42 protein-coding genes and 3 pseudogenes (1 of these 45 running past the window's edge) are annotated in these 57,671 nt (G+C 45.8%); 17 read left to right on the top strand and 28 right to left on the bottom strand.

Annotated features, from left to right (window positions below):
• Nucleotides 1–327 precede the first annotated feature (327 nt).
• The gene (locus QZ938_RS00005; RefSeq protein ID WP_293363186.1) at nt 328–525 is read right to left on the bottom strand and encodes a hypothetical protein; all 198 of its coding nucleotides are present in this window, start codon (nt 523–525) and stop codon (nt 328–330) included.
• 302 nt (nt 526–827) lie between these two features.
• Between QZ938_RS00005 and QZ938_RS00010 the strand changes: the two genes are divergently transcribed.
• Both QZ938_RS00010 and QZ938_RS00015 read left to right on the top strand, forming a co-directional pair.
• Nucleotides 828–1,685, top strand: a complete 858-nt coding sequence (locus QZ938_RS00010; RefSeq protein ID WP_293143506.1) for a TlyA family RNA methyltransferase — start codon at nt 828–830, stop codon at nt 1,683–1,685.
• A gap of 142 nt (nt 1,686–1,827) precedes the next feature.
• Nucleotides 1,828–2,517, top strand: a complete 690-nt coding sequence (locus tag QZ938_RS00015) for a hypothetical protein (RefSeq protein WP_293143509.1) — start codon at nt 1,828–1,830, stop codon at nt 2,515–2,517.
• 209 nt (nt 2,518–2,726) lie between these two features.
• On the opposite strand, the gene QZ938_RS00020 is transcribed toward QZ938_RS00015, so the two are convergent.
• The 4 genes from QZ938_RS00020 to QZ938_RS00035 all read right to left on the bottom strand — a co-directional run bounded on the left by QZ938_RS00020 (nt 2,727) and on the right by QZ938_RS00035 (nt 8,097).
• Nucleotides 2,727–4,250 carry a DUF697 domain-containing protein gene (locus QZ938_RS00020; protein ID WP_293143512.1) on the bottom strand — a complete coding sequence of 508 codons (1,524 nt, stop codon included), beginning with the start codon at nt 4,248–4,250 and terminating at the stop codon, nt 2,727–2,729.
• A gap of 438 nt (nt 4,251–4,688) precedes the next feature.
• Nucleotides 4,689–6,116 carry a YcjF family protein gene (locus QZ938_RS00025; RefSeq protein ID WP_293143515.1) on the bottom strand — a complete coding sequence of 476 codons (1,428 nt, stop codon included), beginning with the start codon at nt 6,114–6,116 and terminating at the stop codon, nt 4,689–4,691.
• 341 nt (nt 6,117–6,457) lie between these two features.
• Nucleotides 6,458–7,540 carry an ATP-dependent 6-phosphofructokinase gene (locus tag QZ938_RS00030; protein ID WP_293346879.1) on the bottom strand — a complete coding sequence of 361 codons (1,083 nt, stop codon included), beginning with the start codon at nt 7,538–7,540 and terminating at the stop codon, nt 6,458–6,460.
• Between the two features lie 314 nt (nt 7,541–7,854).
• Nucleotides 7,855–8,097, bottom strand: a complete 243-nt coding sequence (locus QZ938_RS00035; protein WP_293143525.1) for a hypothetical protein — start codon at nt 8,095–8,097, stop codon at nt 7,855–7,857.
• 282 nt (nt 8,098–8,379) lie between these two features.
• Between QZ938_RS00035 and QZ938_RS00040 the strand changes: the two genes are divergently transcribed.
• Nucleotides 8,380–8,883: a hypothetical protein gene (locus QZ938_RS00040; protein WP_293143532.1), complete on the top strand. Its 504-nt coding sequence runs from the start codon at nt 8,380–8,382 to the stop codon at nt 8,881–8,883.
• Between the two features lie 380 nt (nt 8,884–9,263).
• Entirely contained in the window at nt 9,264–9,419 is a 156-nt protein-coding gene (locus QZ938_RS00045) for a transposase family protein (protein ID WP_293143535.1), read from the top strand.
• Between the two features lie 369 nt (nt 9,420–9,788).
• Here the strand turns inward: QZ938_RS00045 and QZ938_RS00050 are convergent, their stop codons facing one another.
• Nucleotides 9,789–11,105, bottom strand: a complete 1,317-nt coding sequence (locus tag QZ938_RS00050; RefSeq protein WP_293143538.1) for a type IV pilus twitching motility protein PilT — start codon at nt 11,103–11,105, stop codon at nt 9,789–9,791.
• Between the two features lie 282 nt (nt 11,106–11,387).
• On the opposite strand from QZ938_RS00050, the gene QZ938_RS00055 reads away from it, so the two are divergent.
• Entirely contained in the window at nt 11,388–12,560 is a 1,173-nt protein-coding gene (locus QZ938_RS00055) for a DUF58 domain-containing protein (RefSeq protein WP_293143541.1), read from the top strand.
• A 303-nt stretch (nt 12,561–12,863) separates the two neighbouring features.
• On the opposite strand, the pseudogene QZ938_RS00060 reads toward QZ938_RS00055, so the two are convergent.
• The 4 genes and pseudogenes from QZ938_RS00060 to minC all read right to left on the bottom strand — a co-directional run bounded on the left by QZ938_RS00060 (nt 12,864) and on the right by minC (nt 16,908).
• Nucleotides 12,864–14,107 (bottom strand): annotated as a pseudogene (locus tag QZ938_RS00060) (RNA-guided endonuclease InsQ/TnpB family protein).
• A gap of 346 nt (nt 14,108–14,453) precedes the next feature.
• A pseudogene (gene minE / locus QZ938_RS00065) lies at nt 14,454–14,711 on the bottom strand (cell division topological specificity factor MinE); the annotation flags it as partial.
• A gap of 215 nt (nt 14,712–14,926) precedes the next feature.
• Entirely contained in the window at nt 14,927–15,733 is an 807-nt protein-coding gene (gene minD, locus QZ938_RS00070) for a septum site-determining protein MinD (protein ID WP_293143547.1), read from the bottom strand.
• A gap of 377 nt (nt 15,734–16,110) precedes the next feature.
• Nucleotides 16,111–16,908 carry a septum site-determining protein MinC gene (minC, locus tag QZ938_RS00075; RefSeq protein ID WP_293143550.1) on the bottom strand — a complete coding sequence of 266 codons (798 nt, stop codon included), beginning with the start codon at nt 16,906–16,908 and terminating at the stop codon, nt 16,111–16,113.
• A gap of 353 nt (nt 16,909–17,261) precedes the next feature.
• Between minC and QZ938_RS00080 the strand changes: the two genes are divergently transcribed.
• The 3 genes from QZ938_RS00080 to QZ938_RS00090 all read left to right on the top strand — a co-directional run bounded on the left by QZ938_RS00080 (nt 17,262) and on the right by QZ938_RS00090 (nt 21,183).
• Nucleotides 17,262–18,251, top strand: coding sequence for an ADP-ribosylglycohydrolase family protein (locus QZ938_RS00080; protein WP_363318755.1), 990 nt, complete (start codon nt 17,262–17,264; stop codon nt 18,249–18,251).
• A gap of 190 nt (nt 18,252–18,441) precedes the next feature.
• Nucleotides 18,442–19,143, top strand: a complete 702-nt coding sequence (locus tag QZ938_RS00085) for a DUF4079 domain-containing protein (protein ID WP_363318754.1) — start codon at nt 18,442–18,444, stop codon at nt 19,141–19,143.
• A gap of 309 nt (nt 19,144–19,452) precedes the next feature.
• Nucleotides 19,453–21,183: an NAD(P)H-quinone oxidoreductase subunit 4 gene (locus tag QZ938_RS00090; protein WP_293336396.1), complete on the top strand. Its 1,731-nt coding sequence runs from the start codon at nt 19,453–19,455 to the stop codon at nt 21,181–21,183.
• Between the two features lie 647 nt (nt 21,184–21,830).
• On the opposite strand, the gene QZ938_RS00095 is transcribed toward QZ938_RS00090, so the two are convergent.
• The 4 genes from QZ938_RS00095 to QZ938_RS00110 all read right to left on the bottom strand — a co-directional run bounded on the left by QZ938_RS00095 (nt 21,831) and on the right by QZ938_RS00110 (nt 32,161).
• Complete coding sequence (locus tag QZ938_RS00095; RefSeq protein ID WP_293346873.1) at nt 21,831–23,495, bottom strand: NB-ARC domain-containing protein; 1,665 nt, start codon at nt 23,493–23,495, stop codon at nt 21,831–21,833.
• Between the two features lie 319 nt (nt 23,496–23,814).
• On the bottom strand, nt 23,815–25,788 hold the full coding sequence (locus QZ938_RS00100) for an ABC transporter ATP-binding protein/permease (RefSeq protein ID WP_293346870.1): 1,974 nt from the start codon (nt 25,786–25,788) through the stop codon (nt 23,815–23,817).
• 552 nt (nt 25,789–26,340) lie between these two features.
• The gene (locus QZ938_RS00105; protein WP_293346867.1) at nt 26,341–27,198 is read right to left on the bottom strand and encodes a DUF1361 domain-containing protein; all 858 of its coding nucleotides are present in this window, start codon (nt 27,196–27,198) and stop codon (nt 26,341–26,343) included.
• A gap of 307 nt (nt 27,199–27,505) precedes the next feature.
• Entirely contained in the window at nt 27,506–32,161 is a 4,656-nt protein-coding gene (locus QZ938_RS00110) for a PAS domain S-box protein (protein WP_293346864.1), read from the bottom strand.
• A gap of 529 nt (nt 32,162–32,690) precedes the next feature.
• Between QZ938_RS00110 and QZ938_RS00115 the strand changes: the two genes are divergently transcribed.
• Nucleotides 32,691–34,058 carry a TldD/PmbA family protein gene (locus tag QZ938_RS00115; protein ID WP_293346861.1) on the top strand — a complete coding sequence of 456 codons (1,368 nt, stop codon included), beginning with the start codon at nt 32,691–32,693 and terminating at the stop codon, nt 34,056–34,058.
• Between the two features lie 377 nt (nt 34,059–34,435).
• Here the strand turns inward: QZ938_RS00115 and QZ938_RS00120 are convergent, their stop codons facing one another.
• The gene (locus QZ938_RS00120) at nt 34,436–34,585 is read right to left on the bottom strand and encodes a hypothetical protein (RefSeq protein ID WP_293336410.1); all 150 of its coding nucleotides are present in this window, start codon (nt 34,583–34,585) and stop codon (nt 34,436–34,438) included.
• A 408-nt stretch (nt 34,586–34,993) separates the two neighbouring features.
• The gene (bioF, locus tag QZ938_RS00125; RefSeq protein WP_293346858.1) at nt 34,994–36,166 is read right to left on the bottom strand and encodes an 8-amino-7-oxononanoate synthase; all 1,173 of its coding nucleotides are present in this window, start codon (nt 36,164–36,166) and stop codon (nt 34,994–34,996) included.
• 66 nt (nt 36,167–36,232) lie between these two features.
• Here bioF and QZ938_RS00130 point away from each other — a divergent pair, with 66 nt between their 5' ends.
• Nucleotides 36,233–37,168: an exopolyphosphatase gene (locus tag QZ938_RS00130; protein WP_293346855.1), complete on the top strand. Its 936-nt coding sequence runs from the start codon at nt 36,233–36,235 to the stop codon at nt 37,166–37,168.
• Between the two features lie 124 nt (nt 37,169–37,292).
• Here QZ938_RS00130 and QZ938_RS00135 read toward each other — a convergent pair whose 3' ends face one another.
• The 3 genes from QZ938_RS00135 to QZ938_RS00145 all read right to left on the bottom strand — a co-directional run bounded on the left by QZ938_RS00135 (nt 37,293) and on the right by QZ938_RS00145 (nt 42,126).
• Complete coding sequence (locus QZ938_RS00135) at nt 37,293–37,526, bottom strand: hypothetical protein (RefSeq protein WP_293143588.1); 234 nt, start codon at nt 37,524–37,526, stop codon at nt 37,293–37,295.
• 11 nt (nt 37,527–37,537) lie between these two features.
• A complete protein-coding gene (locus tag QZ938_RS00140) occupies nt 37,538–38,659 on the bottom strand; it encodes a glycosyltransferase family 4 protein (protein ID WP_293346852.1) in 1,122 nt (373 codons plus the stop codon).
• A gap of 656 nt (nt 38,660–39,315) precedes the next feature.
• Nucleotides 39,316–42,126: a chloride channel protein gene (locus tag QZ938_RS00145; RefSeq protein ID WP_293346849.1), complete on the bottom strand. Its 2,811-nt coding sequence runs from the start codon at nt 42,124–42,126 to the stop codon at nt 39,316–39,318.
• 296 nt (nt 42,127–42,422) lie between these two features.
• Here QZ938_RS00145 and QZ938_RS00150 point away from each other — a divergent pair.
• Nucleotides 42,423–42,543: pseudogene (locus QZ938_RS00150) on the top strand (IS630 family transposase); the annotation flags it as partial.
• A gap of 71 nt (nt 42,544–42,614) precedes the next feature.
• On the opposite strand, the gene QZ938_RS00155 reads toward QZ938_RS00150, so the two are convergent.
• The 7 genes from QZ938_RS00155 to QZ938_RS00185 form a co-directional block, all read right to left on the bottom strand.
• Nucleotides 42,615–42,875, bottom strand: coding sequence for a tetratricopeptide repeat protein (locus tag QZ938_RS00155; RefSeq protein WP_293143597.1), 261 nt, complete (start codon nt 42,873–42,875; stop codon nt 42,615–42,617).
• Between the two features lie 102 nt (nt 42,876–42,977).
• Entirely contained in the window at nt 42,978–43,754 is a 777-nt protein-coding gene (locus QZ938_RS00160; protein ID WP_293346846.1) for a tetratricopeptide repeat protein, read from the bottom strand.
• Nucleotides 43,755–43,808: 54 nt separating this feature from the next.
• Nucleotides 43,809–44,519, bottom strand: coding sequence for a haloacid dehalogenase type II (locus QZ938_RS00165; protein WP_293346843.1), 711 nt, complete (start codon nt 44,517–44,519; stop codon nt 43,809–43,811).
• A gap of 143 nt (nt 44,520–44,662) precedes the next feature.
• Nucleotides 44,663–45,619 (bottom strand): GDSL-type esterase/lipase family protein, encoded by a 957-nt coding sequence (locus tag QZ938_RS00170; RefSeq protein WP_293346840.1) that lies wholly within the window; start codon nt 45,617–45,619, stop codon nt 44,663–44,665.
• Nucleotides 45,620–45,967: 348 nt separating this feature from the next.
• A complete protein-coding gene (locus QZ938_RS00175; RefSeq protein ID WP_293144013.1) occupies nt 45,968–47,263 on the bottom strand; it encodes a TldD/PmbA family protein in 1,296 nt (431 codons plus the stop codon).
• Nucleotides 47,264–47,494: 231 nt separating this feature from the next.
• Complete coding sequence (locus QZ938_RS00180) at nt 47,495–48,355, bottom strand: Tab2/Atab2 family RNA-binding protein (RefSeq protein WP_293143612.1); 861 nt, start codon at nt 48,353–48,355, stop codon at nt 47,495–47,497.
• Nucleotides 48,356–48,461: 106 nt separating this feature from the next.
• The gene (locus QZ938_RS00185) at nt 48,462–48,590 is read right to left on the bottom strand and encodes a hypothetical protein (protein WP_293346836.1); all 129 of its coding nucleotides are present in this window, start codon (nt 48,588–48,590) and stop codon (nt 48,462–48,464) included.
• Between the two features lie 81 nt (nt 48,591–48,671).
• Here QZ938_RS00185 and QZ938_RS00190 point away from each other — a divergent pair, with 81 nt between their 5' ends.
• The 3 genes from QZ938_RS00190 to QZ938_RS00200 all read left to right on the top strand — a co-directional run bounded on the left by QZ938_RS00190 (nt 48,672) and on the right by QZ938_RS00200 (nt 52,191).
• Nucleotides 48,672–49,451 carry a nucleotidyltransferase domain-containing protein gene (locus tag QZ938_RS00190; protein WP_293346833.1) on the top strand — a complete coding sequence of 260 codons (780 nt, stop codon included), beginning with the start codon at nt 48,672–48,674 and terminating at the stop codon, nt 49,449–49,451.
• 495 nt (nt 49,452–49,946) lie between these two features.
• A complete protein-coding gene (locus tag QZ938_RS00195; protein ID WP_293346830.1) occupies nt 49,947–50,669 on the top strand; it encodes a pyridoxine 5'-phosphate synthase in 723 nt (240 codons plus the stop codon).
• Between the two features lie 727 nt (nt 50,670–51,396).
• Nucleotides 51,397–52,191: a hypothetical protein gene (locus QZ938_RS00200; RefSeq protein ID WP_293346827.1), complete on the top strand. Its 795-nt coding sequence runs from the start codon at nt 51,397–51,399 to the stop codon at nt 52,189–52,191.
• 646 nt (nt 52,192–52,837) lie between these two features.
• Here QZ938_RS00200 and QZ938_RS00205 read toward each other — a convergent pair.
• The gene (locus tag QZ938_RS00205; protein WP_293346824.1) at nt 52,838–53,860 is read right to left on the bottom strand and encodes a tetratricopeptide repeat protein; all 1,023 of its coding nucleotides are present in this window, start codon (nt 53,858–53,860) and stop codon (nt 52,838–52,840) included.
• 466 nt (nt 53,861–54,326) lie between these two features.
• On the bottom strand, nt 54,327–54,689 hold the full coding sequence (locus tag QZ938_RS00210; protein ID WP_293185172.1) for a hypothetical protein: 363 nt from the start codon (nt 54,687–54,689) through the stop codon (nt 54,327–54,329).
• A gap of 299 nt (nt 54,690–54,988) precedes the next feature.
• Here QZ938_RS00210 and deoC point away from each other — a divergent pair, with 299 nt between their 5' ends.
• From deoC to QZ938_RS00225, 3 genes are all read left to right on the top strand, one after another.
• Nucleotides 54,989–55,669, top strand: coding sequence for a deoxyribose-phosphate aldolase (deoC, locus tag QZ938_RS00215; protein ID WP_293143636.1), 681 nt, complete (start codon nt 54,989–54,991; stop codon nt 55,667–55,669).
• 125 nt (nt 55,670–55,794) lie between these two features.
• Nucleotides 55,795–56,670, top strand: coding sequence for a DNA repair protein RecO (gene recO, locus QZ938_RS00220; protein WP_293346821.1), 876 nt, complete (start codon nt 55,795–55,797; stop codon nt 56,668–56,670).
• A 318-nt stretch (nt 56,671–56,988) separates the two neighbouring features.
• Nucleotides 56,989–57,671, top strand: partial view of an MFS transporter gene (locus tag QZ938_RS00225; protein WP_293346818.1) — the 5' portion only. 883 nt of this gene lie beyond the right edge of the window; 683 of the gene's 1,566 nt are visible here — the first part of the coding sequence; the start codon lies at nt 56,989–56,991; its stop codon lies off the right edge, out of view.

Below are 57,671 nucleotides of genomic sequence, written 5' to 3' on the forward strand. Positions count from 1 at the left end.
CAAGACTCTTTGTTATTCTAAATGTGAGGAAATGCTCAAGCATTCTATTAAATTATTAATACATTACTTGAAGTTTGACGATATTCCCATTCCTGGAGCATTCATACCTTGATTCAGCAACGCCATATCATTTTCGATCGAGAGTCGGTAAAGAATTGGGAATGACTTGCTGTATAAGGGTTTGGAGTTGGCTTACCTGTCAACTGTTGAAAGTTGAAAGTTGCATTCTGTTGGGAAATGGGTATTAGTAGAGTTCGCTCTCCAACTGTCAACTGTCAACTGTCAACTGTCAACTGTTGAAAGTTGTATTCTTGTTGGAAATTGGTATTAAAAATCGCCGACATATCCCCAGACGAGGCATTTGTCGAGGGGATTTTTCGTGTGGTGGCGGTTGATTTGGTCGGTGCTGATTGCTTCTACTTCGCCGTTGGGGTAAAGAATGTGGATTATGTTGCCACTGACGAAGGCCAGAGGATTTTCTTGACAAATGTCAGAATTTCTGATCGGAAAGTTCGTTTTTTTCATGTCCATCGCCCTGATTGTGTTTGTAGCGCATTCCCCTGTATTTACATAATCTTTGATTTGCGACATTTTTTATGTGATTCTACGAATGTCGATGTGTGATAAAACTACAGGCTCATAGCGATCTAAGTCACATCATGTGGGGTGGGAGCGATCGCCCATCGAGCTTCAAAATACTATAAAAATGCTGATGTGAGGGCATCGCCCTCGGAAAACCCAAATAATTATAAAAAATCCGCAGTCGGGTTTTTGCGTAAGTGCTAATCTGATACTGTCCTTAACCCTATCCGTACAGATTAAACACCTTGGCTAAACAACGAATAGACACTTTATTGGTAGACCTGGATTTATGTACCTCCCGACAACAAGCTCAAGCCTTGATTCGGACTGGCCAAGTCTCGATCGACCAACAGGTAATTGACAAACCGGGCACTGAGGTTGACATTGCAGCCAATATTTTGATTAAACAGCGATCGCGCTACGTTTCCAGAGGCGGCGACAAATTAGCCAAAGCTTTAGAAATCTTTGCAATTCCCGTCACGGACAGAATTTGTCTGGATGGGGGTATTTCCACAGGCGGTTTTACCGACTGTTTGCTGCAAGCCGGCGCGGCCCTGGTATACGGGATCGATGTTGGCTACGGTCAAGCTGATTGGCGCTTACGCAACGATCCGAGGGTAATTTTGAAAGAACGCACCAATTTGCGCTACATGACTGCTACGGAGCTTTACGGAGACTCACCGCGAGCAGATTTGGCGGTAGTAGATGTGTCGTTTATTTCGCTGGATAAGGTTTTACCGGCGCTGTGGGAATTGTTGGCACCACCGCGAGAAGCGGTATTGTTGGTAAAGCCGCAATTTGAGGTGGGGCGCGATCGCGTCGGGAAAAAAGGCGTAGTCAGAGACTCGGCAACTCAAGCCGATGCGATTTTTCAAGTGTGGAAGGCAGCTACAGCTTTAGGATGGCAGGAAAGAGGCTTAACGTGGTCGCCTTTACTTGGCCCGGCCGGTAATATCGAGTATCTTTTATGGTTGGGGATCGATCGCGAACAGGAACCAGACCAAAGTGCGATCCTCTTCGAGGGCTGCGCTAACGAAGAGGGTGTTGTGAAGGAACGGATCGCACAAGTCGCAAAAGCGGCCGCCCAGGAACTTGTCAAGTGATTTTAGATTTTAGATTTTAGATTGACTGCAAAATGTCAAACTAATCAATTTTAAGACTCAAATGTGGAGAGCCAGATTTATCTAAAATTTTAAATTGTTTTGTCAATCAGACTCCTAAACTTTCACAAGAGTGAATAATTCCATGCAGCCATTAAAACAAGTCGGTTCAATTTTCTTGTACGTCCTAGGTGGCATAGGTTATCTGGCGATTGCAGCTATTATTGTAGGCGTGTCAATTCTCATCAAGTTCGCAGCTCTGCTGCTGGCAGATAAATTATTATATACAATTCTGATTATCGGTGATTTGTTGAGGGGCATCGAAATTATTGAACTGTTAAATATATTGGTATTTGCTTTTATCGGCATGGGATTTGGCATCGCGACAAAACTGCTACATCCTAAATACAGTCGCCAAATTAGTGCGGCTTTGTTGATACCTATAGTTCCCATAGTTTTCATGAGTACGCCAGCCATCAGATATAATTCTTGGCTGGACAAAGTAGCGGAATCGGATAACTTATCGCCGACGGAAACTGCAACATTAACTAACTCATTTTTGAAGCGAAAGGTAGGAGTGGAGCGTTTTCTCGGTTATTATGTATATACCGGTCAGTTTCCGGTGATTCCCACAAAACAATCTGAGATGAAAGACCTCGACAGCTTTGAAAAAAAGGTTAATTCGAGATTTGTGCAGTTAACTGGTGTTGCTCCGACGATTGTTTCTTGGTCAATGCGGGTTTGTTTTTGGCTGATTAGAATATTTTACTTTTGTATTGCGGTAATTGCGACGATTGTTCATTTTAGGGAAGGTGTGAGAATCGCCGGACGATAAGAATATAATCCGCATTAGGTTTGTAGTGAGGACTTCAGTCCTTAAAAGTTTGTAGTGAGGACTTCAGTCCGCATTAGGTTTGTAGTGAGGACTTCAGTCCGCATCTCTCATGACTAGGACTCACATTCCGAACGATCGAACCAAGTTGATGATAGCTCAATCGGATGTAGTATTATTGACAATAGCTGCTAGATATCGATCGCCTTTTTTTAATTACCAATTTTGAATTCTTGCTGCAAGCGATCGATAATTGTATTGCGCTCGATGGTAGCTAGAATCTCTTGAATGACAGTATCCTGTCCCAGAGGGCCCCAGGTGCAGCCTCTTTCTAAATAAACTTGGGCGGCGCGACCGACAGCGTAGGTTCCGTAGGCTGCTAAACTAGCTTGAGTGACAGCGACTCCGGCGAAAGTCGAAAAGCCGATTTGTGGGGCGACAGCGGCCGCACTTTTCCCAAATCCCAAGAGGAAACTGCTACCTAATTCTCCCAAAAGTACGCCGCCAGCGCTGGAGAAAATAGTTTGCCAAAGTTTGCCGGCTTCGTAACCAGTCATCGGTAAACAGTAAAGTCTGGATAAAGAGCGAATTAAGGCTAAATCTGCGACTGTTGCGCCCATTATGTCTAGGAAAGCAACGGGATTTAAGCCTACCGCCAAAGCTTTATATTTGGCAAATTGCCAGATTAAATCCTCGGCTTCTGTTTGTCGCAATTTGAGCACTTGATGGGCAAGATTTGTTTCGGCATCTCTAGCTTCTACTAAAGCATTAAGTGCGAGGAGCGATCGCCCTTCTCTGTTAAGAATTGTCAAAATTGTGTGCTTGAGTTCGTCTATTTGGGGAGGCGGGGACTCCCATTCGTGAGTGACACTTCCATCTGACCATTCTACCCGCACTTGTACCGGTGCGGGTTCGGCGGCTACCATGACTATTTCTAAGGATTTGGCAATTTTAGCGGGTGGTTTTGCTGTAGATTTAGGAGCAGGGATCTTATTTTGGCGATCGTCCAAATCGTCCAAATCTTCCTTATCTGTTACCGCATCGGCTGCTAGCTGTTCGGAATTTCCCAGCGCTTGCAAACTTTCGTAAATAGCTTTTCGGTCTAATTCTGGATACAGGTCAATTTTATTAAAAACTAAAATTAGCGGCTTTTGAGCAGTTTGTAATTCGCACAAAGCTTGATATTCAGTACGAGTGATATCGCCAGCCACAACAAATAGAATTAAGTCAGCTTGGCGAGTTACTTGTTTCGCCATGTCGCCGCGCACTTCCCCGCCAACTTCATCAAGTCCGGGAGTATCAATTAATTCTACTTGAACCCCCCGCTGCCCCCCCTTAGCAAGGGGGGGTTCCAGAAGCCCCCCCTTAGCAAGGGGGGGTTGGGGGGGTTCTACGCTGTCAAGGAGGGGTAAAGGCACACTCCAACGTACCGAACGCGGCCACTGAGTCACGCCGTTGAGGGGGCCTGTTTGCAGGATTTTTTGACCTAACAGCGCGTTTAATACCGCTGATTTGCCGCGACTTACTAGCCCGAAAGTAGCAATGCGAATGACATTATGGTCGAGTTTTTCGGAAGTGGAAGTTAAAATATCTAACTGAGTTTGCAGCGCGGCTTCTAATTCTGTGTTGTTCGAGTTTTTTTTGCCTTGGCGCAGGTAGGAGTAGCGCGCGAGGGCTTGGCGCAAACTGGCGCGGGCTAGGGATAGGCGATTTTCTTGAAGGGAATTGTCAGCCATTGGCGATCGGCTTTTTTAAGCTATGTAATTGAGCGTGGAAATATAACATTCTATTTCTTATTTTAATACAATTTTTGATAAATTTTATGACTTACCCAACTGTCCCACGAAATCAAGGTACGTAGTTGCGCTTGAGCGCTCTTTCATCATAATAAGAGAAGAGCGCTAAATCTGAGGTACGTAGTTGCGCTTTAGCGCTCTTTGACATACATAATAAGAGCGCAAAGCTCGCACAAACAAGGTACGTAGTTGCGCTTGGGCGCTCTTTCACATATATAATAAGAGCGCAAAGCTCGCACAAACAAGGTATGTAGTTGCGCTTGAGCGCTCTTTCACATATACAAGAGCGCAAAGCTCGCACAAACAAGGTACGTTGTTGCGCTTGGGCGCTCTTTCATCATAATAAGAGAAGAGCGCTAAAGCGCAACTACGTACCTACTAAACCCCAGATGTCTGAGGCGACAGACGACTTGCAATTTGGTTGACGAAAGATTGCAAGAAGGAAACTTGTTGATTTTGCTGAAATACTGCTTGCAAAGTCTTAGTCAACTGATTGAGACTGAAAATGCCTTTGGCCGCATTTTCCAGTTCTTGATTTTGGAAATATTCAATCAAACTTAGTCCAGCTATTCTGGTAAAATAGGCTGCACTAATTCCCTGCACTGCGCCTCCGGCTGCATAGGTAACGGCATTGCTTTTGAGCAGTCCAGTAATAGTTTGGGTAGACACTTCTACCAATCCCAGTTTGAACATTTGGGTTGCCAAAGTTGCCGCGACTGTCTTAGCTTGGTCTAAGGAAAACTGTTGCTTGTAGATAGCGCCGAGGTCGATTACCAGTTGGGTGCTGATGGCGGTTGTGGCTAGCAAGTCTAAGGCTGGAACCGGGTTAGCAAAAACGGCGGCGGCGGCGATATACTGATATTGTTCGATGATGGGCATTGCCCGATCGCGCCTGACGCCATTTAATAAGGTTTTTGCTTCTAATTTAACCGTTGCAGCCTCGCGCACTGCACTCGCCCAGACCAACTGTTGCCGTTCTTCAGTTACGATTTGAGTCAATCTTGCTGTCAGCGGTTCGAGTTGAGAGACTTGAGTTTCAATCCGTTCTTGAACAGTGCCGTCCGCTTGGTGCTGCCGCACTTTAATCGAATTGGGGGAAGCTGCGATCGCAATTATATCTTCTGTCCCCAATATTCCTTGCATTCTTTGGTGCAACTGCTGCAAAATTTGTGACTGCTGCGCTGGCAAATATTGGTCTAGTTTGTTCAAAACTAGCAGCACGCGCTGACCTGCGGACGCTAGTTGAGATAATGTTTGAAACTCGGAATCCGTGATATCGCCCGCCGTGACAAACAGCACTAAATCACCGCCGATTTTGGCATCGGAATTTGTGGTATTGGCAAACAGCGGTACTGTTTCTGACAAAATCTGCTGTTGTGGCTGTTGGGATGCCCACTGAGAGTTTAAAACTTGAATTAAGGCAGTTTTACCGACTGATTTGCCACCAGTTACGGTAATCCGCAAATCTTGTCTGTCTAATTCGGCTTTGAGTCGATCGAGCTTTGCGGTTAGATGAGCCGGATTTACCGAGTTTTGAGCTTCTGAGGCGAGCAATTTAATTGCTGCTTCGGCAGTCGCGATCGCTTTTTCGGCTGCTTCCCGCTTGGCCAGGGGCTGCGGGAGTTCGAGTTCGAGTGTGGGAGATTGTTGTTTCCACCACCAATACCCCGCACCGGCAGCCGTCAAGCCGATGAGTGCCGTTTCTCCCATTTCTGAACCCGAATGCTGTAGAGTTTCCAACAGCCACAGCGCTGCTGAAAGTCCTATTCCGCCTATCAAAATTGGTCGCCGCAAGTTAAGTGTCATTTTTCCCTTCCTGTGGGTATTATCGCCAAGCTTAACCTTACCGGGCTTGGTCTCCCTCCCTATATTCCATCGTACCTCTGCGACATCCAAACTGCCGATCGGGCGATCGGGCGGATTGCACCCTAAACTTTTTTCACCAGTGCAAAATCAACTTAATAGAGTAACCGCAGATGCCAAGGAGATAAACACAGACAAACGCAGATGATTTCCTGATGGGAAAATGAAAAATATGGTGTCAGAAACCGGGTTTTTTAACTAAATACTAGCCAAAAACCTTCTATCGCGAAAAACCCCGGTTTCTTGAACTTCGTTAATCTTTGAGAAATCGGACAGATAATTGACTAATCTCCCAGACAAATTCCCAAACCGCGGGCCGTTTTAACCAAAGTACCATCGAAGTCTACAGGTCTGTATTTGGCGATCGCATCTTCCAGCGGAACACTCACAACTTCCCGCTGTTGCCAAGATACCATGCGGTCAAATTTCTTTTCGGCAACTAAATCAACTGCTGCGACACCAAAAGCCGAAGCAATTAATCTTTCTAGCGGAGAAGGCGTTCCTCCGCGTTGAATGTGTCCCAAAACTGTGACGCGAGTTTCTGCACCGCTACAATCAGAAATTGTATCAGCTAAATACTGACCTATGCCACCTAATCGACTTTGGCCTAAGCGATTTGTGTGCATTACTAAATCGCCTGCTTCTGTCCGCACAGCCTCCGCTACTATAATTAAACAGTAGTTTTTTCCGCGTTGTTGGCGTTCTTGAACTTTGGCGCAGATTTCGGAAATTTTGTAAGGAATTTCGGGAATCAGAATTATATCAGCACCGCCAGCAATTCCGGCACTAATCGCAATATGTCCGGCATCGCGTCCCATGACTTCAACAATCATCACGCGGCTGTGACTGGCCGCTGTAAAATGTAAGCGATCGAGTGCTTCTGTGGCAATATTGACAGCAGTATCAAAACCGATCGAACGCTCGGTAATTCCGACATCATTATCAATAGTTTTAGGAATAGCAACTAAATTCAAATTGCCTTCTTTAGCAATCTTTCTGAGAATGGCGAGACTGCCATCGCCACCAATCCCAATTAAGGCATCCAAACCTAGTTGATGATAGCCTTCAATAATATCATCAGAGCGATCGCGCAAAGTTCCATCCGGCATCGGGAAAGCAAAAGGATTGCCCTCATTGGTAGTGCCTAGCATCGTACCGCCAATAGTCAGCCAAGAATCTACTTTCTCAATATTCAAGGGTGTAGCTTCAGGAGGGCGACTCATCAACCCTTTGGTGGCTTGACGAATGCCCATCACTTGCCAATTGTATGTTCCCGTCGCGCGGTAAACAACGGCTCTAATCACGGCGTTTAAGCCTGCACAGTCACCCCCGCTGGTGAGAATGCCGATACGTTTTTGTTCTCCCATAATTTAGCCAGACTTTTGTTCCTCAGAACACGGTTGATATTTTTAGATTCCGATTCGTTCAATCCTGATTTTCGACGTAAGTAGTTACAAATAAACCTTACTCTGTAACAGAATGTAAAGCTATAATAACCTTTGTAATTGCTTTCCTTCGGATCGCTCCGCTAACGTTTCACTTTGTTTCACTGGCAATAACATACTTATGTATCTTCAAGCTTCAGCGACCTAATTGAGCAGCTCATCTCTGATGCACCCTACAAGCTTGATAGCCAACTTTCGTAGCGTCCCAAATCACCGTCTCAAATACAACATAAATTTTACTTGGGATTGAGGCGTTTAGAAACTTGGTTAACGATACCGCTGAGAATTGCACCGCCCATGAGAATACCGAGGGCAGGATTAAATACGGGCTGCCAAAGACTGTACCATAAATCGAAACCGAGATTTACGCCAGTCGATCGCCCTGCAACGGCGATCGCAAACCACGCAAAAATCGCCAAGACGAAAAACACATCAGCGACTAAAATCAAGTTGAGGAAGTTAAGAATTTTATCTTTCATGGTCGAGGATTCCTTTTTGAGTGTATGTGTGTCAACTTTTGACAAGCGATTGTTCAACAGTTGACAGTTGACAGTTGACAGTTGACAGTTTGAGAGCGACCTCTACTTAGAAGAAAGAGGATTGAAGTAATCAATAGTCCGATTTTAATTTCTCCCACTCCGGCGGGCGGGCTTTCAACCAATTCTTTCTGGTAAGGGAGCCGATGGATAGCTGCAACAGACGATCGAATCAAGATAAAATAAAATATCATTCAATTGTTTTCGCATACTTGTGGTCAAAATATGGTTCGTTATACACTTCCTCAAAGCCCCGAAATTATTTTAACCGTCAAAGGGAAAGATTCAGCGAAAGCCCGCGAAGAAGCAATGGATAAGCTGATGCTGCTGATGGATGAAGGTAAGCTACCTACAGAGCTCGCAGAAGGATTTGGGCCCAAGCAGTTTGTTGAAGTTATCGAAGATGCTGCTGTGTCTGACGGTGAGGACGCAATTACTGAAGCAGTGCAGATTTTGAGCAATTTGGCAAGTCTCAAATTGAAGGTGATGGAATCGCGGGAAGAAGCCCTAAAAATCCGGGAGGCGATCGATATTTTGTTTACAGATGAGCCTGTGAGTGCCGAGGAAATAGGTCGTCTGAAAGACGGTTTTAAGGTTCTCAAAAACTTCGCGCAAGCTAATGTCCGCTATCGAGAAGCTAGGGGCAAAGCTGAGGAAGCTCGGGCAATTCTGGACGAAGCTTTGCAATCTGTAGAATCGGAAAAAAAGGCACAGAAATCAGCGAAATAGTAGCTAACTGTAGGCAGGGTAAGCGCACGTTAAATAGTAGCTCAGGATACAGATTAATAAGCCAGATACTGAGGTTAAAGGTGCAATGCTAAAGGTTTGTTAGATTTCCTCGCTTCGAGGCTGACACAAGGTAACACTGGAGGGTATTCCCACCTCTTGGTTACCGTTATGTCTCAAGGATTTGCGCCCGCTGCCCGCTGTTGAGCTGCCCACACCTCGTGCGGTTCCCTTAGAAATATCAGCCTTAAGCCAAGGATTAGTAGACTGTTTTAAATCCGTCGAAGATCGAGCGAGTCGAACGGGGACAATGGCATCCTTTATCCGATATTCTGATCGTGGCGATTCTCTCCACCATTGCAGGCGGACAAAGCTCTTAAGCCATGGTGGAACTCTATGGCAGTAGCAAACAAGCTTGGCTCTCCACCTTCTTAGCACTCCCCAATGGCATCCCCAGCCCAGATAGCTTTCGGCGGGTGATTGAACGTCTCCACCCCAAACAGATGGAAGCCGCCTTCGATAACTGGGGGCGTTGCTGATTTACGGTATGAAAGGCTAAATAGGTCTGTCATAGAAACCAGTATCCACAAAGGTTTTGGATTTTAAACTTATTTTTTTCATACCATGATTAAGCAACGCCCAATATTTTAATAGAAATAGCAAAGAAAGAACACTCTTGACTGAAGTCCCCCGAGCCGCTTCCCTAGGAAGGACTAAAGTCACGCTTGTTTCCCGCATCCGGTATTGATTTTTATGAGCGATGACTATATGGTGAAGGTATTAGTCGCAGCGCTCCCTGAACTCTCTCAAAGTAGCAGTCCTACAACCTAGATGGCAAGTGCGTTAAATGGTATTAATTTGTGGGGTAGGCTTGCTGTGCCTACCCCTGTATGTATGTTGCTATTAGGCTAGGCGCGAACGCTCCTTTCTTTTTTGCTACCTTCAAAGTCTCGAGCCGACCCAACTTCGTAGCCTCCTGTCCGCAAGCGGCGGTCTAAATCGCTGGCTTCGGGAGAAGTTTTTGTGGCTTCTTCGATTGTCACTCTACCTTCAAGTACGAGTTTGTAAAGATCCTGGTTGATAATCTTCATGCCTTCGTAGGTGTCATTTTGCATCAACCGGAAAGCTTCATCATCATCACCTTTCATCAAGTAATCGTGCATGGCTGGCGTGTTCACCAAAATATCGTGAACTGCGACGCGGCGGTTGTCAACTGTTGGCAGCAAAAGTTGGGCAATTACTGCTACTAAAGAATCGCAAATTTGAATCCGCATTGCCTGCTGTTCCTCGGGCGGGTAGAGGTTTAACAAGCGGTTAAGAGCGTTGATGGCGCTGCGAGTGTGGAGGGTTCCCAATACTAAGTGACCAGTTTGAGCTGCTTGCAAGGCTGTATTGATGGTAACGCGATCGCGCATTTCCCCGATCAGGATGACATCGGGGTCTTCCCGCAAAACTGCCCGCAAAGCCTGCTGGAACTCGTGGGTGTGCAAGCCGACTTCCCGCTGGCTGACCAAGCATTTTTTAGAAGGGTGAATGAATTCGATCGGGTCTTCAATTGTAACTACGTGCTTCTGTTCCGTCTGATTGAGGTGGTCGATCATCGCAGCTACTGTTGTCGATTTCCCTGAACCCGTAGGCCCTGTAATCAAAATTAATCCTTGCGATCGCAAAATGATCTTTTTGAGAACGTCGGGCAACCTCAAGGAGTCGATAGTGGGTATTTCTAAACTGATTAACCGCAATACTAGGGCGCCGCCGCTGAGGGAATCAAAACAGTTTAGCCGACACCGCACGAAGCCTGGGTAAAAAATTGCTGAATCTAATTCCTTGGTAGTTGCAAACTGTTTTCGCTGTTCGGGGGTGAGAATTTCGGCTAAGTATTGTTCAAAAATTTCTGGCGTGACTTTGGGGTGGGTGGTTGCTACTTGCATCACGCCCCGAATCCGAAATCGAGGTACTTGGCCGACTCGAATGTGAATATCGGAAGCCGAGGCGCTATGGGCATCTCTGACCATTTGTTCGATCGTACTTATGGGAGTCTCAACAGCCCGCTGATGATGATGCTGCTGCTGTTGCTGCTGCTGTTGCTGCGCCGGCGGGTGTGCAGCAGGCGCCGGGGGTGGTGGTGGTGGCGCAGGAGTTGCAGCCAAGGGTGGCGGTGGCGGGGGGGTGCGGCGGGCTTGAGGGTCGGGTTTAACTGGTGTAGGATTGTTTAATGGGTTCATTTTTTAGTCTCCAGTCAGTCGATTTTAGATTTTAGATTTTAGATTTTAGATTAACTCGCAGGTTTGAATCTGGGAGTTTCAACTATGGTCTAAAATTTGGGGATTGACCGTGCGCGATTCAGTGTCGGGATCTTGTATCCGTTATTGGGCGGGGTCAAGGTATGAGTGAAAAAATTCCCGATTTATAATCTAATCGCTCGCTTGCTAATTCGGTGCCAAATGCTGAGAATATTTTACAATTAGGCTTGATGGGCGATCGAGTAATTAACAGTTTTAACTTCTATGAACATCCGTCACAAAATTGCCGATTGGCTCGAAAATCGGGCTGTTACTCCTGCCTACGCGGGTTGGCTGCTCTCAGGGATGACGGTGTTCTTTTTTGGATCTGCTACTAATACAATGGCTGGGTGGCTGTACGCGCTCAGCGGTGGCAGTTTGGCGCTGCTGGTAGTAGCTGCGGTTTTGCCTGCAAAATCGCTGCGTTCCTTGGAAGTGCGCCGCCACCCGATCGAACCGGTGAGTGCTGGCGATAAAATCACCGTGGAACTAGAAATCGAAAATAGCGCCCGCCAACCTAAAACCTTGTTGCAAGTGGTAGACATCTTACCGTTTGTATTGGGAAAAGAGCTTGTCCGCCCGATCGAGATCGTAGAGCCTAAAAGTATATACAGGGATACATACTACTTGGAAGTCCGGCAGCGGGGCGTCTATCGCTGGCAAGAGGTGCACTTGAGGACTGCCGCGCCTTTAGGGTTGTTTTGGTGCCGTCGCAGCCGCCCGGTAAAAGCGGTGGCGGTGGTTTACCCGCAGGTTTTGCCGTTGAGCACTTGCCCTTTGATCGATCGCATCGGTCAAGAAGACAGTCCGCAATTGTACGATCGTAGTCGATCGCAAACCGCTACCGAAGGCCTCACCCGCAACCTGAGACCTTACCGTCACGGAGACCCCACCCGCCTGATTCACTGGCGTACCAGCGCCCGCTACGGAGAACTGCGGGTGAGAGAGTTAGAAGTTGCAGCAGGCGGTCAAGAAATTATTATTGCTCTCGACAGCGCTGCATTGTGGCAACCAGAGGAATTTGAACGAGCGGTGACAGTAGCAGCGTCTCTTTACTTCTATGCTAGCAAGCGCCTGTTAAACGTCAAACTTTGGACGGCAGGAACCGGACTTGTATCGGGGAACCGGGTAGTTTTGGAAACTTTGGCGGCGGTTAATGCTGGGGAAGATGCGATCGATAGTCGATCGCAACTATCGATAATTTGGCTGACTCAAAACTCTGCAAGTTTAAACACTCTTACGCCCGGTAGTCGTTGGGTACTCTGGCCGAGTTCCACTGCGACGGAAACAGGCGAAAAACTGTTAGTAAAACACGATTTACCTGGTTTAGAAATTCGCTCTGATAGACCTTTAGAACTTCAGTTACAAGATGCTTTAGAAAGACCGATTAGTTATTAAGATTGAGTGGATGACTTTTTATGTATCCTATTAAATCCGGTGACAGCAGAATTGTCGAAAGTGCGATCGTCCCCGCTCGCCAGAGGAGATAACTTGCGAGCTCTTAAGCTCGCACTGGTAAAATCATGATTCTGATGCAAACGCAAACGAGAGGGCAAGCTTTTTCCTATTTAAATAACATATTTGGGGCGGACAATCTTAGCCCACCCCACAAGATTTTAATTGTAGAGAGTTGACGTACTCCTCGGCATGAATGCGCGAGGATTCTCAAAGGTTGCATGAAAGCGGGCTTTAGCCACGCCTTCATGCCTTCTTTTTCCTGCTTCTCGGATTCTTAACTAGACTGTTACCAGTCCCCGCCAGACCATCTCCACAGGCAATTTCTTTTATATCTACCGAGCGTCCCTCGGCGGATAATCCGCGATTACGAATAACTTGAGATGCTGCTACATCTCGATGCGTTGTATACCCGCATTCTGGACAGGTGTGAACTCGATTATTAAGCTCTTTCTTGCCAGTATGCGTATCACAATTAGGGCATACCTGAGAGGTAAAATCCTTATTTACTTTTTCAAAGTAAACCCCACGCTTCCAGCACACCCAAGCAAGAATCGCAACAAATTGACCAAAGCCAGCATCTAAAGTGTGTTTGCAAAACATACCTTTAGCCCAAACTCGAAAATCGATATCTTCAACAAATATCATTCCCGCATCTTTTACTACTTCGTGAGCCAATTTAAAATGCCAGTCTTTTCTAGTGTCGGTTACACGCTGATGTAGTCTAGCAATTTTTCGATTTAACTTATGGCGGTTGTTAGATCCCTTCTTCTTGTTCTTGAGCCGACGTTGCAGCAATTTCAGCTTGCGGTGTTCGACTGCTAGAAACTTAGGACGTTTAATTAATTTACCCTCAGAGGTTGCTAAAAATTGGTCTAAGCCTAAATCTATGCCAATCGGATATCCAGTTGCAACAGGCTCAGGCACATTAACATCACATTCTAGTGAAATTATGACGAAATATCCGCTAGCCTTACGAACGATTCGAGCTTGTTTGACTGCAAACCCATTAGGAATCTCCCTAGATTTTATGAACTCAACAACACCTAATTGTGGCAGCTTAATGCTATTTCCTTGGATGCAGTTTTTGAGCATTTGAGGAAATACAAATGACCGCATTCGGTATTTGCTTTTAAATCTCGGAAACCCCATACCCTTACGCTTCATGTCTAGGAAGGCTGTCTCCAGCTTTCTTAACACCTGTTGAAGCATCTTTTTGCGTTAACCGTTTTTAGTTCGGGAAACAACTCTTTAGCCTTAGTGAGCAAGGCAGCCTGAACATAATAATTTGGGTAGGGAGCATCAGCACGAATAATGTACTCGTTCACAATCGAGCAAGCATTAATCGAGCATTTACGAGAGTTAATCCAGTCCTTCCGTTCTCTCAATGCGTAGTTCCAGACCTTACGACAAATCACTAGAATTCGTTCGATTTGAGAAATCTGTTCTTTTGTCGGCTTTAGTTTGTACTCGTAACTGAGATTTAGCATGGTTATTGACCAACTCTACAAAATATTGTACCATTTTGTAGATATCGTGACAACAACAAAATCTTGCTGGGTGACTGGCAGCTTAAAAGCTGTGGCTAGCCTTCATCCGGGCCTTGAAAGGACGGGGTTCTCGATATGTTTTCTATAGTTTAATTTAAATGGCGAGCCGATCGCACTAATTTAGTGAACAGAAAATCCCAAATCCTATCACTCACTCAGTTTCCGGGAGAGTTTCGACGACATACTCCGGTACATACTCAGCCACCTTTTCAGGTAGATTCTCTGGCAATTTCTCCGAGGATTTCTCAGGTAATTTATAGGGCAAATTTTCCGGTGGATTTTCCAGTCTAACTCGCCGGATCGGCAGATTTGCGATCAGAGATGTGGCCCGCTGGTCGCTTTCTAGACCGAACTCTGACTCAGTGGTATCAATTTCCACATAGCGAGACACCACCTCTAGAATTTCTCGGCGCATAGACTCAACCATTTCGGGGCTGAGTTCTGACCGGTCGTGGGCTAGAACCAGTTTGAGGCGGCGTTTTACATCGTCGCGGCTGTTGTCAGGGATGCGCGGGAAAAGTCGTTCGAGAAGTGTGTATATCATGGTTACGGCGGGTTTGTCAATGGTTGGGCATAGGAAAAGTCAGTCGATTTTAGATTTTAGATTTTAGATTGGGGAATGACTTATTCCCGTCTGGTTTGGAGTCTGGGGAAGCAGTTTGATGCTTTTTGCGAAATGGTGTTACTCCGGGAATTTTTCGGCTAGTTTTTGCGATGCAGTGGCTGCTATTAAAGGTCGATCGCCAATAGGGCAGCACATCACATAATTTTAGTATTGAAAAACTTGCGGAGGCGAGTGAAAAACGTTTCCCGACGAGGAGTGAGATCTAAAAAATCAACTTTTTCGCCTTCTAAACGGCGGGCAATATTGTCGAAGGCAGTTCCAGCTAAAGAGGTCGTTTCCGACAATACTAATGGTTCGCCTCGATTGGTAGAAACGATGACCCGCTCGTCGTCGGGAACGACGCCTAACAGCGGAATGGCAAGGATTTCTCGCACGTCTTGCACCGACATCATATCATTTGCCAGCACCATTGCAGGCCTGATCCGGTTGACGATTAGCCTGATTTTCTTGACATTGTTGGCTTCCAGCAGGCCGATGACTCGATCGGCATCGCGGACAGCAGCGATTTCTGGAGTCGTGACAATGATGCCTTCTTGCGCCGGGGCGATCGCATTTTGGAAACCCTGCTCAATTCCAGCCGGAGAATCGATCAAAATATAGTCATATTTTGCTCCCAACATCCCCACAAGCTGCTTCATTTGGTCGGCGCTGATGGCATCCTTCATGCGAGTTTGAGCCGCCGGCAACAGCACCAAGCGCGGCTGCCGCTTATCTTTCACCAAAGCTTGCTCTAAGCGACACTCTCCGGCGAGAACTTCTAATGCCGTGTAAACAATGCGGTTTTCTAAGCCCAGCAGCAAGTCTAAATTTCTGAGGCCGAAATCGGCATCAATTACCGCAACTGTACGCCCCCGCTTGGCTAAAGCCATGCCGAGATTGGCTGTGGAGGTGGTTTTTCCCACTCCGCCTTTCCCTGATGTAACAACAATAATGCGAGCCATAAGCGATTTTAGATTTATTTGGAATTAGTCATTGGGCATTGGGCATTGGGCATTGGGCATTGGTCATGGGGCATTGGGCATGGGGCATTGGGCATGGGGCATTGGTTATTCGTTATTAGTCATAAGCAATTAATCTTCTGGCTTTTTGTCATTCGTTGGCAATTGTTTTGTGATAATTGATCGGCAATCTGTTATTCGTTGAATCAACTTAACACTCAAAACTTACAACTCTCATTTTTTCCAGGAATTCTCTCTAAATATGCACTCAATTTTTCATTTTTTCTGGATTCACTGATTTAGCTAAAACCAAATTATTAAGTGCCGACTTAAATAGAAATAGTATGACTAATGACTAATGACTGATGACTAATAACCAATTACCCATTACCGCCCATTAACTGCGATTTGTCAAAATCAGAGGCTCTACCGATCCGAATCCCCTGAGGCGTCACATAGGCGACTTCCGGGAAAAACTGAGCGGGTGAGGCTTCTGGGCCTCTGGCAACGTATTTAGCAATCCTAATCACCATCGGTTCCATCTGCAAGGTCATAATCACGCTGTTGGTGTTGCCGCCAGCACCCGCGTGCACGACGCCCCGCAAACGGCCCCAAACCAGGATATCGCCTCCGGCGACGACTGAGCCACCAGGATTTACGTCTCCCAAAAGTACGATCGTCCCTGGGTGACGAATTTCTACGCCCGATCGCACAGTCATCTGCAAATATAAAGGTTCCGCCAGCGATTGCGGTTTGTCGGCGGATTTACTCAGGGTAGAAACCGGAGGCTGCTGTTCTACAGAATAGCCTGCCGTAGCTGCGGCAACGGCCGTTTGGCGGCGGCTGGTGTGGACTCGTTTGAGTTGCAGTTCCGCTTCCAAGAGGGCATCGGCGATTTCTTGCAATTGGCGGATATCTAAAAGTCGATCGCTGCCCATCAATTGTACTTCGGCATTCGGCTGCCAAAAGCGTTCTCCAGCATTCAGCCTGACTTTTAGCTGCTGGCAAAGTTCAGTCCAAGTCGATGCCGTACCAGTTGCGGGTTCGTTGTTCGTTTCTGGGGGAAGTAGCAACAATAGCTGTCCGTCTTCAGTCTTGAGTCGGACTTGCAAATCTAAGCTAACTTCGGGTGTTGATTGAGGGGTAGCAGCAGCGGCTGTGGAGGCATCGGGTGTCATGGGACGGTTCGATCTCGGGTAGCGAAAGGTTAACATCAATATTAGCTTGAGTCGTCTTTGGCCTCAGCCTTTGGGGCGAAAAGTCGGGTTTTTTTATTTTTAACCGCAGGTAGGGCAATTTTCTTTCATTTTTGAACAAGATTTTTTTGATTCACCGCAGAGGGCGCAGAGTACGCAGAGAAAGAGAATTAAGAGAATAAAGTAGGTCTACACGGGAGCATCTCAATGAATGCAAAAAACATTTATTTTGACAGTCACATTGGTAGTAGTCACATTGGTAGTAGGGCGCGTCAGCCACTTCTGGCTCCCCACCTGAAAATTAGGCCCCTCGCTGACGCACCCTACAATATCTTTTGTCAAGTGCCATCAACTGTCAACTGTCAACTGTCAACTATCAACTGAAAATTACTATGCAGCAAATAGAACGTTATCGCGGCAGTCTAATCGGTTTGGCAGTTGGCGATGCTTTGGGAACAACTTTAGAGTTTTGTCGCCCCGGAACCTTTGAACCCATTAAAGATATGGTTGGTGGCGGCCCGTTTCGCCTGCAACCGGGACAGTGGACGGATGATACTTCGATGGCACTTTGTTTAGCTGAAAGTTTGATTGAAAAAAAAGATTTCGATCCAGTCCATCAATTAGAAACTTATCTGAAGTGGCGGCTACATGGACATTTGAGCAGTACAGGCAAGTGTTTTGATATTGGCAATACGGTGCAAGAAGCACTTTGGCATTTTAAAGATACAAAAAAGCCTTACTGCGGTTCAACTGATGCTTGGGCTGCTGGAAATGGTTCGATTATGCGTTTGGCTCCCGTACCTTTGTTTTATGCTAAGAATCCTTTAGAAGTCATAGAAAAATCTGGAGCAAGTTCTCGAACTACTCACGGTGCGGCTACTTGCGTCGATGCTTGCCGCTATTTCGGTGCTTTAATTGCGGGGGCTGTGAATAAAGTTAGTAAAGAAGTTTTGCTTTCGGAAAGATATTGTCCGATCGCCGAATATTGGGCCGCGCACCCGCTGGTGGCAGAAATTGATGAAATTGCGGCGGGTTCTTTTAAACGGAGACAACCTCCTGAAATTAAGGGTACTGGTTACGTGGTTAAGTCTTTGGAGGCGGCTCTTTGGGCGTTTTATAACAGTTCTTCTTTTGCCGAAGGGTGTTTGTTGGCTGTGAATTTGGGCGACGATGCGGATACAACTGGTGCAGTTTACGGACAGTTGGCGGGAGCTTTTTACGGCGAATCTGCCATACCACAAAAATGGATCTCGCAATTGACCGATTTCAGTCTAATTGCATCTTTCGCCGAACAACTGTTGACTGTAGGACTTACGCACGGGTGACTAGAAACCAAGTTTTTGTATGTCCGAATTAATGGAAATGCTCTTGCGCTCCTGGTAAGTTAAAATCTCTCTGGTTGTGATGTGCGATTTTGTTGAAGCCTCGGGTTTTGTTCGATCGCGATCGGGCGATCGATTTCGTCAAAATCTCAAAAGTTTAGTTTGATCCAGTTTAAAAACAAAAAGGTGCTTTATGGAAATTAAAGATTTTCTGAGTTTGCTGCATCCTGTTTTGGCTGTAGCGATCGTTTTTCCGATGCTTGGTATTGTGCTGAATATGGCTTGGCAAACTAGGCAGCGCCGCCAGCAAGTTGCCTCTGGGGATAAGAGCAAAATTCCCCCTGTAGTCGGCGGCGAACACGTCAAAGCAGGTAAAATTCTGTCGGGATCTGTGGTAGGAGTAACTCTGTTGGGTCTGGGCTACCCAATTTTTGAGCATATTTTGAGCAAGGATGTTTGGAGCAAAAACTCGTTTCAGGTAATTTTCATTATTCTGATGTTTGTTGCTACCATTGCCTCTTTGGTCATGTTATATCGATCGACACCTGCTATCTGGCGCGGCACATTTGCGACATTGACGGGTGCTGGCTTGGTGATTCTTGGCGCTCAAGATGGCGTTTTTCGGCGCAGCGATGAATGGTATTGGTCTCACTACTACATTGGCATCGCCGCTGCGTTGCTGATGGTTTTCTCCCTGGCGATAGTTCCAGACATTTATAAAGATCGATCGAATCGCTGGCGCACAGTCCATGTCATCTTGAACTCGATCGCTGTATTGCTCTTTTTGGGACAAGGAATGACGGGAACCAGGGATTTATTAGAAATTCCTCTGAGTTGGCAGAAACCCTATATTTATAGCTGTGACTTCCCAAATAAGACTTGCCCCAAACCGTGAGTCACAGTGCCAGCCATAAAAACTCGTGCTACAGAATAATTAATTATTACCGCTAGTACGCGGAACAGGTGCGTCGCCCTCAAATCGCCATGCAAGGGCTTAAAGAATGGCGGCGCGCCCTACAGAGATTGTTCGATGATTTTCAACAAGCTACATAAATACCTCCTAAGTATCTTGACATTTTGGGAAATCTATGCAGTAGATTTTTTTATCATTAATATAAAACAAATATTTGCAAATCTTAAGTTTTTATTAAACTTAAGTATTACAATAGTGGTAACTTTCAACTAAGTATTTATTCTCAATATCATGATAGCGGATCAATTTCCTTGGCTGACCGCAATAGTCATGCTACCCCTCGTAGCTGCCCTCGCCATCCCTTTTCTGCCCGATACAGACGGCAAAACTGTGCGTTGGTATGCCCTGGGCGTAGGCATTGCAGATTTTGTGTTGATGTGTTGGGTGTTTTGGACGCACTACGATCCGAGCATTTCTAGTTTCCAAATCGTTGAACAGTATCCCTGGATACCTTCTTTAGGTCTCAACTGGTCTATTTCGGTTGACGGATTGTCAGTGCCGCTAGTGTTATTGGCGGGATTGGTGACGACGCTATCGATTTTTGCTGCATGGGAAGTCGATCGCAAACCACGATTGTTCTACTTCCTAATGCTGGTGATGTACTCGGCACAAATCGGAGTATTTGTCGCCCAAGACATCATGTTGCTGTTCATTGTTTGGGAATTAGAACTAATTCCGGTGTACTTGCTAATCTCGATTTGGGGCGGACAAAACCGTCGCTACGCAGCTACCAAATTCTTGATTTACACCGCCGGCGCTTCTATCTTTATTCTCGTCGCTGCCCTAGCAATGGGATTCTACGGCGGAGGAAACGTTACCTTCGACATGGTAGAACTGGGCTTGAAGGACTATCCGCTAGGTTTAGAAATCCTACTTTATGCGGGATTGTTGATTGCCTTCGGCGTCAAACTCGCGATTTTCCCTTTTCACACATGGCTGCCTGATGCCCACGGTGAAGCATCTTCTCCTGTGTCGATGATTCTGGCCGGCGTGCTGCTGAAAATGGGCGGCTACGGACTGATTCGTTTGAATTTGGAACTGCTTCCGAAAGCACACGTTTACTTTGCGCCAATTATGGCGGTGCTCGGCGTAGTTAACATTATCTACGGCGCGCTTAACTCCTTCGGCCAAACCAACATGAAGCGCCGCTTGGCGAATTCGTCGATTTCTCACATGGGATTCGTGTTGTTGGGTATTGCTTCTTTCACCGATTTGGGAATCAACGGGGCGCTGCTGCAAATGATTTCCCACGGTTTGATCGCCTCAGTATTGTTTTTCCTGGCTGGCGTGACTTACGATCGCACCCATACCATGATCATGGACGAGATGGGCGAGATTGGCAAAGTAATGCCGAAAGTGTTTGCCTTGTTTACAGCAGGCGCGATGGCTTCTTTGGCACTCCCCGGGATGAGCGGTTTTGCTAGCGAATTGTCAGTTTTTGTGGGAGTCGCAACTAGCGATATTTACGGTACTTCTTTCCGCGCAGTAATCATATTCCTGGCGGCAGTGGGACTGATTTTGACACCGATTTATTTGCTCTCGATGCTGCGACAGTTATTTTACAACTGTGGAACATTGGCAGCTTGCGATTTAGAAGATCTAGATTTGCGGAATCAGCGAGAGAATATGGATGAAGCGGTTTGTTTCGGTAATAGTTGCGTTTTGCCTGGTGATGCAAAGTTTATCGATGCTCAACCTCGCGAAGTGGCGATCGCATTTTGCTTCTTGATCCCGATTGTCGGCATTGGTTTTTATCCGAACATGGCGATGCAGGTTTACGACGCGAAGACTGTGGCTGTTAACGCCGAAGTCCGCCAATCTTACACCCTCATCGTTCAACAAAATCCTCAGATTTATGCGAAGGGATTTTTGGCACCCAAAATTGCACAGGCTCCAACAGTACCTGCTTTGGGCAAAATTACCGGATCTGAATCTGCATCGGTTTTGGGTATTGTCAAATAATTTTATCCAATTCTGTTGTTGCTAAAAATAGAGCGATCGCTTTTGTTAAAGGGCGATCGTTTTTTTGTCGCATAAAGGAGTTAATAGTTGTAGGGGCGGTGCCCCCGTGCCCGCCCTCTTACTTGACAGTTGACAGAATCGTAGGGTGCGTCGCCCTCGAAAATTTATCGAGAAAAATCGACAATCTCATAGATCCGCACCGCGCATCGGGAGCATCAAGCGCGATCGCACTATAATAAAAAATGCTTTTTTCAAAAATGAGACGCACCTTAGACTTCTTGCGCTCATTCAAAAACTATTTTTATTTGAAATGAATCTGCGTCGAGCTGTATTTATTTGATTGACATTTGCGGTGGATCGATCGTATTATTTCGGGTCTATAGCCATAACAAAAACGGCTCGTAGTGCGGACTTAAGTCCGCTCTCCGGCTGCGGACTTAAGTCCGCACTACAAACGAACGAAGTTTATTATACCATTGACAAAAAGTATTCCGACCAAACAATTTTTGGGCTAGTTGTATCAACTATCGTATCAGGTGTGTCATCGCTCGAAAAGTCGATTGAATTTACAGATTTTTGATTGAGCCATACCCTACAAATACTATTGCAGTATTTTTCATAATTGGTGTAATTTGCCGAATCTCATACTAGCGCCGAATTCCTAAAATAATCTGAGCTAAATTTTCCCTAGCATATCCCACCTCAAGCATCGATTTATCTTCCAGCCCCGAGGCAACTTTCGTCAGGATATTTAGCGGTTCTTCCGAACCTACAGTTTTCAGAAACAATACTTGCAACCGATTTGTAACTAATTCTACAATTGAGCGACTGCGATCCTCTTTGCTTTCTTTTTGTTGAGCAACACTCCTACTAAGATTGTGAGTTTTTAACAGCCACATTCTTTCTATTCCTTGCATTTTGACGGTCTCCAAAACCTCCGCTTGAATCTGCTCGACTAATCTTTCGCTTACATATTGCACGATTAAAGGCTTCAGCCTAAAAACAGTTTGCCCGCTCTCACTTATTTTTTCGATGAGAAAGCGACGGCCGAGAGAATCGAGATTTTTTAGCAAATCGGAAAGGGAAGAATTGACTAACATCTGATCTCGCAAACTCGCTAGGGAAATCGGACTTTGAGCAATAGCCAACCAGTAAGCAATCTCTTGTTCTGAATTTGACATTCGATCGAACTGCTGCGCGAGCAAATTGCTGATGTGTTCTTCAATAAATAATGCCGTCGCTTCCAAAAACTTGACAACATTTCCCTCGAAAAACTCATGAATGGTTGTCGCCACAATCTTGATTGCTAACAGATTGCCTCCGTACCGGGCTAACAAGATTTCCCATTCTCTATCTTGGGCGGACAAACCTTTTTCTTTGAAAATATCTCGGGCTATTTCCTCGGAAATAGCAGGCTTTAAAAAGCGCACTTTTTCTCCAGCTAGCAAAGCCATTTCCGTAGGCTCTTCGGCACTAACTAGGACAACACAGCTCTGGTGATTGACTTCACAGAGCCGCACAATTAAATCTCGATATCCTTCACAGCCTTCGCGGTAATGTCCCGCTAGTTCTTCTGGTTTGAGCACTGCTTCAAAATCGTCTAAAATTATCAGACATCGCTGCTGGCGCAGATACTCGACTAGGCGCGAAATTTTGCTGTTAAAGTCGATAGGCAGATCGGACTTTTGTGGGTTAGCAAAAAGTTGAATTAAGCTAGTGAGGAAGTCGGATGCTGTTGGTGTCGATCGCAGCGATCGCCAAATCACAAAATCAAACTCATGCTGTACCTGTTTTGCCAACTGCACCGACAGAGTTGTTTTTCCACTACCGGCCAAACCCAGCAGCGCTACTGCGCGACAATTATCGGATACAATCCACTGCTTTAAAGCAGTTAATTCTTCAGTCCGCCCGTAAAAAACTGCCACATCCGGTGCTTGGCCCCAATCTTCCTGTCGGCGCCCGTTAGCGAAGCCCGCCCCTACGGGGGCTGCGCCAACGGAGAGGATTGGCATATTGAATAGAGAGCCTTTACCTTGACTAAAATCAATCGAACCCTGCTCGGTGTGGTAGGAAAACAGCAACTGATGCCTCAATTCCGAGAGCTTTCCAGGGCCATTCCCCGCGATCTGAAACTTTTTGTAAACTTCGCCTAGTCTTTTGCGAACGGCGATATCGCTAATGCCAAGCTTGGTTGCGATGGTAGCCGTAGATTGACCGTCGAGAGCCATAAACACAGTCTCTAACTCGGCATCTGTGACACCGCGCTCTTTAGCGATCGTTTGCACAAAGTTTTGAGGAATCGGAGTAGTCAAGGTAGGAATCTCGCCTGTACTAAAAATCTATCTTCTATTATATTCTCTGAGTTCTCTCGGGCAAACAATTGAATAAGTCAATCTTCAGCTTGCTTGTCGGTCTTGGAGGGCCGTTTGAGATATTTATACCCAAATTATCCATTTTGATACCACTTCAAAAAAAGAATGCAACCCTAGTAGAACTCTTGTAGGGTGGAGGCAAGGCGATGAGCGATTAATCTGTAGCACCTGCGCGATAAATCTCCAACCGTACCGCCACCCACCGCGAACCAAAAACTAAAAACAGAGTAAATTCACAATTTTTGAAACCAGCGCTGTATCAGCCAAAAACCTTCGTACTATCGCAGTATTTTTCGGTTGAAAGCAGTCGCCAACTCCCATCACCCAAAAGTTCCAAAACCTGCTGGTGATATTTCAACAAACTCAATCGGTGGCCCACACTCACAAATGTAGTTTGAGTTGCTTGCAACTGTTCATATAAAAGTTGCTCGTTCTTCAAATCCAAAGCACTTGTCGCCTCATCCAAAATAGCATATCGCGGTTTTGTCAATAACAATCTGGCAAAAGCTAAACGCTGCTGTTCTCCCAGGGACAAAATCTCTACCCAATCTAAAGCCTCATCAAAACCGCCCAATCTGTCCGGCAAATCTGCTAAGTTGACTAATGCCAAAACGCGGCGCAATTGTTCCTCATCAACCTCGCTGCTGGTGTTGGGATAGAGAAGTTGCGATCGCAAATTGCCCAAAATCAGATAAGGACGCTGCGGCAAAAACAGCATTTCTCCCAATTCCGGCCGCGCCAGACGACCCGTTCCCGAGTCCCACAAACCCGCAATAGCCCGCAGCAAAGAACTCTTCCCAGAACCGCTTTCACCGACAATTAACAGTCCTTCTCCCGGCGACACCGCCACCGACAAATCCTTAATCAAAGTCTTTTGATGCTTCGGAGTATCTAAAGTAACCCGTTTCAGCGTCAACTGAGAATCTACTACGATATCTATAGTAGTTCCTCCGGCACGAGATACCGCCTTTTTTGCTTCCAAAGTATCTGTAAATACAGTTAAACGATTGATGCTAGCTGCAAAAGCACTAAGGGGTTCAATGCGACTGACAATCAGTGAAAAAGCGGCTAAAACCTGACGGAAAGCAAAACCCGCCTGAGTGATGTCTCCAAACTGGATCGTATCGGTTTTGTCGGCAAAATAAGCAGGAGCGAGAAACAAAGCCGGAATAATCACCACAGCATACCCATATCCAGTTGTAAAATAATCCAAATTTCGCTGCCAGCCAATTAGCAAATTAAAATTGCGGAACACTTCCACGAACCGCTGCTTTATTTGCATCGATTCTCGCTCTTCCCCCCCATAAAAGGCAATGGATTCAGCATTGTCGCGAATGTGAACCAGTCCGTAGCGGAAATTAGCTTCTTCTTTAAGTTGCTCGAAATTTAGAGGCACTAATTTTTGACCAAAAATCAGACTGGCGGTCGTCCCCAACATAGCATAGACAACCAGGAAAATTGAAAGTTGTTTCGAGATTGACCACAGGATACCCGTGAAAGATATAATATTAACTATTGAACTCAGGAGCGCCAGCATAAATGTCAAACTTGTACGAGTAAACGATTTGACATCTTCAGAAATTCTTTGGTCGGGATTGTCGATTTCCTTGTGTGAATTTATTTCGTAATAAGCCCGATTATTAAAATACTTGTCTAGGAACTTATTTGTCATCCACTGTCGCCAGTAGAGACTCAATTTATCTTGGATGTAGCCGTAAATTACCACAATGGGAGTGCCGACTGCAAAAACCCCTGCATATACAAAAAGATACTTCCAATAATTGAGTTCGTCTTTTTTGGCCAGTGCTGTATTGAAAAAATTACTGACGTAACTAATGATTACATTCAAACCGCTGACAGACAAGGATAAGAACAGCAATAAAGCTAAAAAAAACCACGACTGCCAATTCGGTATCAACCTGCCTTTAAAAAATAAAAAAGCGCTCAAAGGAATAATTAGCATCAAGGCAACAATGATAATTTCCGGAGAATAAATAATCTGTTGCAACAAACTAACTAACCCAGCAGCAATATTATTGACAAAATCCGGAAAAAGAGCGGCAGCACCCAAACATACAACACTAACGAGTACAAACATAGCAGCGAAGAGAAATATCAACAACAGCGCTACTAATCCCAGAAAAACCCTGCCTCCTCCAGGCTCTAAAGGATAAAAGTAAGGCTGAGCGATTGCAATAAATTTTTCCCACAACTGACGGTCAAATCGATTCATCTTTACTGTTTGCAAAACTACTTCAACTGTTCTAACATATCAAGTTTGATTCCCCATTGTCGCAGTAATTTATTTGGGAGTTTAGGGAAGAGATTGGTCTCCTATAGCAATCCTTGCAGGAGTCGTAAATCTTTTTACCCCACCCCAACCCTCCCCTTACTAAGGGGAGGGAGTAAGAAACTCACAAATGATTTAGGACTGCTATATGAGGTGCGCTGTCACGACTACAATTAAATTGGTTCGAGCGCTCGGACTTCAGTCCTCAAATTTTCATGAAGACTGAAGTCCAAACGCTCGAACCTACCTGATAACGGTTATTTTAGGGGACACGATCTTACCAGAAAGAATTGGTTGAAAGCCCGCCCGATCGGGAGAAATTAAAATCAGACTATTGATTATTCCAATCCTCGTACTTAAGGGTAGAGATCGCTATTAAACTGTCAACTGTCAACTGTCAACTGTCAACTGTTGAACTTACTTAAAGAGGAAGACTGGTTTTCCGATTTAAGTTGTGGAGACGCAAACAGTTTGTAGGTTAGTTGTGGGGTGAATCTAAAATCTCAAATCTATGGGATCGGCAGAAGCGGCGGTTTCGCCGATCGACTCCGAGGAGGATAGATTGTAGTAAAATCGCTGGCTAATCCCCAAACTAACTTGCTTGAGCACCCAATACAAAACAGCGATGACGACAAATGTTGCAACCATTACTACAACCGGACGCTTACCAATCAAATCATTCATGACGGTGTTAACTAAGGCATCGGGATTCGCCAGAATGTCCCAAGTGTTGAACCGGATAAATCGTCCTAAATAAATGCCGATCGCCGAAAGTGCGTGTATGGTTATCTCCGTTGCCAGAATAAATCTACCCCAACCCTGTTGCTTCAGATAGTAACCCAAACTCATCACCGAAAGTACATATGCCTCAAATCCCGCCAGCATAAACACCAGATACTGCGGAATCAAAGCCAGAGTCACAGTCCACACCGAAGTCCCTTCTTTAATCTGGTCGATCAGGTGAATGATATCAGTTAAAACGTAGGGTGCATTGGGCAAAAACGCGATAAACCAGAAAAAACCGCCCCACCAGCGGAGAGAGCGAACTCCGCGCTGTCGCAGCACCCAGATATCTAAAGCCATTAGTGCCAGCGTAATCGCGATCGCCCCCAAAACGTAAGTTGTGCCCACATCTTGCACAATGTGCTTGAGATACGACACAACATGGCGCGTGCTAGGCAAAAAAGTAGCGCCTAGGAGAATCCACGTACCCCACAGCAGCCAGCGCGATCGAGGTTTGCGGAAGAGCCAAAAACTCAACGCCAGCGGTACTAAACCTAAAAACAAATTCCAAGACATCCAGCGGACATTCTGTCCCATTGCTGCGATCGCTTCCAGGATTAATCCCATCATGTCAGTTTTTATACAATTAAAGGTTTCAAGCAGCACCGCTTTCTCAGCAGCTTGAATCTATCTTAGTCGGTATAACAGAAGGAAGAGTTGACAGTTGTAGGGGCGGTGCCCCCGTGCCCGCCCTCTTTAGTCTGATTGGTAGGGTGCGTCAGCTCGGCACTTCTGGCTCCCCACCTCAAAATTAGGCTAATCGCTGACGCACCCTACAATATCTACAACTCTCATCAAGGTACGTTGTTGCGCTTAAGCGCTCTTTCATAGATCCTCGAAGAGCGCCCAAGCGCAACAACGTACCTAAGCAACTTAACTATTGATAACTTTTGCCGATCGGAATTTCGATCGCAAAAGTCGTTCCCCCTCCGACTTCCGAGAAACAGTCAATCTTGCCCTTGTGCTTTTCTACCACAATCGAGTGCGCGATCGACATTCCCAAGCCAGTACCTTTCCCCACAGCTTTTGTCGTAAAAAACGGGTTAAAAATGCGATCGATCACCGCCTGCGGAATCCCCGTACCATTGTCCGAAATTTCCACCCTCACAGTGCTCTGGGCCGTGACACCAGTGCAAATCACAATCCGGCCGCTCTTAGTCACTGCTTCTTGAACTGACAACTTGTGATATTGTTCTTCAATAGCATCAATTCCATTAGCAATAATATTCATAAACACTTGATTCAGTTGGCTCGCATAGCACTCCACCGGCGGCAGATTCCCGAACTCCTTAATTACCTCAATTTCCGGGCGCCTGTCGTGACTCTTTAAGCGATGCTGCAAAATCAACAAAGTGCTATTAATTCCCGCGTGAATATCGACAGGCTTCATTGCCGATTCGTCCAGCCGCGAGAAATTTCTCAGCGACAGCACAATTTGCCGGATGCGATCGGTTCCCACCTGCATCGAACCTACAAGTTTTCTTAGATCCTCAGTCATGAAATCCAAATCAATCTCTGCAATGCGATCGACAATTTTTGCATTAGGTTCGGGATACTCATGTTCGTAAAGATTCAGCAGATCCAGCAACTGTGTAGTATACTGGTGTAGATAAGCAATGTTAGCGTGAATAAAGTTAACCGGATTATTAACTTCGTGGGCTATGCCTGCAACTAATTGCCCCAAAGAAGACATTTTTTCAGTTTGAATGAGTTGAGATTGAGCAGAGCGCAATGACCGCAGCGCTGACTCTAGCTCTGTAGCTCTTTCTCTTTCTCGCGCCTCGCTTTGTCGCAGAGCTTCCTCAGCTTGTTTGCGAGTCGTAATATCCTGGGCAAATCCAATTATTACCTTTGACTGACCCTGAGAATTTCTGGTAAAAATAGTATCCCGACTTTGCAGCCAAAACCATTCACCGTTTGCGGCCAGCATCCGGTACTCAATTTCCCTAATTTCGCCATCTTTAATTTCTGCAAAGCTCGCGTGATATTCCAAAACTTTTGGCAAATCTTCGGGGTTAATTAACTGAGTCATTAGTGATGAACCCATCGCTTTAATTTCATCAAATGTATAGCCAAGAAGCGTGCCAACAGAAGAATTAGCATAGACATTTCGCTGTTCTTCCAAGTCGTAGAGATACAAAATACCGGGAGTAGCATCGGCAATTTTTTGAATAAACTGCTGGCTCTCTTGCAAAGCTAACTCAGCTTGTTTGCGATTCGTAACATCAGTAGTGATGCCGTCCCAAAGAATATCACCGTTTGCTTGAGCTTCAGGACGCGAAATTACCTGAAACCAGCGCATCTTGCCGGAAGGAAGCACCAGCCGTCCTTCCCACTGCCAAGGTTGCAATTGTTGGGCGGAAACAGCCACAGATTCGTGATAGTGTTGGCGGTCGTCTGGATGAACCAAATCTATTAGCAAAGCGGAATTTTGCTGCACAGCTTCTGGTTCTAACTCAAACATTTCTCGGGAAGCAGGACTGATGTAAGGGAAACTGACAAAGCCATCTGCACGCAACAAACATTGATAAATCATTCCCGGCAAATTAGCCGACAGCTTTTGGAATCTTGCTTCACTTTTCCGCAGTGCTTCCTCTGCTTGTTTGCGCTCCGTGATGTCAGTAATTGAACCAACAATGCGGACTGCTTTTTCAGATTCGTCCCACAAAGCTTGTCCGCGACTGAGTATCCATTTGTAGGTGCTGTTGTAGCACCACAAGCGGTATTCGGTCATGTAATGCGGCGTTTTTTTGTCTAAATGGTCTTGGAAAGCTTGCATTACTAAAGCTAAATCATCGGGATGCGTGTTTCTGTTCCATTCGTCAAAGTAATCGAGCATTCCGATTTGTTCGTATCCGGTGATTTCCTTAAATCGATCGGACAGAAATATTTCTCTTGTTTGCAAGTTCCAATCCCAAATGCCGTCATTGTTACCTTTGAGCGCTAACTGCCAGCGTTCTTCAGTTTGCATCAATTGAGCAGTTCTTTGTTCGACTCTATTTTCTAGTTCTTCATTGAGCTGTTTGAGACTTTCTTCTGCCTGTTTCCGCTCGATCGCAATTCCTGCTAAATGCCTGACAGATTCTATCAATTGCAGCTCAAAATTTTGGGGAGTGCGCGGTTGGGCGTAATACATGGCAAAAGTTCCCAAAACTTGACCCCCAGATGAGACAATAGGAGTAGACCAGCAAGCTCTCAGTCCAAAACTCAAGGCTAAATCTCGAAAGTCTTGCCACAAAGGATCGCTGGCAATATCTGTAACGATCACCTGTTCGCAGCGATAGGCAGCAGTGCCGCAAGAACCGACATTCGGGCCGATGGCTACTCCATTAATAGCAGCATTATAACTTTCTGGCAAACTGGGCGCGGCTCCGTGCAGCAAATGTTTGCCGTCTGGAGCTAGAATCAAAATCGAACCCATGACATTTTTAGATGGCTGTTCGATAATTTTAATTAAAGTAATTAAAGTATCGCAAAGACTTGCGTCCTGAGCAATCATTTCTAAAATTTGTTTTTGACCGTTCAACCAATTTTCAGCTTGCTTGCGCTGGGTAATGTCCCGGGCAATCCACAAAGCCGTGTTGTCTTTCATTGGCGAAATGGTAGCAGCAAACCACTTTTTTTCGCTGCCAATTTCCAGGTGATATTCACAACTCAAAGTTTGATTAGTAGAGACAGCGGTCGTAATTTTGTCCAAAAATAATTCTGCTGTTTCTGGATCGAATAGATCGTGAATTTTTTTACCTATAACTTCCGCCGGCGGCTTGTACAAAGGTTCGGGATTGGTGGGGGCAATTTTCAGGTAGCGTCCCTCAATATCGAACACAAAAATTACGTCGTTCATGGCAGCCAACAATGCCCGCAATTCTGCTTCTGAAGCTTGCAGGGCGAGTTCAGCTTGTTTGCGATCGCTAATGTCGCGCCCCACTCCTTGGTATTCGATCGCCGCACCTCGATCGTCAAAAGTTGCCCTGTCAGTCCACTGTATCCAGCGAATTTCGCCCGTGTCGAGAATTACGCGGTGTTCCCAGGTAATAGCGGGATTTTGTAGGCTTAAAGAATTGAAAATATCGCTGCACAAGTTTCTATCTTCTTCCCAAATCAAAGGCATAAAACAATTGCCGATCAGCTCCGATCGCGATTTATTGAAATAGCGGCAGTAGGCATCGTTGACAAAAGTCACAACTCCGCTGGGCAAGAAACGGCAAATAAGTTCGGTTTGGTCTTCAATAATTGCCCGATAGCGAGATTCGCTCGCTTGCAGCGCGGCTTCTGCTAGGATGCGATCGCTAATGTCTGTACCGACGAACAGCAGCCCGATCGATCGCCCTTTGGAATCGACCACAGGTTTGTTTCTCCAGGCTATCCAGACTTTTTCCCCATTGCGGCGGATGTTTTCATTTTCGTGTTTGAAGTATTTGTCCGGCTGTGCCAAACAGTCTCGAATCATTATGGCTAACTGATTTTCCGACAATGTGGCCGGATCTACAATTGTGCCGATCGCACTTTTGCCAAGAATTTCTGCTTGTGAATAGCCGAAAAAATTTTCCGCAAACTCATTAAAAAAAGTAATCTTGCCTTCATTGTCTAACTGCACAATCATGCTGTTAGCGTTCTCAACCAGTTGCCGGTACTTAGCTTCGCTCGATCGCAGCATCGATAGGCCGTACATCCCCGTAAAAACCGCCACCCCGCTCAAAACTGCCAGCAAGCCGCCTCCTGAGAGCAACCACCCCCGCAGCGGCGAATTCTCGGGCCATCCTCCCGCGGGAATTGCTGCCAACTGCCAGGAACCGTTGGGCAAAATCACTTCCAACACCACTGGATTGTTCTGAAAAATCGACTCGTCGCCGAAAAACACCTCGCCTGACACTCCCTTCGCGTCTTTCCCCCGCACAGCGTATTGCACCTTGGCTGAGGGATCGTTGAGTCCCGCCTCCTCAAGCAGGACATTTTTTTCGAGGATCACACCGATCAACCCCCAGTAAACTCCTGTTTCGGGCTCGGCGTCGGGGGGAGTCAGAAAAATTGGCGATCGGCTGACGAAGCCCACGCCTCCCTCCAATAATTGCACGGGCCCAGCAAGCAAAGTTTTTCTGGTGCGGATCGCATCTTCGACCATTTGCCGCTGTTTGGGTAGCGCCATCAAGTCAACCCCGATCGCCTTTTCATTTCCATCCTTCGGATAAATATCTGCGATCGTCGTCCCTTTAACTAAAGTGATGTTGCGAATGCCGGTTTGTTGTGCCAGCAAAATTCTCGCAGTAGCTGCAAACTCGGCTGCGGTGATGTCTGGGTTGTGGGAAATGTCAGCTACCAATCCCCGGATCAAAAATAGCCGGGAATTCAAAGAACCTTCCAACTTTGAGCGGACTGTGCTGAGCCGATCGATCGTGCTAGCGCGGTTGTGTTGCAAAAATCGCTCTTGTTCCGATCGGTCTAAAATGCCAACTCCGACCAAAATTGCTACTAATGCCGAAAATGCTGCTAAATACGGTGAAATTTGGAATTTTTTCAGCTTAAAGTATTCCATCTGTCGGCAGTTCAACTATATTTTTAAGTCTTTAGATATATTTATTTTAGTTTCATTTTTCTAGGCAGATGCAAGATTTCCGGCAGACGGGGCTTTTCACAAGCCTGCACGAGTTTTGTGTGTTCTAAGCTGTTGTACCTCTAAAATTGTTTATTTCAATTCCCTCGCACATTCTCCCCATTGGTGTCAACTTAAGGTCAAAAACTTTTGTATTTTTCGTTCGCAGCCGAAGCCAGATCCCCCTAAATCCCCCTTAAGAAGGGGGACTTTGAGTGCTTCTTGTCCCCCCCGACCTAAGGGGGGTTAGGGGGGATCTGGCATTAATCACCAGACAGAAGACTGGAATTACGTTTGACGTGTTTGTTGACACCAATTCCTTCTCCCCCTCTCCCACTCTCCCACTCTCCCACTCTCCCCATCTCCCCAACTCCAGACTCGCGCACCCGAAACACGGGATTTGTTGGCTAAAATAAGGTTAGCAATAATTTTTGTCAGTGCTGGGCGCTAATCATTACATAGGGGCAATTTGATGCAGGAACAGTTGATGGAAGCGATCGCACCTTACCGCGATCGAGTAGATTATCTAGAAGTTCGCCTCGAACAAAGCGAGTCAACAGCCATTAGTTTTCGCGGCCCTCAGTTAGATGCAGTCAACCGCAGTTTCAGTCTAGCCGGCGGCATCCGCGCCTGCCACAAAGGCGGCTGGAGTTTTGTAACATTTAACGGTTTAGCTGAATTAAAAGCCCGGATTGAAGAAGCTGTCGTGCAGTCTCGTTTGGTAGGTAGCGAAAAAACTGTACTAGCAGATGTAACTCCGATTCAAGATTATGTCGCGGTGGAATTTGGTCGCGATCCGCGATCGATTACTTTAGCCGAAAAGCGCAAGTTGCTCGAATCTTACAACCAATTGCTGTTAGATATCGACCCGCGAATTCAGACGACAATGGCCGGTTACAGCGATCGATTCGGGATTACTTATTTTGTAAATTCTCAAGGAACTTGCATTGCTCAAGAGCGTTTGGACGTGACGGGGCGGTTTGGGGCGATCGCCCGTGGAGAAGGCGGTGTCGTTCGCCAAGGGTTTGAATCGATTCATTCGCGATCGGATTACGATGTCTTGACAAATATAGAAGATCGTGTTAAGAGTGCGGCCGTGCGAGCGGTGAGCCAATTGGAAGCAAAACCGGTCAAAGGCGGCCAGTATCCAGTGATTTTAGACCCTTATTTGTCAGGGGTATTTATTCACGAAGCTTTCGGCCATTTGTCGGAAGCAGACGGCATTTACGAAAACCCGAAAATGCAGGAATTGTTGACTTTGGGCAAGCCTGTGGCGATCGAACAATTGAACGTAATTGACGATGCAACATTGCCGGGATTGCCGGGAACCCTCAAATACGACGACGAAGGAGTGCCTGCTCAGTGCAAGCATTTAATTAAAAATGGAGTTTTAGCAGCGAGAATGCACAATCGCGAGACTGCGGGCAAAATGGGCGAAGCTCCGACGGGAAATGCCCGGGCCTTGAGCGCTACTTTTATGCCGTTGGTGCGGATGACTAATACTGCGATCGAATCTGGCGCACATTCTTTCGATGAAATGGTGGGCGACATTGAAGAAGGAGTCTATGCAGTACGGATGTTGGGAGGACAAACCAACGGCGAAATGTTTACCTTTGCAGCAGCCGAAGGCTTCATGATTCGCGACGGCAAATTAGCCGAACCGGTGAGTGATGTCACGTTAAGCGGCAACGTATTTCAGACTTTAAAGGATATTGAGTCGATCGGCAACGACTCAGTTTATGCCTACGGCGGCTGTGGAAAAGGTGGCCAAAGCGGTTTAGCTGTCAGCGTCGGCGGCCCCCATTTACGGATCAAAAATGTTGTAGTCGGAGGCAGATAATCATTTTTTTTTGCACCACAATCGAGTTTGTAGTAAGGACTTTAGTCCTACCTGATTAGTTGGTTTAAGAAAGGACTGAAATCCTCACGACAAACCATATAATCCTTTGTACATCAGGTTTGCAGTAAGGATTTTACTCCTGCCTGATTAGCTGGTTTAAGAAAGGACTAAAGTCCTCACTACAAACCTATCGTTAGATTGCCGCACATGATTTGAGGACTAATAACTCATAAAAAACCCCGATTTCTTGAAGAAACCGGGGTTTTTTCTACCAACTAAGAGAGGACTGAAAAATTATCGGGTAGAGGTTGCGGGAATTCTGCATTTCTCACGCAACCCTCTCAACCAAACTACAGACTAATTTTAGTAGCAGCGACTTACAACTGTCTCATCTCATCTTCGAGTACCCGAACCAAATCTTGATTACCGCTGGCTCTGGCCACGTCGATGCGGTGCATCAGTTGCTTTTGAATGTTAGCGCGGTGGGTTTCAGCGATTTTTTTTACGTTTTGGCGATTTGTGTTCATGGTGAACGTTCCTTATATTAAATTTGGTGTAACTCCGACTTCTTTAATATAGCGCAAAATTTCAAAAAGTATCTAAATTTACAAAAAGTTTACAGTTATTGACCAATCGACCACAATAGAGTATACTCCCTGGCATAAGTCAATAGCGATATCTTGACATTTCCAAAAATTTAAAAAGTAAGTAGTTGCGCTTAAGCGCTCTTAGGTACGTAGTTGCGCTTGAGCGCTCTTGGGTAAGTAGTTGCACTTGGGCGCTCTTAGGTAAGTAGTTGCGCTTGGGCGCTCTTAGGTAAGTAGTTGCGCTTGGGCGCTCTTGGATATAGACGCATAGCGCGAAATCAAAGGTACGTAGTTGCGATGAAAGCGCTCTTTGACATAGATAAAAGCGCTTAAGCGCAACAACATACCTCAGTCAAAACTGAAAACTTGCCCCAGCGCATCTAGCAGATGATTGAGGTGTGCGAGCTCGTGAGTTGCCATCAGCGAAATCCGAATGCGGCTGACACTGACAGTCGGAGGGCGAATCGCCACAGCCAAAATACCCATTTCCTTGAGTTGGCTGCTAACTGCTAAAGCTGTGGCTGCATCTTTTAACAGCAGACTGAAAATTGGGGAGAGGGAATTGCTAATTGGTAATTGGCGATTGGTAATCGCCCCATATTTGAAAGTTTCAATATTTTGTTGCAACCGAACTCGGCGCTCTGGTTCTTGCTGTACAATTCTCACAGCTTCCAAGGCAGCAGCCGTATCAGCCGGCGTCAATGCTGTAGTATAAATCCAACTCGCGGCTCGATTGCGGAGAAAATCAATTAAAGCAGCAGAGCCCGCAACGTAGCCGCCCAAACTTCCCAAAGCTTTGCTAAGCGTGCCAACTTGAATTAGTGGCAATCCCTTACAGCCGAAATGTTCTGCACAACCGGCACCGCTAGCACCGAAAACTCCTGTAGCGTGAGCTTCATCTACTAATACCATACAGTTAAATTGCTCGCCCAAAGCTAACAACTCCGGCAGCGGACACAAGTCCCCATCCATGCTAAAGACGCTATCGGTAATAATTAAACACTTGCGGAATTTAACGCGATTTTCCTCTAGCTTGGCTTTTAAATCTTCAAGATTGCAGTGATTGTACTCTAGCGCTGTTGCACGGCTGAGTATGGCTCCATTTTTGAGACTCGAATGATTGTACTTGTCAGATAATATCAAATCGCGCTGGCCGACAACTGATGCGATCGCCCCTAAATTCGCTAAATACCCAGAACTGAATACTAAAGCGTCTTCAGTTTGTTTTAAATTAGCAATAGCCAGTTCTAGCTGTCGGTGCAAATCGCGGTGTCCGCCCACTAACCTCGAACCCGTTGCACCCGTACCAAATTCCTTAGTTGCAGCCATCGCCGCTTGAATCAACCTGTCATCGCCGGCAAGTCCCAGATAATCGTTGCTGGCAAAGTTAATCAGCCAACGGCTTGCTAATTTTACCACAGGCCCCGGACAGCTTTCGATCAATTGTGGCGATCGATACCAATCGGCCCGGCGAACAGTGTCCAGGGACTTCTCTAGCCAAGCGTAAGGGTCTGCATTCATATTGTCCAGCGATCGAGTAATAAGTTATATTGTCTTATAATCAGTCCCTGCCTATCAGAGAAGCATATGCCACTCACTAAAAAATACAGATTAGTCACCCGCAGTGATTTTGACGGTCTTGTCTGTGCCGTTTTACTCAAAGAACTCGATATGATAGACGAGATTAAATTCGTGCATCCTAAAGATATGCAGGATGGAAAAATCGAAATAACAAATAACGATATTACCACCAATTTACCATATGTTGAGGGAGTTCATCTAGCTTTCGACCACCATTTTAGCGAAACTCTCAGACATGAAAAAATCAAAATCAACCACATCATTGACCCCTATGCAGCTTCCGCAGCCAGAGTGCTGTACAAATATTATGGAGGCAAAGCAAAGTTTCCTGATATTTCCGAAGCGATGATGCTAGCAGTTGACAAAGCAGACTCCGCTCAATTTGCCAAAGAAGAGGTTTTGCAACCGGAAGAATGGGTGCTGTTAAACTTCTTGATGGACGCCCGCACCGGCTTGGGCAGGTTTAAAGAATTTACGGTTTCCAATTATCAGTTAATGATGGAGTTAATCGATTACTGCAAAAATCATACCATCGATGAAATCTTGCAGCTTCCTGATGTGAAAGAAAGAGTAGACCTTTACTTCGATCAATCTGAAAAATTTGAAGACCAAATACAGCGTTGCGCCAAAGTTTACGATCATTTAGTCGTTTTAGATTTGCGTAACGAAGATGTGATTTATGCGGGAAATCGTTTTGCAATTTACGCTTTGTTCCCCGAGTGCAATATCTCGATTCATGCACTTTGGGGACTGAAGCAACAAAATACTGTTTTCGCTGTTGGTAAGTCAATTTTCAACAAAACTTCTCAAACTAATATTGGGGAGTTAATGTTAAAATATGGTGGGGGCGGCCACCGGAATGCGGGAACTTGTCAGATTGAAAATGATAAAGCTAGTAAAGTTTTGAAAGAGTTAATTGCCCAGATTGAGCAAAAGGGTTGAATTAAATTAACTTGATATTTTTTGCAGTCAGGACTTGAGTCTTTGATGATTTAAATTTTCAGGACTGAAGTCCTTACTACAAAAGGGAATGTTTAGGACTCAAGTCCTTGCTGCTAGCGGGAGTTTAGTCCTCAAGGTTTTGAGGTTGGGGGTTCGGGGCGTTGAAATTTTCTGCACTCTTGCCTTTGACTGGCGGCAAATAATCTACTAAACCCATATCAAAAGCCACATCCGGCAAATCGGCAGCGTTATAATTTCCTGCTTCAAACAATCGCCCAGGAGTAAAACAAGGCTGCTTCAATCTTACCACTTCGCTAGGCGAAAACATTCCCCTAAACATTTTGCGTTCGAGTCCCATAATTTCTGCTCCTAAAACAACTCTCGCATTAATTTTAGCAATTTTTTGCCTGTCGCTTCCCAATTAAATAAATCCGCCGTCTCCCGAGCTTTTTGGGCTACCTGAAAACGCATGGGATCCTCCACAATTTTTCGCAACTGTTCGCGAACAGACTGAACATTTGGTTCTGCCCAATGAGGAGAATTTCTAATTTTAAGATACTGAGTATCGTAACATTCTCCGACGGGAATTAGATCGTGAGCAATGGGATAACAGTTAGCACTATTTGCGTACTCTGTCGGGCCACCGTACACAGTCATAGCGACTGGTAAACCCGCAGCAAAGGCATCCAAAATTTTAATCGCAAAACCCTCGCCACGAAACGGAGCCAAAAAAGCATCTGCTGATAAGTATAAATCCGCTAGTTCTGTTTTAGTAAAAAATTTAGGCTTTATCTCTATTTTCGGCTTTAATTTGCCGAATTGTCTTTCCATATTTATGATATGTTCGGTTATGGCATCAGGATTTTTGCCACCATCTTTGACGATCAACTCTACGTTGGCATCATCTTGAAACTCTTGATAAAATGCTTGGATGGCGAGATCCGTGCCAAATCTATACAAGTCAAAAGAATTGGTCATGTGCAGAATAGATTTTACATCTTTCTGGTTTTTTTTAGGTCTGTCAGAATAGAGTTGCGAAATTAAAGGATTGAAACCTAGAGGTATGACGGAGACTTTTTTTGCCGGACATCCAGCTTGGATTAAAACGTTTTTAGAATATTCGCTGACGGCTATGATGTGGGATGAATTGTTGACAGCATCGTAAATCCAGTAATCATATTCATCATCATTTCTGGCGAATTCGTAATTGATGGCAAAAAATTCTAATTTGAGGTGTCCGCTGAGTTCTTTTAAAAAGAAAGGTTTCCAGTAATGAGACCATTTTAGCTGAAATAAATCTGATGGTGCGGTGTTCATCCACTTGGCTAGGAGGTGGTTTTCTTCGGCTGTGGAATAGCGTGTGAGGTGAGATGCGATTTCTGAGGGTTCGACTGAAATAGGAATCCCCATTTTGTCTAAGGTTTTCGCCAGCGATAGGGTAATGTCGGCGAAGGAATTAAAATTTTGAAAGCCGACGTTAAAGTGAACCATAATTAGTTATTGGTTATTGGTTATTTGTTATTTGTTATTGATTGTAGGGTGCGTCAGGCGAGTAGGTTTTCAATACAAACTCAGGATTTTTGCCCTGACGCACCTTGGGTTTATTGAGGTGAGAAGGTTTTAAATACAAATTCAGGATTTTTGCCCTGGCGCACCTTGGGGTTTATTGAGGGTTGATTAATTAATACCATTTCTCTAAAATTGTGCAACACTCTTCGACCCCCCCTAGCCCCCCCTTGCTAAGGGGGGGAACAAGAATACTGTTATTTCGTTGAAAATTGGTATAAATTATTCATAAAAACATTTGTACAAGCCTCCACGTGAAAGATGCGGATTCATGAGATTGTTGATATAATTTAGGGCTGTTCGAGTGCGACGCACCCTACGACTCACATCTCAAAATATACGATTTAAATGCGGTACAGCTTAGGATTTTGCTAAAGTGTAAGGTGCGTCGCTTGATGATTTTGCATATATAGCCTTTCTCAAAAAGATGAGGTATGGCTGACGGCTTATATAATAAACACTAAGAGGGGGCTGAAGCCCAACAACGTACCTCATCTTTTTGAACACCGTTATGATTTAGGGATTGTTGATGGATCCGCACCCTACGACTCAAATCTCAAATCGCCCATGGTATGATTTTGCTAGGATGCCGATCGCACTAATATGACTGTACAGTCGCATCCGCGCGCCACAGCTTCCGGGATGTTCCCCTGAATTACCTGTTTCAGCAGCCCTTCGCGACTCGCTCCCAGGACGATCGCATCACATTGATCGTTTTGAGCCAAATCAATTAAAGCATCCGACACCGACTTAGCGCAAACCGCAGTCACTATTACTTCACAACTAACCCGCCCCTGAATAAACTTCGCAGCTTGCTTTAATTCGGCGCGCGAGGGCTCCGCAACAGAAGGCTGGTGCACCTGACACAATTTAATCTCCGATAAGGCACTCGCAGCCACGAAAGCAGGTAGCAGCCGCAATGCCGCAGCTTGCTTGTAACTGCCGCGAATTGGTACTAACCAGCGGTGCAAACCCATCAGTGTGTGCAATCCCAATTCTGGCGCCCGAATGTCGGAATTGGGCGAGGAAAATTTAGTCTCTGGTGTCGCTGATGAACTTGATGTCACAAATTGAGAATTTTCTGCGTCATCAATTCCTGCGGCATTTAACTGCCATTCTGTAGACGCATATTCCCGCGCGCTACTAGCTGTTAAAAACTCATTTTTCTGGCGTGTTGCTAATAGTTTTTCGCTCCATTTAACTAAAACTACTTCGCAGCCTGCTTGCCGAATTACGGTATCGACGACATCGCCAAAAATGCGTCCTGTTGTGGATAATTCGCCTTGCCATCCCATCAAAATTAAGTCAATGTGACGCTCCCTAATTGTCTCTAAAATCGCGTGAGGCACGTCGTGAGCTACCCGGATTTGAGTGTGTACTGGCAAGTTCCAATTGCGGATAATGCGCTCGGCTTGTTGCAGCAGGCGGCGGCTTTTTGTGGTTCGCACTGCGCTTTCTGAGGGGGAACTGTTGCGCGGTACTGTGATGATTTGCAGGCATTCTAATTCGTAATTGCGATCGCGCGCAATGGCGGCCGCCAGTCGCAGCAAGGCGGGTGCTGTTTGTGGGTTGGACAGCGGCACTAATAAGCGGCCGTTTCCGACTTGTGGCGCTCTGGTTTGATACACTACATAGGATGGTTCTGGATGCGGGCCTTGGGTTGTTTCTCCGCTGAGGCGATCGGATTCTACTCGGATTATGTCGCTGCGGGTAATAATTCCAACTAGATGCCGTCCTTCTATGACGGGCAAGCGGCTGATATTGTAGTGATTGAGTCGGTACAGTACCTCGCTTAGGGTATCCTTGGCTTTGACTGCGATCGGCTGTGCAGTCATAAATTCTTTGAGCAGTGTCTTGCCGGACAAATTCTGCTCGCTGGCTTTTGCTAAGTCGGTTTGACTGATAATGCCGACCAGTTTACCATTTTCAACTACCGGAAAGCCGCGGTGGTGCGATCGCGAAAAAGCCTGCATCACTTCATCGAAAGTCAGTTGACTCGAAAGAGTTTCAACTCGGCGCTGCATCACGTTGGCTGCGTACAAGTCGCTCAAACCATCAACCGCAGGTTTATCTTTGGTGAGATGAATGCCGCTAAACTCCAAAAGGCGATCGTACAAAGAGCCACTGTCCACCTTTTCGGCGACTAAATAAGCAACTACAGAACAGATCATCAAAGGTAGCACTAATTTGAAATCTGCCGTAATTTCAAACACAATAACTACCGCCGTAATCGGCGCCCTAGAAACCGCACAAAAAAACGCTCCCATTCCCGCCAAAGCGTAAGTTACCGGCAAACCAACACCCAGCCAATGTGCCTGTACAATACCGACAATATGGCCGAGTGCCGAACCGAGAACTAAAGAAGGTGCAAACAATCCTCCCGGAGCTCCCGAAGCTGCGGAAAGAATTGTCAAACAAAAGTGAGCGATAAAAGCAATTAAACTGGTGGTTCCGCTAGCTTCTCCGGTTAGCAAAAACTCGCGCAAACCAGTATTATTGCGAAAATTTTCTGGCAAAGCAGCGATGACTATACCACAGATAAACCCCGCACAAGCAATTCGCCAAGGCAAGGCTAATTTCAGCGTTTTTCGATTGAAGTGCAAACCAGCAATAATCCCTTTGCTGAACAAAGCTCCCAGCAATCCCGCTAAAACTCCTAACAGTATATAGAACGGAATTTCCTGAGGAAAAAAACTAATTTTATACTCTCGCAAATTGAGATTTAAACTATCTCCGCCCAAAAGCTGCGAAACAACCGCACCGATGAAAGAAGCAATAATTGCCGTACCTAAAGTCAAGCCAGAAACATCGTGCAGCAGTTCTTCAACTACAAACAAAACCCCTGCAATCGGAGCATTAAAACCAGCAGCCAGTCCCGCCGCTGCACCGCAAGCAATCAATTGGCGGCGGTAGTCTGGGGAAGTCGGCATCAAGTTACCTATCCAGCCTGCCAAAGACGCTCCAATTTGGACGGTTGGGCCTTGTCTTCCCAGGGTTAAACCGGAACCAACTGCTAAAATAGTGGTCAGAAGTTTAACGACAGCTACTCGTAAATTCAAAGAAAGATTGACACCAGCGAGGGCAGCTTTGACGTGAGGAATGCCACTACCAGCAGTTTCTGGAGCGAAACGTTCAACTAAAAAACCTGTTAGAAACCCGCCTAATAAACCGACAGCCGGAAGCAAAATTAAAGCTGGAATTAGCGTTGAGGTAGCAACTCGCCAACTGCCGAGCCATCCGACTCCTAATTTGAGCAAGACGCCAGCCAATCCTGAAATTAAACCGATCAGGCAAGCTTCAAAAATAGCGAGGCGTTTGGGGCGTAAAAAAAGCTGAGATTCGATCACCCTGGAAGGTTCCCTAAGTTGCTTAGGGATATGAATGTACGGCATAAATAGGTAGATAACCTGCGAATTGTATGCTCGATTAGACTTTAGCAAATATTCGTTATATCTCAATACGGTTTACTTAACACTATTTATGCCCGGAGATCCCCCTCGCATCCCCCGCATCGTTGCGGGGACTTTAAGAGCTTCTTGTCCCCCCCTTGGTTCGGGGGGTTAGGGGGGATCTGTCTTAAGTCAACCGTATTGCGTTATATCTGGGAAAATACAGCGAATTTTAATTGCTAATTTACTATTTTTTCGATGCCATAATTTTGATTCCTATACTATAGCAGTTCTGGTAAATAATCATTGTACAAGACAACGGTCTAATACACCGATGTCAGGAGGTTAAACAGTTATGGTCAAAGTGGGAAGAGCAGGGTTTATATATCTTTATATTGTTCCAAAATGAACCCAATTTAATTAGAGTGGCAACACATTAAAGAAGATGAATTAGCTGCAACATTAATTGAGATTACAAGGTGTTGAAAAATTTATGATTTTTCTTGAATTCTTTTAATTAGGTTTAGTGCCTTTTCATAATCATCTTTTCTTGCTTGTTTCTGAAATAAGTCGGCGGCTTTTTGTAAATCTTGTATCGCACCCTGCTTATCTCCTAATATCGATCGCGCAATACCAAGATTGGCGTAGGCTTCAGCATAGTCTGGGTTGATTTTTATATCCTGGTCGAAATCGGCGATCGCACCCTGGTTGTCTGCTAAGCTCGATCGGGTGACACCTCGGTTATAGTACAATACGGTTGACTTAAGAACAATCTGACTTTCAAGAGATGCCTGTATTGCCTAGAAAATCTTGAGATGACATTCGTCAAAAAGCGTTAAGTCCACCGTATTGGTTTATGGTGATTCTTGAAGTCTATTAATTATATTTATTGCCTTTTCGTAAAGAACTTTATTGCCTTGTTTCTGAAATAATTCTGTGGATTTCTGAAGATCTGCGATCGCACCCTGCTTGTCTTTTAACCTCGATCGAGTAATCCCCCGATTGTAGTAGGCTAAAGCATAGTTGGGGTTAATTTTCAGGGCTTGTTCGTAATCGGCGATCGCACCTTGACTGTCTCCTGAGTCATCCCGGACATTGCCCCGATTGACATAGGCGGTGGCATTGTTGGGGTTATTTTTGATGGCTTGGTCATAATCTGCGATCGCACCCTGTCTGTCTCCTGACTCATCGCGGAGATTGCCTCGATTGATGTAGGCATTAGCATCATTGGGCTTAATTTTTATGGCTTGGTCAAAATCTGCGATCGCACCCTTCTTGTCTCCTAAGTTCGATCGGACTACACCGCGATCGTTATAGGCCTCGGCATAATTGGGGTTGAGTTTAATCGCTTGAGTGTAAGACTCTATAGCACCCGGATAATCTCCTGCTTTGTACTTTTCTACAGCCTGATTGTAAAATTCTTCCGCTGTTTGGTTTTGTGTCAAAGCCTCACTGGCTACCTGTGCGCCCACATCCACCTTCGTTGAAGCCAACAATCTGAAACTTTGGTCGATCGGAATTCTCAATGAAAAGCTTTTATTTTCGGCATAACTCGGTTGACAATTTACTAAACCTGTGGTTGTTGAAACAACTAATCCTGTCAACACTCCAGTCAAGATTTTAAAATTCATCCTAATCTCCACCTTTTGGTAATTTCAAGCAACTATTTTGACATCTGCGGTTATTTAGGCGATCGCCTCCACCAACGTTTTCAAATCCGGCACTTCTAAATCCGGCTGGGCGCTGGCCGGCAGTGTCGCACCAAATCCTGTTCGATCGTATCTCCTATTTACCCAAACTGTCGATATTCCCATACCTGAGGCTGGTACAATGTCGTGATACAGGCTTTGAGCGACGTGCAGGAGTTTTGACGGTGGTATGCCCATTTTCTCGATCGCCATTTCAAAGTTGCGAGTTGACGGTTTGTACGATCGTACTTGTTCGGCAGTAATCACCCAATCGAATTCAACTTTTAAATGTTTGGCAGTACCAGCAAACAAATCGTCATCAATGTTGGAAATTACCGCCAATTTATATTTTTGCTTGAGCGCTCTCAAAGCTGCAACTGTATCCGGGAAGGGCTGCCAATTTTTGATCGATTCAACCAAACAATTAATTTCTGTTGCCGACTCTGTTTCTGTCGGTTCAAAACTAAATCTTTTACCAATTTTTCTGACTATTTCTTGCAGAATTTCCCGATATTTGATATACTCACCCCTGTCTTTTTCCAGTTCCGATTCAAACTCAGCAAACATTTCTAAAGTTCCGTCATCGCTAAAATCGATTTCGCGGTTGGACAGCAACTGTTTCAAGACTGGTAATATCCCACTTTCCCAATCTATGAGAGTGCCGTAGCAGTCAAAACTCACAACTTCAAATTGATTAAAATCTAACATCTGTCATTCCTCCTATTTTATCGAGACTGAGCCAGTCCAACCTATAGAAACCGATTTATTACAAGGATTAAAGGCGATCGACCAGTTTTTTAGGAAAAAACCCGGTTTCTGAGCAGCAATCCGTAAGTCCTGTTGATTCTATTTTACGGTTGGTATTCAGCAAAAATTTCAATTTTGCCGACAATATTGCGATTAAAGTCTGCCAACTCTTCCGCTGGAATCCAATACTCTTGATGAATCGAACTCCCGACAGTTTGGACGGGATACTTTTTCAAGAATTCAGCCACAACTCGAAACCTGGTTGCATAACCAAAATATCCCGATGCTGCATCTTTGGTATTCCAATCTCGTGCAATTTGTATGGCATATGCTTTGTGAAGTACGGGATAAAAAATAGGCTGGAAAGACAGTCGCGGCGGAAATTCCAGAAAATCGCTTTCTTTAATTAATTCCATTTCTTTTTTTCCGACTGCTCTAAACAGAGTTACCGTCTCTTTATCTGATATGTTTATATTTTTAAACCAATCTTTCCAAGCCTCCCAATTGTGAATTATTTTAGCCACTTCCTTGTAACCAGCAGCCCGAGGATGGGAACCGTCATTGTTGGTAAGTTCTTCGATCCAAATCTCTGATTTTTCCAGCGGGGTACAAATATCTAAATAAGGCACATTTAACTCGCTACAAACTTGGGAAAACTGCTCGGATAAACTGGCTATTCTGATTGTGCGCTCGACATCAATAACTGGCGGCGGCCCTATCATTAAGACTGGCACTCTTTCTTTCGCAGAGTTGAGAATATAGCGGAGATTTTCAATTGACTTTTCAAGTTCGACGCGAGTTTTTCCGTTTTCAAAATAAGTGTCGTTGACGCCAAAGGAAAATACTATTCTGCCGTCGCAGTAGTGAGGTAAGCGACAAGAAATTTCGCTGAACCACCGAGTTTCTATATCCGTACTGGTTTCTCCCCGCACTCCTAAATTATAGTAGGTAATATCCTGTCTTTGCCCGCTAGCTGCCGCGCAAACACGTCCTGTCCAACCAAGATATTTGGGGTCGCCCGTACCATTGACAAAAGAGTCGCCGATAAAACAAATACGCATAACGTTTTTTGATTTTGGATTATACAGTTGACAGTTGACGGTTGACAGTTGACAGTTGACAGGTAAATTGATAATTGGCAATAGAATAGTCAACATTTATGTTGTTGACAGTGGAGCGATATTATGTAAGAGTATGGTCGGTGCGTGAGAGTAAGTAGTCTCTTAGTTTCGATGTGAATATTTCTCTACTATCGCGCACCGGGAAAGAGATTTATTAACAATGACCAATGATATCATGTCCGGTGGATTCCCCTAACAAAAATGGTTCGTAGTGCGGACTTCAGTCCGCAGATTTTTGCGGACTGAAGTCCGCACTACGAACTAAAATGACTAATGACCAATGACCGATTAGTTTTTGCCCGTAACGGACAATCCCTCTACAATTACAGATGGTGTGTGGCAAGAACCGTTCCACTCGGAGTCTCCTCCTAATTCTACCAATTGTTTGAGGACGCTGTAGACGTTGCCGGCTACCATGGTGTCTTTGATTCTGCCGATTATTTGACCTTTTTTGACTCTGTAGCCGAGATCGACGTTTATTGAAAAATCGCCGGAAATTCCGGCACTGCCGCCAAGCATTTGATCGATGACAATGCCGTCGTCTAATTGAGCGATTAAGTCAATTAACGATCGCTCTCCTGGTTTAATCAAAACATTAAACAAACTCGGCGTTGGATAGCTGCCCAAACCCGGGCGAAATCCGTTGCCGGTAGTGCCGCTTCCCAAGGCTCGACCGGTGGTGCGATCGGTATAAAATAGCTGCAATACTCCGCTGTTGATAAAGACGATCGCCCGAGTGGGAGTACCTTCGTCATCAAAAGGACAGCTATAGGGCCCGATATCCGGCTGCTGCGAGAGAGTGACAAGGGGCGATGTTACTTGTTGGCCCAATCGATCGTTCCAAGGAGAAGCGCCTTCGAGTACCTGTTTACCATTCAACGCCGCACAGACAGTCCCCCACAGCAAATCGGCAGCTTTGGCTGTAAACAGTACCGGCACGCGGCCCGTGGCGGGGGCTACATTTTCTTTCGCCCATTCCAAACGCTGCAAAACCCGCTTGGCGCTGGTGGTTAAGTCGAGCTTGCCGCGTTCGGTTTCGCCATCCCAAATGTTGAGGAAATCTTCGCCGCGGACTAATTCTGCTGACAAATAACCGCTGAGGGTGGTGTCGGTGTGGCTAGAATCCAAGCCTCTGGTGTTCAGCAAGCGGGTACTTTCAATTTCGCAGTCGAGCTCGGCGGTGCAGAGGCTTTCTGGATAGGCTTCGCGGACGATCGCGATCGCCTCTTTTCCCCAGTTTACCAACTGTTCGGCTGGGACTGACACTCCGCGATCGGGATACACAACTTTGTCACCGGTGCCGAGTTCGATGGTTTCCGGTTCGTTGAGTTGCGAAAGTGCGATCGCGCGATCGACCAAAATCTGGGCTTCCACGGGCCCGTAGGCTACCGCCAAACCCGGCCGCCCGTCCCGCCACAGCCGCAGCGCAATGCCTTCTGCTTGGGCAGTTTCTAGCTGTTTGAGGCGGTTTGCTTCAAAAAATACCGGCCGCGAGAGCGATTGCGATTCCAATACCTCAGCAGCTTCGGCACCTGCTTTGGTGGCTAATTCTAGCAGTTGTTCTGCTGATTGGTGATTGGTCATTGTTGTCGGTGGTTAGTTATTGGTTATTAGTTATTAGTTATTGGTTATTAGTTATTGGTTATTAGTTATTGGTTATTGGTTATTAGTTACTGCTTACTGGTTACTGGTTATTAGTTATTGGAAGCCACAACCCATAATCTACAACTAACCCTTCGACGGAGTTTATCCTGAGCTTAGTCGAAGAACTCAGGGCATCGCAACAACTAACAACTAACAACTAACAACTAACAACTAATTAGTTAGTTCGTGCAGCAGCCAAAATCCTGCAAAAGATTCCGATTGTGAATTCGACTGAATTGCTAAAAAATGTACTTGTTTTGCTTGCTTTTTCGCCGCTTCAAATGATGCCGCTTCTTTCTCAGTTGCTGAGTCTCTGAGATTAGCTATAATCCAGCGATCGTTAGCTCCCGTATCTAATACCAGCCTAGGGATAGGGGCGCTATCATATCTGAGAAAAGCTAATTCCAAACCCGACATCCAACCTGCTAAAGCCGTTGCTCTCGATGAGTAGATAATTAATCCTGGAATTTGTGTTTCCGGGGCGAGGCGTGTCATCGGGAGTCCGAAAGCTTCGCCAAATCCAATATCCCACTCGGACATTTCGTCAAAAGCTGCGATCGGCAAACTCACAAACGTCCATTTTTCGCCGATTAAGGCATCCGGCAGCGCTATGGGCGTTTCGGGTACAAATTGAACGGTGGGGTTCACAACCGGCTGATAACCCGGTTCGGCGGGATAAACGTCTTGCATCCGTTCTTCCAGCCACAGGCTGAGGGCGAGGGTGCGGCGGCTGGAGGCTGAGGGAATATCCAATTCCTCGCAGGCTTTGGTAATCATGTTCGCCATTTGGCGGCGAAAAAAGCGGATTTTTTCGGGTGGTTTCGGTGCAGAGGCGATCGCATCTTTAATTGCACCAGCCAGCCACAGGGAATTCACGGTTGTACTGGGGCAGAATTGCGAATAGCGAAACAGAGATTCTGCCTTGTCGCCTACATTCAGCGGGCTTTCGCAAATCAACACTTCCCATTTTTTTTTGTCTCGCTCGTCTAGGATTGGACGGCTGTAAAAGTCGAGTTCCCAAATAGTAGCCATGCCGCGCTGTTAAAAATTAATCCTTTCTCATGTTACCTGACATCGGGCAAGTTTCTGATGAGTAAGAATTTAAGACTGATTTTCAATTGCGGGCGATCGCGCTTACCTAACTAATTATGCCTCTGCCTACTTGACGGGCGATCGCGCTTTCCCCAAAAATACCCTTCTCCCTCGCCGCTTCCCATCTAAATTTCCGCAGCAGCACCCAATCGGACGCATTAACAATTTTGAGCATAACAGTCCCCCAGCAATCTCAACCCTCGATATTTGTTAAACTTGTCGAAGCCAAGGAAAACTCTAACTATAGCTTGATCCGATGAGACAAATCATTCTCGAAAAGATTGTTTCAACCCTACAACCTTTAGATTTTGTTCTCGCTTTGTGGCAGGGAGGTTCAGCAGCCCACGGCTACACAGACGAATGGTCAGACCTCGATATTGCAGTGCTGGTTGCAGATAACTGCATCGAACAAACGTTTGAGATTGTGGAAAAAACCATCGCCGAAATTGGTGAAATAGAACTCAAATATCGAGTTCAAGAACCTGCTTGGCACGGTCAATCCCAGTGCTTTTGGCGGCTCAAAGAAACTCCGCCGTTCTTGCTAATTGATTTTGCCGTTTTCCGGCGCAGCAGCCGCAACGATTTTCTAGAAATCGAGAGACACGGACAAGTCCAGATCGCTTTTGACAAAGCCAATCTAATTGTACCGCCTCATTTGGATACAAACAAGCATCTTGCCCAAATGCAAGCCAGATTCAACGAAATCACAATTCTTTTTGATTTGCTGCAACCTCTGGTCAAAAAAGAGATATATCGCGGTCATTTAGTAGATGCGATCGGCAACTATCACAACTGGACGCTTTTACCCTTGGTCGAACTCTTGGGCAGGATCTACCGTCCCCACAGATACGACTTTAACCTCAAATATTTCACCCGAGATTTTCCGCCCGCAATAGTCGATCGCGTCACACCGCTTTTCTGCATTGCAAATCTGGAAGATTTGAGAGCAAAACAGCAAACAGCCGAGGCTTTTTTCGCAGATACATTGCCGCAGGCAGAAGCTAAATTATACTCTAATACCAATTCTCAAAATTAGTAATAGGGTGCGTCAGCCACTTCTCGTGGCTCCCCACCTGAAAATTAGGCTCCTCGCTGACGCACCCTACAATATCTTCGATCCTTCAACCGCAGATGTCAGACAGATAAACACAGATAAACGCAGATAATTTCCGGGTGTTTTCCGATTTTTGTAAGAGGTCTATTATACTCTAATACCAATTCTCAAAATTAGGGAAACAGGACTGCCGTTTCGACCCAGAGATGGCCGACAAGGCACTGCAATTTGCCACGCAGATTGCGAACACGGTAAAACCTGTTTATCAAGGTAATATGGAAGTTTTAACAATTGGCATCAAATTTATGATTGTAGCAATATACTGTCAATCTTGTGCAAGAATATCCTATTAAACCTAGAGGGCTGAAGCCCAACAACGTACCTCATCTTTTTGAGAACCGCTATAACCTAAAGTGCTAAAGATTTCGTCCCTAAAGCGATTAATATAGTAGCAGCAACCTTAAAGATTAGCATCCCATGACAAAACTCAGCGTCAACATCAACAGAATCGCCCTGCTCAGAAACTCTAGAAATATCGGCATTCCCAGCGTTACCGAAGCTGCAAAAACAGTAATCGCCGCCGGAGCTCACGGCGTCACAGTCCATCCCCGCCCCGACGAAAGACACATCAAAGCTGCCGATGTTTACGACTTAGCTAAAATGCTAACCGTCGAGTTCAACATCGAAGGAAATCCGTTTCAACCTCCTTTTATGGATATAGTTTGCGATGTCAAACCTGCTCAGTGTACCTTAGTGCCGGATGCTCCCGACGTGCTCACCTCGGATAGCGGTTGGGATATTCCCGAAAATCGCGATCGCCTGTTACCAATTATTGAAAAATTAAAAGACAACGGCATCAGAGTCAGCTTGTTTATGGACGCAGATGCTGCTCTCATGCCCCTAGCCAAAGAAGTTGGAGCAGACCGAGTAGAGCTGTACACGGAACCCTATGCAACTGCTTTTCGTGAAGGGAATGTAGAATCTGTTTTTCAAGAGTATGTTTTAGCAGCTAAAGCGGCTCAATCTGTAGGTTTGGGAGTGAATGCCGGACACGATCTAAATTTGGAAAATTTAGCTAAGTTTTGCTCTATTCCTAATATACTAGAAGTCTCGATCGGTCACGCTTTAATTGCGGAAGCGCTAGAAATGGGCTTGTCCAATACGGTAAAAGCTTACCTAAAAATTCTCTCAGGTTCGTAGTACAAATAAACCTCGCGTGGCAGGGCTAGTTTTGCACAAAAATCATGACTAAACCTGCCCCTGGTATGTACAAAGCATAGGAACCTTTCAATAGTTGACAGTTGTAGGGGCAGTGCCCCCGTGCCTGCCCTCTTAGTTGACAGTTTGAGATCGACCTCTACCCTTAAGTCCGAGGAATGAAACGGTGAATAATTTTGTTTTATTTCCCCCTTCTTAAGAAAGAGGCTTTAAACCCATTCTTCTTGGTCGTTGTGGACTGCGCGATTCTGGGCATTAATAGCGGGAATGTGCGATCGCCCTGCACCCTAAAAGCCGATCGCCCTCGCACAAGGTAACAGTAGAGACCGCAGTCAGGGGTGTCAAGGGCATTTTGGTGGTAGCAAGACCAATCCGGAAGCCCAGACACCGAGTTTTTTGGGTGCAGGCATTTTTTTACCCATATCCTTGGAAAAAACTTTAATTTTCCTTAACCCAATTGCTGAAATTCTCAACGATACTATGCGTAGGCAGTATCATTAAAATGTCCCGAGAAATGTCCCGACAAATTGAGGCTACTACTTAGCTCCCGCACTACCAATCTGCTACCAACAGTTTTGTGCAAGTACGGGATATTTACCTGTATCCTAGATGCTGCTGTAGCCAAGTGTGCGATCGCGCCTACTTAATCCGGTGCAAACAGGCAAACACAAGTAACCATATACAACTCCTTACCCCTGCCAAGTGCGACATGAAAAAACTAATTTTACTGACTGGAATGCTACTCATGATGACGGCAAAATCCGTATTTGCCAGCCCTGTAGCCCCCAAATTTGAACCGAGCGAGCGGATGGCCGCTGCGGAAATTACACAAACTGTTAATACACCCGTTACTTCTGCCCTAGTTGCTAAGCAAGAACCGATCGAGCCAACGTCAGTTACCCCAGCCCCGGTTGCTAAGCTAGAGCCGATCGAGCGAATGTCAACCTCGGAAATTCGAGCCACAATCAGCGAACCAACCACCTATATTTTTGAAGGCGTCAAAGGGCGAGAACTCACACTCTCGCTGTGGGCGGGAAAACTGACAGCCCAACTGTACAGCCCCAACGGTCAAAATCTGGGAGTTGTTGACAAAAGTGACAATCAGTGGATAGGTCAGTTGCCAGAGTCCGGCATTTACCGCGTGCGAGTTACTCCCAAAGGTGAGACTAGCGCCTTCGTACTCGAACGCGACTTTAACGCCAAGTGGACTTATAGGCCCGATCGCGCACTTCCCATAGCATACGGGGAAACAGAAGCCACAGTTAGGCTCAAAATGTCCGGCTACCAAATCCAGCCCCTGACAGTTCCCGGAAAACAGGGACAGACAATCACGGTGAATGCTAGCAACAAAAATCTCGATGTGGCGATCGAATCTCCATCGGGACAACTCCTAGATCAAGGCGAAGGTCAAACTTTTGCTCAACTCCCCGAGTCTGGCACCTACAAGGTGCTGATAGTTGCCAACAGGCCAGTTAAATCCTCGATCAGAGTTGCGGTGCGATAGATCGAGATAGATAGAAAAAACATTCTTGAGGGCGATCGAAATTTCCCTCGCCCAACCACAAAAGCTCGCCCGAAACGCGATCTTTTTTTTGCCTAAAATCAACCGCTAAAGAATGATATCATGTCCGTTTGTAGTGCGGACTTCAGTCCGCTTTATGCTGCGGACACTCCCGACGCACTACAAACAGTTTTTGTGATGGTAATCAACCGGACATCATATGATTCATCAAGATTTGTACGGGTAGTGGATGGTGCGTGCCTACCCCCCTATCTATCGAGGCAACCTATGGTGGTTTTATTGTCAGGATAGGAAATATTAAACTACCAAATTAGATGCGCTTACCCTGGCAGTTGGGCCAAGGTACGTTGTTGCGCTTAAGCGCTCTTTCCTAATATTATAAAGAGCGCTTAAGCGCAACTACGTACCTAATTTGTCTGATGACTATAACACCACCCTGCCTATCTATCGGGGCAACCTAGGGCGGTTTTATTGTCACTATAGGAAATATCAAACTACCAAAAGTATCGCTCAAAGGTGGGCTGGCAGTTTGACCTATGTACGTAGTTGCGATCTTTGCACTCTTTCCTAATATTATAAAGAGCGCTTAAGCGCAACAACGTACCTATGACAACTGTCAACTGAATTCTCAACCTTGAATCAGCGCTGCAAAACGTTCTTGTTTCCAAATGCAGCTTAAATCGGAGTCAGCTACAGCTAATTCTCGGTATAAATTAGGCATAAACTCCACAGCCCGCTGCAAATTGTCAAGGGCCAAATCAGCAAAGCCCAGCAGTGCATAACAGCAAGCTTGATTGTAAAAAGCGTTAGCAAAATCAGGATTGATTTCTAAGGTAGTTTCATAGCAAGCGATCGCCTCCGAATAGCTACCTTGCTGCGCCAATTCCACACCTCGATTGTACCAAATCAAATAATCTTCAAAGATACATTCTGATGTGGGAGTGAACTTGGCATTTTTTTGATTTAAACCGACTAATTTTTGCAAAGCAATTCGTCGCTCGCCTACAGCTTCGGCTCTGCCCGGTTTCAGAGCGATCGATCGACTAAAACTAGCCACTGCTTGCTTGTAAAGTCCCATGGAGTTGGCAGCTAGACCGCGATTGTACCAAGCCTTCGCATCATCTGGGTTAAACTCGATCGCGCGATCGAAACTGTTGAGCGCCTGATAGTAAAGCTTGAGTTCCAGCAGAGCATTCCCTCGGTTGTACCACGCCCAAGGCGCATCTGGGTGCAAACTCAAAGAGCGATCGAAACTCAGAACCGCCTTATGGTAAAGCCGCATATCGATCAGCGTCAGTCCCCGGTTGTGCCAAATACTCGCCGCATATGGGTTGAACTCCAGAGCCCTGTCAAAACTGTTAAGAGCCTCCAAAGGGCGGCCCAACTTTCCTAAAGCAATAGCCCGGTTGTGCCAGCCAAAGCTCGCATCCGGCTGCACCGCCAAGGCTTCATCAAAACTCGAAAGCGCCTCTAAATGTCGTTCTAAGTTGCCCAAAGCCATACCTCGCCCGAACCAAGCCTTATAATGATCCGATTGCAAGTTCACAGCTCTGTCAAAATTCGCCAGAGCACTATCATGATCGTTAGCTTCGAGGTGGCGCGAACCCAGATGATAATACCAAGCTGCTTCCAAGTTTTGAATTAAGTTCATAATATTTTTGCATCTATCTTAGGGATGATTCTACACAAAAAATGCCCGAGCTTCATCTGTAATTTCACTAAAAATTAGAAAATTTTGATACAGGGCGATCGCCCGTACAAACTGCTAGCGACAACCTCAACAATTGGCGGCTGAAACAGAGTAATTTCCTCCGATTAAATGCTTTTTCAGCTAACCACACTCATCGCTGGTTGGAGGTGCTGCAAATCTCAGGCTGGCGCGAGTCACGCAACTATTACCAGAAAGAATTGGTTGAAAGTCGTAACCCTTTGAGGGAGAAATTACGATCGGACTATTTATTACCCCAATCCTCGCACTTCTAAGTAGAGGTCGCTATCAAACTGTCAACTGTCAACTGTCAACTGTCAACTGTTAAACGCATCCAAAATTAGGTTTGCAATTACACTAAGAGTGCAAATCTCGTAGTTCCAATAGCTCCAACTTCTGCTTAGCAAATTCAAGCAACCACAACCGCTGTTTGAGCAGTTTCGCTCAACAACAACCTGCCTGAAGCATCAATACTAAAATCCTTCCCCAGCACAAAACCCTTGCCCATCAAGCGCTTGCAAACAACCAGCGCCGTAATGCGACGAATTTCTTCCATCACGTCAGCAGGAATCAAATAACTCAAACTCCAGATCACCGACTCACAGTCAGACCAAATCAAGCGCTCAATGCTGACAATCATCAAAGCAGCTACGCTGTCTGTTGACAGCCGCCCTCTGAGATCTGCAATCAAATCTTTGCCAATTAAGCTATTGCGAGTCATCATCGCTCTAGCCATCTTTCCAATTTCTTGTTCGAGTTCTAAATGATTCATGCTTGGCACTGGCTGTTATGTTTTTAAAGCACTAATCGGAGTAAAAACAGTGACTGCTACCAGGCTCTGCTCTAGGGTAGCTGACGCAGGCTCTACCGCAACTCCTTTTAACAAAGTATACCTAAAGAAAGATTAAAAATGTATCTAAAGGCAGATACTAAAATTTATTTTTTTCTCATAAATGGATGAAAAACTTCCCACAACAGTTGGTCTGAGCAGCAACTCAGAGCCTGAGGCAAGTTAAGAATTGGTAAATTCGATACATAATAAAGATGTAGTTGCTTCGGAGAAAAACAGCAATGGCTGCACAAGGGCCAGATATCGATATTGCCCCCTATATCGACCACGCCCTCATCGATCCGGGCGCCACTCCCGAGCAAGTAGAACACTGCTGCCAACAAGCAGAAAGATTTGGGTTTGCCACAGTTTGCGTGTATCCCGCCTACGTGCGACAAGCGGTAAGTCTTCTGCACGGCACAAAGCCAAAAGTTTCGACAGTCATAGGTTTTCCCACGGGAGCAACCACATCAGCAGTCAAACTCTACGAAGCTCTAGAAGCGGCAGACAGCGGAGCCGTTGAGTTAGATGTCTCGGTCAATTTAGGATTGTTGAAAGCCGGAAAAAGCGACGAATTTCACCGGGAATTGGCCGAAATTTGCGAAGAAACCGGACTAACTATCAAGGCAATTATCGAATGCTCGATGCTTTCTGATGAGGAAAAACAATTAGCGGCTGAGCTTTGCATGGAGGCGGGCGCCGTTTATATCAAAACTAATACGGGCTTTTTTGGTGGGGCGACGGTTGAAGATGTACGGTTGTTGAAGGAATTTACTAAGGGAAGGGTTGGTATTAAAGCGGCCGGAGGAATTCGCACTCACGAACAAGCTATAGATTTGATCGTGGCTGGTGCGACTCGTTTGGGGACTTCTCGCGGCCCGGAATTAATCCGCCAGCGAGATAATTTAAATCAGACTCATTAGTCATTGGAAGGTACGTTGTTGCGCTTGAGCGCTCTTTAATCTATGAAAGAGCGCTCAAGCGCAACTACGTACCTCAAAATTAATTCCTATAAGAATGCCGTTGTAAATCTAAAATCTAAAATCTAGTGACTCGAACTTACAAAGCAATTGGAATCAATCTTAAGAGTGCGCCGATCGGCGAATCCGATCGCCTGCTGACAGTTTTGACACGGGAATTCGGCTTAATTAAAGCTGTAGCGCCCGGTGTTCGCAAACAGCGATCGAGCATTGGCGGGAGAAGCGAGTTATTTGTTGTCAACGAATTGCTCATCGCCAAAGGCCGATCGCTCGACAAGATTACCCAAGCTAGCACCGTCGAATCCTATCCGGGTTTGAGCCGCAACTTAGGAAAACTATCCGCCGCACAATATCTGGCCGAATTGGCGATCGCCAGCGCCCTTTCCGACGAACCCCAAGAATCACTGTTCTTTTTGCTGGGGGAACACTTGAGCCGTTTAGAGCGTTTGTCCGATCGCACAGAAATCCAATCCGCCGCCCTGCTACTCGCCCATCTAGCCCAGGGTATTTTTCACTTGCTAGCCCTAGCAGGCCTCGCGCCCCAAGTCCAAGTCTGCTGTGCTACCAGAGAGCCACTCATCCCAAATTTCACAGATCCGAACTGGCAAACCGGGTTTAGTATACCCTCTGGGGGAACCTTCAGCTTGCCAGAGCTAGCTAACCTAGAGGCAGAACTTTCCTCACAAACCGGCAGCCTGTACAGATCCAGCTCCCGTTCCCGGCAAACGAGCGACAGCAAACACTTGATAAATTTCCATATTAATGCTAAAGAATTAGCTGCACTGCAACAGTTGGGTAGTGCAGAACTAGGAGAGGGGATTGCCGATCGCGCGACTTGGATATCAGTAGAAAATATTTTGCGGCAATATGCCCAGTATCATTTAGGTTGCACGATTCGATCGGGAAGCTCGATCGACACCTACTTGGAGAGTTTTGAGTTTTAAATTTTGAATCTCGTGGAGTAAAAATCTCACGGAATAGCAGGGGTTTGAAGCCCCAGCATGAAGGCAGATTGTGATAAGAACGAAGTTTAAATCTCCATTTTCATCACTTCGCTGTCAACTGTCAACTGTCAACTGTCAACTGTTTAACTCAGCTTGCGGGATATCCGAACCTGTAAGCAATTTCAGGTAAATGCTCAAAATTCTTGCAAAACTAGATAATAAGAAAAGTTACGAGTTATTAAATTTAGAGGTTAACGCCTCAATTTGAATTCCCATCCCCCCAAGCTCAACCATCCCAGGCGATCCACCCCAAATCCTATGATGCGACTGTCCGATACTGATTTGAGAAGATCTATTTTAGCTGTGACCCACCACAAGATGGAAGAACGAGAAAATTTTCCAGATTTTGACTCATCGCCCGTCTTTGCCGATCGACAATGGAGTAACGCCCAAGACCCAGAAATGGACAAATATCCCACAAATCCAGAAATAGACTGGAACAACAGCCAGGAACCAGAAGCCATCCCCCCGCTGTCAACCGCAGCAACCGCAGCAGAGCTCGCGGAAGCAGCAGGCGAAACTCCCGAGCAACAAACCGGATTTCTGCCGGTGTTGAAAAACCGAAATTTTCTAGCCTTGTGGAGCGGTCAAGTTTTCTCGCAACTAGCAGATAAAGTTTATCTCGTACTGACGATCGCCCTGGTAGCCAGCAGATTTCAAGCGCCAGATCAAACCATCAGCAGGTGGGTGTCAGCAATCATGATCGCCTTTACCATACCTGCGGTGCTGTTCGGGGCTGCTGCGGGCGTATATGTCGATCGTTGGTCGAAAAAAGCAGTGCTCGTAGCCACAAACCTGCTGCGGGGAGGCTTCGTCTTAACATTACCCCTGCTGCTGTGGCTGTCTGACGGGTGGGAACTCGGTCAACTACCGCTCGGATTCTGCCTGCTGCTGCTAGTAACATTCCTAGTTTCGACCCTAACTCAATTTTTCGCCCCAGC

Origin of the sequence: Microcoleus sp. CAWBG27 (assembly GCF_020883145.1) — a bacterium.
Classification (GTDB): Bacteria; Cyanobacteriota; Cyanobacteriia; order Cyanobacteriales; family Microcoleaceae; genus Microcoleus.

Coding starts and splice junctions, on each gene's coding strand:
- deoC (WP_293143636.1), top strand. CDS start 54,989: ATGGCTGCACAAGGGCCAGATATCGATATTGCCCCCTATATCGACCAC.
- QZ938_RS00180 (WP_293143612.1), bottom strand. CDS start 48,355: ATGGCTACTATTTGGGAACTCGACTTTTACAGCCGTCCAATCCTAGAC.
- QZ938_RS00035 (WP_293143525.1), bottom strand. CDS start 8,097: ATGAAAGATAAAATTCTTAACTTCCTCAACTTGATTTTAGTCGCTGAT.
- QZ938_RS00030 (WP_293346879.1), bottom strand. CDS start 7,540: ATGGGAGAACAAAAACGTATCGGCATTCTCACCAGCGGGGGTGACTGT.
- QZ938_RS00200 (WP_293346827.1), top strand. CDS start 51,397: ATGAAAAAACTAATTTTACTGACTGGAATGCTACTCATGATGACGGCA.
- QZ938_RS00020 (WP_293143512.1), bottom strand. CDS start 4,250: ATGGCTGACAATTCCCTTCAAGAAAATCGCCTATCCCTAGCCCGCGCC.
- QZ938_RS00055 (WP_293143541.1), top strand. CDS start 11,388: ATGAACATCCGTCACAAAATTGCCGATTGGCTCGAAAATCGGGCTGTT.
- QZ938_RS00120 (WP_293336410.1), bottom strand. CDS start 34,585: ATGAACACAAATCGCCAAAACGTAAAAAAAATCGCTGAAACCCACCGC.
- QZ938_RS00145 (WP_293346849.1), bottom strand. CDS start 42,126: ATGCCGTACATTCATATCCCTAAGCAACTTAGGGAACCTTCCAGGGTG.
- QZ938_RS00005 (WP_293363186.1), bottom strand. CDS start 525: ATGAAAAAAACGAACTTTCCGATCAGAAATTCTGACATTTGTCAAGAA.
- QZ938_RS00140 (WP_293346852.1), bottom strand. CDS start 38,659: ATGGTTCACTTTAACGTCGGCTTTCAAAATTTTAATTCCTTCGCCGAC.
- QZ938_RS00160 (WP_293346846.1), bottom strand. CDS start 43,754: ATGAATTTTAAAATCTTGACTGGAGTGTTGACAGGATTAGTTGTTTCA.
- QZ938_RS00190 (WP_293346833.1), top strand. CDS start 48,672: ATGAGACAAATCATTCTCGAAAAGATTGTTTCAACCCTACAACCTTTA.
- QZ938_RS00040 (WP_293143532.1), top strand. CDS start 8,380: ATGGTTCGTTATACACTTCCTCAAAGCCCCGAAATTATTTTAACCGTC.
- QZ938_RS00100 (WP_293346870.1), bottom strand. CDS start 25,788: ATGAATCGATTTGACCGTCAGTTGTGGGAAAAATTTATTGCAATCGCT.
- QZ938_RS00105 (WP_293346867.1), bottom strand. CDS start 27,198: ATGATGGGATTAATCCTGGAAGCGATCGCAGCAATGGGACAGAATGTC.
- QZ938_RS00110 (WP_293346864.1), bottom strand. CDS start 32,161: ATGGAATACTTTAAGCTGAAAAAATTCCAAATTTCACCGTATTTAGCA.
- QZ938_RS00175 (WP_293144013.1), bottom strand. CDS start 47,263: ATGACCAATCACCAATCAGCAGAACAACTGCTAGAATTAGCCACCAAA.
- QZ938_RS00130 (WP_293346855.1), top strand. CDS start 36,233: ATGCCACTCACTAAAAAATACAGATTAGTCACCCGCAGTGATTTTGAC.
- QZ938_RS00090 (WP_293336396.1), top strand. CDS start 19,453: ATGATAGCGGATCAATTTCCTTGGCTGACCGCAATAGTCATGCTACCC.
- minC (WP_293143550.1), bottom strand. CDS start 16,908: ATGACACCCGATGCCTCCACAGCCGCTGCTGCTACCCCTCAATCAACA.
- QZ938_RS00195 (WP_293346830.1), top strand. CDS start 49,947: ATGACAAAACTCAGCGTCAACATCAACAGAATCGCCCTGCTCAGAAAC.
- minD (WP_293143547.1), bottom strand. CDS start 15,733: ATGGCTCGCATTATTGTTGTTACATCAGGGAAAGGCGGAGTGGGAAAA.
- QZ938_RS00185 (WP_293346836.1), bottom strand. CDS start 48,590: ATGCTCAAAATTGTTAATGCGTCCGATTGGGTGCTGCTGCGGAAATTT.
- bioF (WP_293346858.1), bottom strand. CDS start 36,166: ATGAATGCAGACCCTTACGCTTGGCTAGAGAAGTCCCTGGACACTGTT.
- QZ938_RS00135 (WP_293143588.1), bottom strand. CDS start 37,526: ATGGGACTCGAACGCAAAATGTTTAGGGGAATGTTTTCGCCTAGCGAA.
- QZ938_RS00015 (WP_293143509.1), top strand. CDS start 1,828: ATGCAGCCATTAAAACAAGTCGGTTCAATTTTCTTGTACGTCCTAGGT.
- QZ938_RS00025 (WP_293143515.1), bottom strand. CDS start 6,116: ATGACACTTAACTTGCGGCGACCAATTTTGATAGGCGGAATAGGACTT.
- QZ938_RS00165 (WP_293346843.1), bottom strand. CDS start 44,519: ATGTTAGATTTTAATCAATTTGAAGTTGTGAGTTTTGACTGCTACGGC.
- QZ938_RS00170 (WP_293346840.1), bottom strand. CDS start 45,619: ATGCGTATTTGTTTTATCGGCGACTCTTTTGTCAATGGTACGGGCGAC.
- QZ938_RS00045 (WP_293143535.1), top strand. CDS start 9,264: ATGGTGGAACTCTATGGCAGTAGCAAACAAGCTTGGCTCTCCACCTTC.
- QZ938_RS00205 (WP_293346824.1), bottom strand. CDS start 53,860: ATGAACTTAATTCAAAACTTGGAAGCAGCTTGGTATTATCATCTGGGT.
- QZ938_RS00050 (WP_293143538.1), bottom strand. CDS start 11,105: ATGAACCCATTAAACAATCCTACACCAGTTAAACCCGACCCTCAAGCC.
- QZ938_RS00210 (WP_293185172.1), bottom strand. CDS start 54,689: ATGAATCATTTAGAACTCGAACAAGAAATTGGAAAGATGGCTAGAGCG.
- QZ938_RS00085 (WP_363318754.1), top strand. CDS start 18,442: ATGGAAATTAAAGATTTTCTGAGTTTGCTGCATCCTGTTTTGGCTGTA.
- QZ938_RS00115 (WP_293346861.1), top strand. CDS start 32,691: ATGCAGGAACAGTTGATGGAAGCGATCGCACCTTACCGCGATCGAGTA.